Here is a 57,671-nt window from a genome sequence, read left to right on the forward strand (position 1 = left end):
GCAAGCTCGACCGCGGCCAGACCAATGTCGGGCGCTATATCGACGGCGCTCTCGATGGCGCCGAGCGCGCCGCTGCGCTGACCAAGCGCCTGCTCGCCTTCTCCCGCCAACAGCCGCTGACGGTGGAAGCCGTGTCGCCGAATGTGATGATCGCCGACATGACCGATCTCTTGTCGCGCACGCTCGGTGAGCATATCCACATCACCACCATCCTGGCGCCGGATGCCTGGGCGGTGGAGACCGACAGGAGCCAGCTGGAAAACGCCCTGCTCAACATGTCGGTGAATGCCCGCGACGCCATGCCCGATGGCGGCGAACTCACCATCGAGACCTGCAACACCATGCTGGGCCGCACCCAGGCCGAGGAATTCGGCATCGCGGCCGGCCCCTATCTCAGCGTGGCGGTAATGGATACGGGCATCGGCATGTCGGAAGAGGTGGCCGCTCGCGCCTTCGACCCCTTCTTCACCACCAAGGGCGTGGGCAAGGGCACCGGCATGGGGCTCAGCCAGGTCTTCGGCTTCGTGCGCCAGACCGGCGGCCATGTCACCATCGCATCGACACCGGGACAGGGCACCACCATCAGGCTGTATTTGCCGCGCTCCGAAGCGGCCGAAGCCCAGCGTCCGCTCTGGGATGGGCTTTCCGCCACCTTCCACGGCCATCCCGGCGAAACCGTGCTGGTGGTGGAGGACGAGGACAGGGTGCGCTCCATGGCGGTGGAGGCCTTGAGCGGGCTCGGCTATACCATTCTGGAAGCTGCCTCCCCGAGCGAGGCGCTCGGTTTCGTCGCGGCGGGCCGGCCGATCACCTTGCTGTTCACGGATATCGTCATGCCCGGGATGAATGGCGGCGAACTCGCGAGCCGCGCCCGGGCTCATTCCCCCGGCATCAAGGTGCTGTTCACCACCGGTTATGCCCCTGACGACAATGGCGCGGTGGACATTCCAGGCCTCGACACCAGGCCACTCTACAAACCCTATTCGATCGACCAGCTGTCACGCCGCGTCCGGGCGGCTATCGACGGATGAGGCTGGCACCGCCTGCGCTTCAGCAGTGCGGTACCAGAAAACGGAATGGGGGAGGAACCCAGGTTCCTCCCCCATTCCGTCCTACTTGCTATGAAACGGGCTCAATCCCGGGGCAGGGGCCGCCTGTTGCGCCGCGCAATCACCTTGACGCGGGCCGGCTGGCGCATCGACGCAACCGCGAGGGTGCAGAGCCCCGTGGCCAGTAAGGTCGAAAGAACCGCAAGCAGAGTGTTCATCATGTTCTATACCCCTGATACTCGGCCGAACGTCCGATCATGCTGAATTGTTAACGCGCCAGGGGGCGCAAAGTTCAGTTACAATTTCCTAACAATCCCGCAGCGATCGACCATCGGGCGGCACCTAGCCTGAGCAGCATCGGCGGGAGAACATCGCCTAAGCGATATCACCTGCCGGTGCCCTCGTGGAAAACATAGGCACTATATGACCGTTGGCAAGGGTTATTCCGCTGCGGCAGCGTCGATGGACGAGGGAGCGGGACTGCGCCGTGTCAGCCTCCGGCGGACACCCCGACATTCGGATCACCGCCCCGGTCCTGCACCTGTTTCTCACCCCCGCCGGCGACGACGAGCTCCCAGGCACCCAGGTTGCCCGCGGCGAGGTCCTTCGTCTCGGCCGCGTCAAGCTGCTGCACCAGGCCCAGCAGGATGCGCGAGGGCCGCGGCGCTTCGACCGGCCTGTCGGCGGAAAAGCCGAAACCGAATCGCCCGCCATCGAGATCCGCGATCTCGAGCGTGAGGGCGAGCGCCAAACCGGCGTGCAGGATGGCAGAGGCATGGTCGACCACGAGCAGGCCGAGGGGGATGGCGCGATCCACGGGCAGCGCCATGTCGGTCCGGCCGCGTAAAATCATGGCCTGCCCGGGGCGGCAGAGCAGCCTGCCGATCACCAGCGTCACGTCGCGCAGGAAAGGCTCGACCGCCACCGGATGCATCTCGCCCTCCGACAGGGCGCCGCGATAGGCCGCCGACAGCACGTGAACCCGGCACTCGGCCTCGCTCAAGGCCATGCGTGCGTCGCCGGCATAGGCGTTCTTGGACAGGCCGATATAGCTCTGCACCACCTGGAGATTGTTCTTCACGCGGTGATGAAGTTCGCGGGTAAGGGCATGGTTGGCTGCGAGCGCCGTCTGCAGCCGGTGCTCGCGAGCTTCCTGCTCCTCGACCATATCATTGAAAGCCACCACGACATTGCGGATGTCCGACGGCATCTGGGCGCTGAGCGGCACCCGTCCCCAGCCGGAGTGACGACGGGCGCGGGACGCAGCCTCGATGCCCTTGAGCCATTGCACCAGATGCCGCTTCATCACCCGGGCAAAGACGACCAGCAGCAACAGCAGCGCGGCGAGGGGCGCCAGCAGCAGGAAAAGGAATTGCGAGCGTGCTGCCCGCAGATGGATGTCGCGGAAGCTTGCGATGATATAAAGATCGGGGGCCGCCGGCATGGCGTAGTAGATCCGCGTCTGGCCGGCGTCACTGACGGCCACCCAGCGCTGCCGGGTGCCGGGAATGGTTCCCTTGCCCGGCAGCCAGCTATTGTCGACGGCCGGCCGCCCCCGCGCAAATACGATGTCCTCATGCAGGGTGATCAGGGCGGCAACGAAATCGCGATCGCCCTCGCCGAGATTGAAAACGCGATCGAGAGCCTGCGGGGCGACCACCAGCAGCGCCCGCCAGCCCGGCGCATCCGGCTTGCCCTCGCGCCGGGCATAGACCACGAGCCGGCGCTCGCCAGCGAGCACCACCGAATCGTAGCGGCTGGTTACCGGTGACAACACGGCCCGGGGCTGAATGACCGGCTTGCCGGCCTGCGCCTCCAGTTCTGCAGCGAGTGCGGCCTGGTCGAGACCGGACACGCCGGAAAACAGGCAGGCCGGGCCGCCATCCCCCTGGATCAACAATGCCTGATAGCCGTCGAGCTGCCCGACATTGGCCTTGCCGACCGCGTCGCAGGAGGCCCCCGCCGTGACCTCGGCAGCCGAGATCATCAGGCCGCGCAGCACGCCGACATACCAGATGTTCATGCGGACGACGAAATTGCCGACCGTCTGCGCCTGGGAGGTCTCGATCGTCTTGACATCGTCGCGATAGGTCACCACCGCGATAATGCTGGTGATGGCGCCGACCGGTATGGCAACCATCAGAAAGAAGGTCAGCAGCTTGGCCTGGACGGTATCGAAGGCCAAGATCTTATTGAAGACATGGCGAAAGCGCGCCGTCACAAGGGTGGCTCGCGTCCGCCGACCCGCAGCGCCGCCAGCATCTTGGCATCCGGCCCGGTTTCATCCACGTCGCTGGTCGAGAGCATCTCGGCCAGCCGCGATCTCGCCCGGTTGACGCGGCTCTTGATGGTGCCGAGCGCCACGCCGCAGATCTCGGCGGCCTCCTCATAGGAAATGCCCGAGGCACCCACCATGATCAGGGCCTCGCGCTGCTCCTCGGGAAGCTTGGCGAGCGCCGCCGCGAAATCGGCCACCGCCAGATGCCCTTCCTGGTCGGCATGGACGGCCAGACGCTCGGCATAGACCCCGTCGCTGTCCTGCACCTCACGCGAACGTTTGCGGTAGAGAGAGTAGTAGATGTTGCGCAGGATGGTGAACAGCCAAGCCCGCATATTGGTGCCTGGCTCGAATTTGTCGGCATTGGCCCAGGCCTTCAGCAGCGTATCCTGCACCAGATCGTCCGCCAGGGTAATCGACCCCGACAGGGAGGCGGCGAAGGCACGCAGGCTGGGGATATGTGCGACGAGCCCGTCCTTGAAGCTATCGCCGCTCATCGTCCTTGCCCTCCCCGGCCTTCTTCTCCTGCTCTTCGAGCTCGGCCAGGAGCGTCAAAAACCTGTCGGGCACGGGTGCCCGGATGATTGATTCATAATGAGCCTGCAGGGAGCGAGCGACATAGTCTCGAATCTGCGGATCGAGCTTGCCGCCGCCGGGAGAGCTCTGATCGGGCAGATCCTCGTCTGGCTTCTTGTTCCTCGACATTACTACTCCCGTAAAACGGCCTGGCACCGCCATCGCTTCCAAGCAGTTTCCCCGCGCGTCGCAATGGGCACGTTCGCGAGGGACCTGCAAGATACCGACCATTTGCAGAGTTCCTGGATAAGGTCCACCATGGGCCTTTCCGCGAATGCTGCTTGGGCTGGCTGGAAACCCAACGTCGGTGAAGATCATGCAATGCCAACCGGCGAAACGCATCCCATGCCGAATACGTTCCATGCTGTCGACGAAATAAATTCATTGTCAGGAACTATTCGTCTGTGGTGCTCTTCCGAGTCGCATGAGCGACCGATTGGGAGCATGTTCAATGTCGATCGCAGCCGAGATAGCGCCGCAACTGCCTTATCTGAGGCGTTTTTCCCGAGCCCTGAGCGGCAGCCAGGCCAGCGGGGACGCCTATGTGGTGGAGACGCTCGAGGCCCTGGTTGCCGATCCCGGCTCCTTTCCGCGCGACCTGCCGCCGCGCATCGCGCTCTATCAGGTGTTCCTGAGATTGTGGTCTTCCCTCGCCCTGAACATGGAACCGGCCAAGCAGGTCGAGGGCATTTCGCCGGAACAGCGCCTGGAACGCCTGGCTCCGCGCTCGCGCCAGGCCTTTCTGCTGACCACGATGGAGGGCTTTTCCTCGGAAGAAGCCGCCACCGTCATGCGTGTCGACGAGAAGGAAGTCATCATCCTGGTGACCGAGGCAACCGAGGAGGTGGCCCGCCAGATCGCAACCGAGATCCTGATCATCGAGGATGAGCCGATCATCGCGCTCGATCTGCAATCGATCGTGGAAGAGCTGGGACACAGGGTCGTCGGCATCGCGCGCACCCATGCCCAGGCCCTCGCCCAGGTGGCGGAGCACTCGCCTGGCCTGATTCTCGCCGATATCCAGCTCGCCGACGGCAGCTCCGGCCTGAAAGCGGTGAACGAGATCCTGGCGAGCGTGGAGTTGCCGGTGATCTTCATCACCGCCTATCCCGAAAGGCTGTTGACCGGGCAGCAGCCGGAACCGACTTTCCTGATCACCAAGCCCTTCCGGCCCGAAATCGTGAAGGCCACAATCAGCCAAGCCCTGTTTTTCGACAAGCGCGCCAGCCTGCGTTCCACCTGAAAACCGCGGCCCTTGCCGGAAAGCGCAACGGCTGTAGCAGGCCGGTCAGCTCGCGCGCTCGGCCAAGCCACGCACCTGGCTGACGAATTCGTCGGGATTGAAAGGCTTGCTGACCAGCAGGCAATCGAAATAAAGCCGGCGCCGCTCCGGCAAGCCAAAGCCCGAAACGAACATGATTTCCAGGCTCGGCCAGCGCTCCCTGGCCTTCAAGGCAAGATCATAGCCGCTCATCGGGCCGGGCATGCGGACATCGGTGATCAATACCCGGGCATCGCCGTTCGAGGCCAGGATGTCGAGGGCCGCTTCGGCACGCCCCGCCTGCAGGACCCTGAAGCCGGCATCCTCGAGCAGGTCGGCCGTGATCAGCCTGACGTCATTGTCGTCATCGACCAGCACCACGGTCACCGGAGGGGAACTATCGATGTCATCGTGTCCTGATGCAGTCTCACGACTGTCATGGGCCGGCTTGCGCGAGCCGGTATGGTGTTCCGGCGCATTGTATATGGCCGGTTCGGCGAAGGCTTGCTGTTTCACGATTCTTGTCCCCTCAGGCTCCGTCAGGCTGCCCAGCGGTGGAGGTGCATCGCAAAGGCGTTTCGAAACAACGGGTTGGAGCAGACGGGCGTTCAACCCGAACACGCTTTGCTCTGGGGAACGAACGCCCAACGCCGGTCTTTGTTCCGGCTCAGCTTGCAGGTAGCATCGAGTAGACCTTGGCCTCGAATTCGCCGGTCTCGAAGGGCTTGACGATGACGTCTTGACCTTGGTCCATTTCGAGTTCCTGGCGCTCGGCGGCTTCATAGCCGGTGAGGAAGAGCACCTTCAGCGCGGGCCTCGCCTTGCGTGCCCGCCGGGCCAGGTCCCAGCCGTTCATGCCCGGCAGCCCGATATCCGTAATCAACAGATCGATGCTTTGTGGGCCCTCCAGCAGGGGAATGGCCGAATCGGCGTCCTTGGCCTCCAGCGTGGCGAAGCCGAGATCGTTCAGGATATCGACGACGAGCAACTGGATGACTGCTTCGTCTTCGACGACGAGAATGGTCCTCTTGTCGGGATCGGCCATGCTTGGGATCTCGGGCTCAAATCGAAATTGTTGCCGGAAACCACTTCCGGAACTGAGAATCACTAGCTGCTGAAATGGGCGCCTCGGGCGCCCGAGCCACTATAGAGATCCGCCGGGAAAACAGGAGCGCGCTCAATCGACGCGCTCGAACAGCACCAGCGAGCGGCCGGCAAGCGCATAGGCTTCACCGACGGCGATGTCGGCTTCGGGCAGATCCGGATCGTCGGTGGCGATCAGGCGCTTCCATGCCGAGCCGTCATAGCAGGGGGGCATGGTGAAGCTCATCGTCTCATGATGGGCGTTGAGCAGGACGAGCAGCGTGGCGTCCGATCCGCGCTTGCGGATGCCGCTGGCCTGGGCCCGACCGTCCAGCAGCAGACCGAAGCAGGAAGGTTCGCCGGTATCGTCCCAGCGCGACCGCGTCATCTCCTCGCCGCTGCGATGGATCCAGGTCGCCTCGCGCACGTCGATCGCCTCGTTGATGCGCTCGCCGATCAGAAAGCGCGACCGCCGCAGGATGGGATATTTGCGCCTGAGCGCGGTCAGCCTGCGAACGAAATCGGTAAGCGCCTTGCCCTCTTCGGCCGCCTGCCAATCGAGCCAGCTGATCTCGTTGTCCTGGCAATAGGCATTGTTGTTGCCCTGCTGGCTGCGGCCGAACTCGTCGCCGGCCAGGATCATCGGCGTCCCCTGCGACAGCAGCAGCAGGGCCAGGAAATTGCGCATCTGGCGATCGCGCAGATCGTTGACGGCCGCGTCCTCGCTCGGCCCCTCGGCGCCGCAATTCCAGGAACGGTTATTGGAACTGCCGTCGCGATTGTCCTCGCCATTGGCTTCGTTATGACGGTCATTGTAGGAGACCAGGTCGCGCAGGGTGAAGCCGTCATGGGCGGTGACGAAGTTGACGGAAGCCCAGGGCTTGCGGCCGCGATGGCCGAACTTGTCGGGCGAGCCGCACAGGCGCGGGGCCAGGGCCGCCGGCCGGGCCTCGCCTCGCCAGAAATCGCGTACGGTGTCGCGATAGACATCGTTCCACTCGGCCCAGCCCGGCGCGAAGCCGCCGACCTGGTAGCCGCCGGGGCCGACATCCCATGGTTCGGCAATCAGCTTGACGTTCTCCAGCACAGGGTCCTGGCTGACGGCCTTGAGGAAGCCGCTCTCGGGATTGAAGCCGTCGACCTCGCGGGCCAGCACGGTGCCGAGGTCGAAACGGAAACCGTCGACATGCATCTCGTTGACCCAGTAGCGCAGGCTGTCCGTCACCATCTGGATCACGCGCGGATGGCTGACATTGAGTGTATTTCCGGTGCCGGTGTCGTTGATGTAGTAGCGCGGCTGATCGGGCATCAGCCGGTAGTAAGAGGCGTTGTCGATGCCTTTGAACGACAGGGTCGGGCCGAGTTCATTGCCTTCGGCCGTGTGGTTGTAGACGACGTCGAGGATGACTTCGAGGCCGGCATCGTGGAAACGCGCCACCATCTGCTTGAACTCGGCCAGCACGCCCGAGGGGTCGGCGGCATAACGCGGATCGGGCGCGAAGAAGCCGATGGAATTATAGCCCCAATAGTTCCTCAGCCCGCGCTGGAGCAGGTGATCATCATCGACGAAGGTATGCACCGGCAGGAGCTCGACCGTGGTGACGCCGAGCGAACGGATGTGCTCGAGCGCCTGGATCGAGGCTAGACCGGCATAGGTGCCCTGCAGCGCCGGCGCGATCTCGGGATGGCGCTTGGTGAAGCCCTTCACATGGGTTTCGTAGATGATGGTCTGGTCCCAGGGCACCAGCGAGCGATTGCCCGGCCAGTCGAAACGCGCATCCACCACCATGCAGCGGGGCATGAAGGGGGCGCTGTCGCGCGTATCGAAGCTGAGATCGCCCTCGCCGAGCGTATAGCCGAACAGGGCAGGGTCCCAGCTCAGCTTGCCGACATGGGCGCGGGCATAGGGATCGAGCAGGAGCTTGTTGGGATTGAAGCGATGGCCGGCCTCGGGCTCATAGGGACCGTGCACGCGATAGCCATAGAGCATGCCGGGGCTGACATCGGGCAGATAGCCGTGCCAGATCTCGTCGGTGAATTCCGGCAATTCGATGCGCTCGAGCTCCTGCTCGCCGCTCGAATCGAACAGACAGACCTCGACCTTGGTGGCATGCGCCGAAAACAGTGCGAAATTGGTGCCTGCTCCATCCCAGATCGCGCCGCGCGGATGGGGATGTCCCTCGCGGATCCTGGTGCCGAAGAGCTGGGTCATGCCGTCGTCTCCCGTTCGGCTGTCCTGCGAACCACCGGTGCATCGAGCGGCGGGAGGGGCAGCGCATCACCGCGACATATTGCACTGCAACATGGGCAGATGCAAGCATTTGAACCCCGCCTCGGAACGAAAGGCAACCGCACCACCTGGATTCCTGTCATTCTCGATTGTTTTCTCTAAATATAATTTCTTTTATACGGACCATAAATTGTTCAAATACATAAGAATGTAGAAGAATTGATTCGAAATTCATTTCGAAATATTTAAAATTTAGATGCCCAGTGAGGGAGTTCATTTATAGCAGCGATCCGCGAAATTGCCCAACATCACACGGCGACATGCAGCTCCGGTTTCACATGAAACGGGCAGGATCCGGGAAAGCGCCGCAGCCCGGCACCGCTTGGAGACCCGCCCAACCGGCACCGCCGAAGCCGCATGATGGTGGAACCACGCACATCATCCTTTCATCGACGAGCACCGCGGCATTCAACACGCCATATCGGCGATGGTTCCGCTGAACCCGCCCCGTTCGCATGTCGTTTCATGCCGGCAGGAACTCTCTGGCTTCCCATCGTGTTGGGCGAAGATGGCGCGCCGGCTTGGCTTTCCCTATAGGAAGGCAACGAATTCGGCCACCACAGCAGGGGCATGCATGCAAGACCAGAACAACTCGCTTTCCGCCAACAAGCCCGCCTCGCAGCCCGATGCCTCACCCGAGCTCGAAGAGGCCGTCAGCCGCGTCTCGCCCCAGACAGCGATCCAGGCTTGCCTGCTCGTTCTCGCGAGCCTGACGATCGCCTATGTCGCCGCCGACATCATCCTGCCGCTGGTGCTCGCTTTCGTGCTGAAATTGCTGTTCCAGCCCGCCATGCGCCAGCTCGAACGCTTGCGCGTGCCGCGCAGCATCGCCGCCCTCCTGATGATCTTCGTGTTCTTCGGCCTGTTCGTGGGGCTGGGAGCGGCCGTCGCGGGTCCCGCCGCCGAATGGGCCAGCCGCCTGCCGGACGCCCTGCCGCGGCTGCAGGAGCGCCTGTCCTTCCTCAACAGGCCGATCCAGACGTTTCAGAACTTCATGCAGCAGATCGGCGCCGCCGCGGGCGCCAATGTCGATATTCTCGGCGCGGCTTTCCGCGGCACGCAGCATTTCGCCAGCGGCTTCTTCGAGACGATCCTGATCCTGTATTTTCTGCTGGTGTCCGGCGACACGTTCCTGCGCAGGATGGTCGAAATCCTGCCGCGCTTCAGCGACAAGCGGCAGGTCGTCACCCTGTCGCAGCAGATCGAGGAGAACATCTCGATCTATCTGGCGACGATCACCGTGATGAATGCGCTGGTTGGGCTGGCCACCGGCCTGACCATCTGGGCCACCGGGTTGGGCGATCCGGTTCTATGGGGGGTGGTTGCCTTCGCCCTCAACTTCGTGCCGATCATGGGTCCCTTCTTCGGGGTGGCCCTGTTCGCCTTTGCCGGTCTGCTGCAGTTCGACACGCTCCTGGCGGCCTTCCTGCCAGCCGGTCTTTATCTGGTGATCCATCTGATCGAGGGCGAACTCGTCACGCCCATGCTGCTGGCCAGACGCTTCACCCTCAACCCGGTGCTGATCATTCTTGCCTTGATCTTCTGGTTCTGGCTGTGGGGCGCACCGGGAGCCATCCTGGCGGTCCCGATGCTCGCCATCCTCAAGATCATCTGCGACGGGGTCGGCCCTCTCAACAATATCGGCCGTTTCCTGGAGGCTTGAGAGTTGGAGGGAAAGTGCGCTTCAGGGAAATCGCACTTCGCTCCAGGGGCCGACTTTGGCAAGCGAGGCGCGGGAGCGGTGTGCCGATCTCCAGATCGGCATCTTCTCTGCCGGCGATTGCATCGTTTCAAGCATGACGATCTGGAGATCGGCACACCTGCCCCCCCTCAGCCCGGCAGCATGTCCTTCAGGCGCAGGCGGGCGATCTCGCCGATCTGCTTGACGGCCTCGGCGAATTCCTGGGTCCGGTCATGCTGCAGGCGTCGCTCGAAGGCAGCGATGATCTCGGCCTTGCTTCGCCCCTTGATCGCCATGATGAACAGGAAGCCGAACCGGGCCTTATAGGCGTCGTTGAGCTCGGTGAATTGCTGGAGTTCGGCGGGGGTGAGGCGATCGAGGCCGGCGGAGGCCTGCTCCGAGGTCGATTCGGCGGTCAGCATCTTGGCCTGTGCCAGTTTTCCGGCAAGGTCGGGGTGCGCCATGATCAAGGCGAGCTTGGCCTCGTCGGATGCCGACAGCAGCACCTTCATCATGGCCGCGTGCAAGCCTTCGGCCGTGTCCTCGGCCGGCGTCAGCCCCTTGTCATAGGCGCCTTCCGCCACCCAGGGGGAATGCTCGAACACGCCGCCGAAACGCTCGACGAACAAGGCGCGATTGAGACGCGTCGGCACATAGCCTCCTTCCGGCGGATGCTGGCGGATCCAGTGGCGGGCGACGTCGAGGCGGGTGGCGAACCAGACATCGGCATGGCCGCGGGCGTAGTCGAGGAAGCGGGCGAGCGCGGCGGCGCGGCCGGGCCGCCCGACTAGGCGGCAATGCAGGCCGATCGACATCATCGCCGGCTGCTCGCCGCCCTCGGCATAGAGCGTGTCGAAGCTGTCCTTGAGATAGGCGAAGAACTGGTCACCGCTGTTGAAGCCCTGCGGCGTGGCAAAGCGCATGTCGTTGGCATCCAGCGTATAGGGCACGATCAATTGCGGGCCGCGCGGCCCTTCGACCCAATAAGGCAGCTCGTCGGCATAGGAATCGGCCGAATAGAGAAAACCGCCCTCCTCCATGGTCAATTGCAGCGTCTGCGCCGAGGTGCGGCCCTGATAGAAGCCGAGCGGCCTGGAACCGGTGACCTCGGTGTGGATGCGAATGGCTTCCTCGATATGCTCGCGTTCGCCCTCCTTGGTGTAGTCGCGATAATCGATCCATTTCAGGCCGTGGCTGGCGATTTCCCAGCCGGCCTCGATCATGGCGGCGACGGCGCCGGGATTGCGCTGCATGGCGGTGGCGATGCCGAAGACGGTGACCGGGATCTGGCGCTCGGTGAACATCCGGTGCAGGCGCCAGAAGCCGACGCGCGAGCCATATTCGTAGATGGATTCCATGTTCATGTGGCGCTGGCCCGGCCAGGGCTGGGCGCCGACGATCTCGGACAGGAAGGCTTCCGAGGCCGCATCGCCATGCAGGATGCAGTTCTCGCCGCCTTCCTCGTAATTCACCACGAATTGCAGGCAGACCCGCGCCTTGCCGGGCCAGGCCGCCCGGGGCGGCTTGCCGCCATAGCCGATGAGGTCGCGATCATAGCGTCCTTGCGTCGTCCCGGCCATCGCTTACGAGCCCCGATAGGTCGAATAGCTGAAGGGCGAGCAGACCAGCGGCACGTGATAGTGACCGTCCTTGTCGGCCAGCGTCACCCGCAGCGGCACGACATCGAGGAATTCGCCGGCCCCGATGGCGCCGAGACCACGGAAATAGGCGCCGACATGGAAGACGAGCTCGTAGACGCCGGGCACGAAGCTATCGCCCACCATCAGGGGCTGGTCGGTGCGTCCGTCCTGGTTCGTCGTCGTGGTCGTCACGGTGAGGCGCCCGCCCGACGCATCCAGGCGCTGGAGTTCGATGGTCACGCCCTGCGCGGGCTTGCCCCTGGAGACGTCGAGCACATGCGTGGAGAGCCTTCCCATATCGTCCTCACCCGATCCCTGTTCTTAGCTGCGCTTTGGCGAACCGCACTGGCGCCTGATCATGAAATTCGACCGATATCATCACTGCGGGCGCAGCGAAGCAATCCACGGCTGGAAAGCGCGACTCCCCGGGTTACTGGATGGCTTCGCTACGCTCGCAATGACGAACGAACCGACCATAGCGAATTTGCCGGCCGCCATTTCCAAATATTTTGTGAAGATGTTTCGATAAAGAATGCTCTTCTGCTGCATGCCGTGCTGAGGCTTATGGAAGCTGTCAGGCTTCATTCTCCTGCAAGGGCGATTGGCCGGACGGCAGGGGACCCAGCCGGGCGAGTTCGGTCGCAAGATAGCGTCGGCCGCGTTCGACCAACAGGTCGGCAAAGGCCTTCACCTTGAGCGGTACGAGATTTCGCGTCGGATAGAGCACGGCCAGCGTGGCGGGCGGCGGCGGATTGGCGGTCAGAACGGGAACAAGACGACCTTGGGCAAGCGCATCGGCAATTTCGTAGACCGGCTTGAGCACGATGCCGCGCCCATCGAGGGCCCAGGCGGTGAGCACGTCGCCGTCGTCGGCATCGAGCGAGCCCTTGATCGGAACGCTGATCTCCTCGCCATCCTGGCTGAGGGACCAGCGGAACTCGCGCGATCCGGGAAAGCGCAGGAGCAGGCACTGGTGGCGTGCCAGGTCGGCCGGCGTCATCGGCATGCCGGCACGCTCGATATAGCCAGGGGAGGCACACAGGACACGCTCGGCATCGGCGATCTTGCGCATGATCATCGAACTGTCGGCATAGGTAACGAATTGCAGTGCGAGGTCGCAGGATTCGGCGATGATGTCGAGGCGGCGCTCGGACAGACGCAGTTGCACGTCGATCTGGGGATGGGCGTCGCGATAGGCCGCCGCGGTCGGGCCCACGAGGCGCCGTCCCAGGCCCAGCGGCGCGGCGACCCGGATCGAACCGAGCGGCATGGCCCCGAGCTCGCCGATATTGGCCTCGGCCATCTCGATGGTGTGCAGGGCGTCGATGACATGGTCATAGAAGATCCGGCCCTGTTCGGTCAGGCCCATATTGCGGGTCGTGCGGTTGAACAGCCGGCAGCCGAGGTGGTTTTCCAGCGCCTGGATGCGCTGGCTGATCACATTGGCGGAGACGCGCATGCGGCGGCCAGCTTCGGAAAAGCTGCCGGCTTCGACGGCGCGGGCGAAGGAACGGAAGTTTTCAAGCATGGCAGGCGGTTCCGTAAAGCAGAGCGTCGGCTGTGGTTTCGGCCAGCCCCGATGGGGCGAGACGAAGGTAACAAGGAGCAATTGTCGTCGCCTGACCGATGCATCCGGAGCGCCGGTCAGAACCTCGCTTCTGCTTGATCATGCTTCACCTCGTTCTGCTCGCGGCCAGGATCGACTATCCACCTTCGAACCCATTCGACGATCTGAATGAAGGTCGAAGGTCATCAAACTGGCGAGATTCTTGCCTGTCAGCTCCACAGGGCGGCATTTGTTGCCATGCCTGTAGGGAACAATCATGCAGCCCGTAAGCCGGTAGTAAAGGACGGCTTTGCGGACTAGGTCGGAAATGGGAGGAAATAACCAATGCTGATGACCCTGTACGAATGGGGCAGTCTGATGTTGCGTTGGGCACATGTCATCACCGGGATCGCCTGGATCGGCTCCTCGTTCTACTTCATGCACCTGGACGCGAGCATGCGCCCCACGCCGAAGATCCCCGCGGGGCAGGGCGGCGAAGCCTGGGAAGTCCATGGCGGCGGCTTCTACCAGGTGCAGAAATATCTGGTGGCGCCGGACTTCCTGCCCGAGCACCTGACCTGGCACAAATGGCAGTCCTATTCGACCTGGCTGACCGGCTTTTGCCTGTTGCTGTGGGTCTACTACGCCCAGTCGAGCCTGCTCCTGATCGATCCCGCCGTCCGCGTGCTGTCGCCGGCCATGGCCCTGGTGGTCGGCATTGGCGGCCTGGCCGCCGGCTGGCTGGTCTATGACTTCCTGTGCAAATCCCCGGTCGGCAAGAACGAGACGCTGCTCGCCGGCATCGGCCTGGTCTTCGTGGTGTTCATGGCCTGGTTCTTCCAGCAGATGTTCTCGGCCCGCGGCGCCTTCATCCACACCGGCGCACTGATGGCGACGATGATGTCGGCCAATGTGTTCTTCGTGATCATCCCCAACCAGCACAAGGTGATTGCCTCCCTCAAGGCCGGCCAGACGCCTGACCCCTCGCTCGGCAAGGCGGCCAAGCAGCGCTCCTCGCACAACAACTATCTGACGCTGCCCGTGCTGTTCCTGATGCTGTCCAACCACTATCCGCTGACCTACTCCAGCCCCTACGCCTTCCTGGTGGTCGGCCTGATCCTGGTCGCCGGCGCGCTGATCCGGGTGTTCTACAACGAACGCCATGCCGGACGCGGCGACAAGTGGTGGACCTGGGCGCTTGCGGCCATCCTGATCTTCGGCGCCATCTGGATCAGCGCCTTCCGCTCGCCGGCCTTCCGCGAGGCCTTCGACCTCGGCGCCATCGAGGCGCCGGCGGCAACCGAAACCGCCCTCGCCGCCACCGTTCCGGCGGCGGTGCACGACATCATCACCAGCCGCTGCTCCATGTGCCACGCCGAGACGCCGGTCTATCAGGGCATCAACATGCCGCCCAAGGGCGTGCTCCTGGATTCGCCCACCAACATCGCCCGCAACGAGCATGAAGTGTTCGTGCAATCGGTGATGACGCATGCCATGCCGCCCAACAACGTCACCGAGATGACCCAGGACGAACGCCGCGTGTTGCGCGACTGGGTACTCGAGCGCGGGAAGGCGGCGGCGCAGGCCAACCCGGCGGTTCAGCTCGCCGGCCGCTGAGGCAGCCTCGGCACCGGTTCTCTCCCCGTTTCCCCCGACACATGCAATGGCCCCGCTTGCGGGGCCTTTTTGCGTTTGGCCCCAATGTCCCTCCACCTTGCCGCCAAACAAGCGCCTCCCGCCCATGGGCAAAGCACGGCGCCGTGAAAACATAGGCGGAAAGATCTCGATCACCATGCCCGGGGCCGGGTGGGCATCACGTACGGGCGACGGGTTGAGATAGCGCGAGCCGGGCGGCGTGAGAGACTTCGCCATCCCCCATACCCAGGTGCCATGCCCGCACTCCTCGGCGGTGGCTTGGCCGAAGCAGAGCGGACAAGGGCGGGAACAGGCTGTCTCATCGGAGGCTGCCGCATGCGCCAGCGCCGGCGCTTCGCAGGAAAGCGCAGATACGCTCCATCCCCTATTGGCGAGACATCGTCCCGCGCTGGCGCCGTTGCGCCGCAGCGCCGTCACTGCCGAGAACGGTGCACCGGGACCGAGAACATCATAAATCCAAAGAGCCTCCCCCTTGCGGGGAAGGCTCTTCGGCAAATTGGACCGGACGGGTGACGGCAGGTGTGCTGGCACGATGCCCCCTCCCCGGTTGTGCTGGACTCAGGCCAGGAGATCGGCCAGCGCAGCGGCCACGACTTCGGTCGCCTTATAGAGGTCGGGCAGGTAGAGACGTTCGTCGGCCCGGTGGGCGTTCGCCTCCTCGATGCTGCGCGGGCCGGCGCCGTAGAGCACGATCGGAATGCCCTTGGCGGCGTAATGGCGGGCATCGGTGTAGAGCGGCACGCCATTGGTGGCGACATCGACGCCCATCACGCGGCTCGCCTCGCGGGTCAGCGCTTCGGAGAGCTTTTCGGAGCCCGGCAGCGGCGTCAGCGGCTCGGCCAGCAGGATGCGGCGGACTTCGACGCGGGCGGCGGGCGTCGCCTGGGCGGCGCCTTCGATCACCCTGCGCAGTTCGGCCTCGACAGCCTCGCCCTTCTCTTCCGGCACCATACGCCGGTCGAGGCGGAAGGTCACCCGATCGGGCACCACATTGGTGTTGATGCCGCCATGGATCAGACCGATGGTGAGCTGCGGCGCGCCGATGCCGGGCACCTCCGAGACACGCTGGGCCAACGAGGTGCGCCAGGTATAGAGGGCGCCCAAAATGTTGGTGGCGGCTTCGAGCGCATCGACGCCCGTCCAGGGCTTGGCGGCATGGGCCGAACGCCCGTTCACCTCGACTTCGAGATGCAGGCAGCCATTATGGGCATTGACGACGGCATAGGAGAAGCCGGCCGCCAGCGCCAGGTCCGGCTTGGTCAGGCCTTCCGACAGCAGCCAGCCCGGGCCGATCTCGCCACCCGCCTCTTCGTCATAGGTGAGATGGAGTTCGATGGTGCCCTTGAGCTCGCCACCGAGCTTTTCCAGCGCCTTGAGGGCGAAGGCATAGGTGGCGAAATCGGACTTCGACACGGCGACGCCGCGGCCCACCATCCAGCCGTCGACGATTTCGGCGCCATAGGGATCACGAGTCCAGCCCTCGCCGGGGGGCACCACGTCGCCATGGGCGTTGAGGGCGATGACCGGGCCGTCGCCGAAGCGCTTGCGCACGATCAGATTGGTGGCCGAGATCATGCCATGCTGGCGCACCAGCGCCTCCGGCACGACATGGCGCTCGACGGTGAAGCCGAGGCCCTCGAGCAGGCGCGCGGCCTTCTCGGCATGGGCGGCGCAATCGCCGGCCGGATTGTCGGACGGCGTGCGCACGAGTTCGGCGAGGAATTCGGTCTGCCGCTCGCGCTCGCTCTCCAGATAGGTGCGGATGGTATCCTTGATGCTCATAATGGTCTCGTTCAGGTGAGTGTGGGCCGGTCCCAGATCGGCCCGGAAGGCGCGGAGAGTGGCGGGTCTGGGGACCCGCCCACCAAGTGGCTATGGAGCAGGCAGGCGCTTGAGGAAGCCGAGCAGCACCTCCAGGGCGGCGCCGACATCCTCGGTGAGGACGGCTTCGGCCGGGTTGTGGCTGACACCGCCCTTGCAGCGCAGGAACAGCATGGCGATCGGGCACAGGCTGATCATGGCGAGGCCGTCATGGCCGGCCCCGCTCGAGAGTTTGAGGGGCTTGAGGCCGACCGCGGCCACGGCCGCTTCAAAGGTCTCGATCAGGCGCGGATCGCAGCGGGCGGCCGGCTCGTCATAGGTCTTGTGAATGGCGAAGGTGACGCCGCGGCGGGCCGCTATGGTCTCGAACCTGGCAATCAGCTCGGCGACGGCGGCGTTGCGGATTGCGTCGTCGGGGCTGCGGATGTCGATCGAGAAATGCGCGCTGCCGGGGATGACATTGACGGCGCCGGGGCGGAACTCGCAGGCGCCGACCGTGGCGACCAGATCGCCGGAGGTGGTGGTGATCAGTTCGGTCGCCAGAATCATCTCGGCCGCAGCGGCGCCGGCGTCGAGGCGCAGGCCCATCGGCACCGTGCCGGCATGGCCGGCCTTGCCGGTGAGATCGACCTTGAAGCGGCTGGCGCCATTGATGGCCGTGACGATGCCGACAGGCAGGTCTTCCGCCTCCAATACTGGTCCCTGTTCGATGTGGACCTCGACATAGCCCAGCGTCCGGGCAGGATCGCGGCCGAGGCGGGAGACGGCGTCGGGGTCGCAGCCGAATTGCACGAGCGCCTCGCGCAGGCTGATGCCGGCCTTGTCGGTGGCGTCCAGATTGTCGGGCTGGAAAGTGCCGGCAAGCGAGCGCGACCCCGTCAGCGTCACCGGGAAGCGCACGCCCTCCTCGTCACCGAAGGCGGTGACCTCGATGGCGAAGGGCAGCCTCTCGCCGGCCTGGTGCAATGCCGCCACCGCCTCGATGGCGACGATTACGCCCAGATTGCCGTCATAGCGTCCGGCATTGCGCACGGTATCGATGTGGGAGCCCAGAATGAGCACGGGCGCATCCGGCGTGGCGCCGGGATAGCGCCCGACCAGCGTCGCCGCCGCATCGAGCTCCGTCGACATGCCGGCCTCTTCCATCCAGCCCTTGACCAGGGCGATGGCAGCGGCATGTTCGGGCGTGAGATAGAGCCGTGTCAGCGCTCCTTCTTCGGCCGAGCATGCCGCCAGTTCGTCCAGCCGGGCCATGGCGCGGGCACCGCCGGATGTGGCCGATGTCGCGAGGGCTAATCTCATCACAGCTTCATTCCTTCGGGCAGCACGAGGACGGCCCTGAAATCATTGACATTGGTCAGGGTCGGGCCGGTGACGATCTGGTCGCCAATGGCCTGAAACAGGGTGTGGGCATCGTTGTTATCGAGGCTGGCGATCGGATCAAGCCCGGCGGCGCGCGCGCGTGCGAGACAGGTGGGGTCGATCACCGCACCGGCCACTTCCTCGGCGCCGTCCACGCCATCGGTATCGCCCGCCAGGGCATGGATGCCGCGGTGCCCGCCGAGCTTGACGGCGAGCGAGAGCAGATATTCGACATTGCGCCCGCCCCGGCCCGTGCCGCGGACGGTGACCGTCGTTTCTCCCCCCGAGATCAGCACGCAGGGCGCCGTTGCCGGCTGGCCATGCTGGGCGACCTGGCGGGCAATGCCGGCCATGACGATGCCGACGTCGCGGGCCTCCCCCTCCAGGGAATCGCCCAGGATAACCGGGGTGATGCCGGCCTTGCGCGCGACCGCCGCCGCCGCGAGCAGCGACTGCTGGGGCGAGGCGATCAGATGGGTTTCACAGCGTGCCAGGCGGGGATCGCCAGGCTTGGGCGTCTCCGCCTGGGCGGCCTTGAGATGGGCGATCACCGGCGCGGGCCCCTCGATGCCGTAGCGGGCAAGGATGGCCCGGGCGTCGGCAAAGGTGGTGGGATCGGCCACGGTGGGGCCGGAGGCGATGGCGGCGAGATCGTCTCCCGGAACGTCCGAAATCACCAGGCTGACGACGCGGGCCGGAAAGGCGGCGGCGGCCAGGCGCCCGCCCTTGATGGCGGACAGATGCTTGCGCACGCAGTTCATCTCGTCGATCGGCGCGCCGGATTTGAGCAGCGCCTTGTTGATCGCCTGCTTGTCGGAGAGCAGCAGCCCGTTCGCCGGCAGGCTGAGCAGGGCCGAGCCGCCGCCCGAGATCAGGGCGATGACGAGATCGTCCTCCCCAGCTCCTTCGACCAAGGCGAGCATGCGCGCAGCCGCCTTGACGCCGTTGAGATCCGGCACGGGATGGGCGGCCTCGATCACCGCGATGCGCTGGCAGGGCACGGCATGGCCGTAGCGCGTCACCACCACGCCCTGCAGCGGCCCATCCCAATTGTCTTCCAGGGCCCTGGCCATGGCGGCGGCGGCCTTGCCGGCGCCGACGACGATGGTGCGCCCCTTCGGCGGACGCGGCAGGAAGGCCGGCATGCAGGCTGAAGGCGTCGCCGCAGCAACCGCTGCCTCGAACATCGATGTCAACAATGCCCGCTCCGACATGGCGAACCTTTCAGGAAGAGAACCTACATGCGTCACGCCGCCAGCCGTTTGCCGGCGTCAGCCCTTGACCGGCGCGCCGATCTCGTAATTGGCCATGATCTCCAGCGCCCGGACCAGGCCGGAGTGATCCCAGGCCGCCCCACCATGCGACACGCAGGCATTGAACAGTTCCTGGGCCGTGGCGGTGTTGGGCAGGGAAAGGCCGAGCTGGCGGGCCGTGGTGAGGGCGAGGTTGAGGTCCTTCTGGTGCAGGGCGATGCGGAAGCCTGGATCGAAGGTGCGCTTGACCATGCGATCGCCATGCACTTCCAGGATGCGGGAGGCGGCGAAGCCGCCCATCAGGGCCTGGCGCACCTTGGCCGGGTCGGCCCCCGCCTTGGAGGCGAACAGCAGGGCCTCGCCGACCGCCTCGATGGTGAGGGCGACGATGATCTGGTTGGCGACCTTGGTGGTCTGGCCGTCGCCATTGCCGCCGACGAGCGTGATGTTCTTGCCCATTGTCTCGAACAGCGGCCTGGCGCGCTCGAAGGCGGCTTCCGGGCCACCGACCATGATGGTGAGGGACGCCGCCTTGGCGCCGACCTCGCCGCCCGAGACCGGCGCGTCGAGATAATCGCAACCGAGCTCATTGATGCGCCTGGCGAATTTCTTGGTCTCCACGGGAGAGATCGAGCTCATGTCGACGACGAGCTTGCCGGCGGAGAGGCCCTCGGCGACACCGTCCTTGCCGAACAGCACCGTCTCCACATCCGGCGTATCGGGCACCATGGTGATGATGATGTCGGCCTTGCGGGCGACCTCGGCGGCGGTCGCCTCGGCCTTACCGCCGGCGGCGGTGAGTTCGGCGGGAACCGGGCCGAGGGTGTTGAGGAAGAGGGTATGGCCGGCCGCGATCAGGTGCCCCGCCATCGGGGAACCCATGATGCCCAGTCCGACAAAGCCGATATTCATGGTGAAGATCCTTTGGTTGAATTGCTCCCTTCTCCCCTTGCGGGAGAAGGTCCCGGCAGGGGGATGAGGGGTCTTGCGAACTCTCTCAGAGAGGCGTCTCCACCCCTCATCCGCCCCTTCGGGGCACCTTCTCCCGCAAGGGGAGAAGGGGAACGTCCTGATAGGTTCAGCGAGCGGCACCCGCCGCCTTCAGCCAGCCCAGGCCCGCTTCGGTCTCGCCCTTGGGCTTGTATTCGCAGCCGATCCAGCCGCCATAGCCGAGCTGGTCGAGCCAGCGGTAGAGGAAGGGATAGGCGATCTCGCCGGTGCCCGGCTCGTTGCGGCCGGGATTGTCGGCCAGCTGCACATGCCAGATCTGCGGCAGGTATTTCTCGATGGTGCGGGCCAGATCCCCTTCCATGATCTGCATGTGGTAGATGTCGTATTGCAGCCCGACATTGTCCGAGCCCGTCTCGGCGATGATCTCGGCCGCCTGGCGGGTGTTGGTCAGGAAGAAGCCGGGAATGTCGCGGGTATTGATCGCCTCGATCACCAGGCGGATGCCGGCCTTCTTCAGTTCGCCTGCGGCATAGCCGATGTTCTCGACGAAGGTGGCCCTTGCCTCAGCCGCATCGACGGCGGCGGGCGCGATGCCGGCCAGGCAGTTGACCAACTTGCAGTCGAGCGCCTGGGCATAGGCGATGGCCTCAGCGACCCCCTCGCGGAACTCGGCCTTGCGGTCGGGCAGCACGGCGATGCCGCGCTCCCCGCCCGCCCAGTCGCCGGCCGGCAGGTTGTGCAGGACCTGGGTGAGCCTGTGCTCCTTCAGGGCCGCGGCCAGCTCGGCCGCCGGGAAGGGATAGGGGAACAGATATTCCACGCCCGCAAAGCCGTTGCGGGCGGCTGCCGCGAAGCGCTCCATGAACGGCACTTCGTTGAACAGCATGGTCAGGTTGGCGGCAAATCTGGGCATGGCGGTTCCCGGTGTCTTACCCTCCCCTCGATGGGGAGGGTCGACGCGTAGCGTCGGGGTGGGGTGATGGCTCGGCCAGGGCAGCGGTTCTCACCACCCCGGACTTCGTCCGACCCTCCCCATCGAGGGGAGGGTAAAGAAAATCGTCTCAATCCAGCAGCGCGATCGCGGTCGGCGCGTCGGCGGCGTCGAGGGCGAGATCCTCGAACTCCGTGACCTTGTCGAGATCGGTGCCCATGGCGACGTTGGTGACGCGCTCGAGGATCACCTCGACCACCACCGGCACGCGCAGTTCGGCGGCCAGGCGCTTGGCTTCCAGGAAGCCCTCATGCAGCTTCTCCGGATCGGTGACCCGGATGGCGCGGCAGCCCAGACCCTCGACCACCTTGAGATGGTCGACGCCATAGACGCCCAGTTCCGGCGTGTTGATGTTCTCGAAGGAAAGCTGGACCTGGAAATCCATGTTGAAGCCGCGCTGGGACTGGCGGATCAGGCCGAGATAGGCGTTGTTCACCAGCACATGCACGTAAGGCAGGTTGAACTGGGCGCCGACCGCCAGTTCCTCGATCAGGAACTGGAAGTCGTAGTCGCCCGAGATCGCCACCACCGAGGCGCCGCGATCGGCGGCGCAAACGCCAAGCGCCGCCGGCAGCGTCCAGCCAAGCGGGCCGGCCTGGCCGCAATTGATCCAGCCCCTGGGCTTGTAGACATGCAGGAACTGGGCGGCCGCGATCTGCGACAGGCCGATGGTCGAGACATAGGTGGTGTCGCGGCCGAAAGCCTTGTTCATCTCCTCATAGACGCGCTGCGGCTTGATCGGCGTCTCGGTGAAGTGGGTGCGGCGAAGCAGCGTCTTCTTGCGCTCGCGGCACTCCTCCAGCCAGGCGGAACGATCCTTGAGCTCACCCTGCGCCTTCAGCTCGCGGGCGGCTTCGATGAAGACGTCGAGCGCGGCGCCCGCATCCGAGGCGATGCCGTAATCGGGCGCGAAGACCCGGCCAATCTGGGTCGGCTCGATGTCGACATGCACGAATTTGCGGTCTTTGGTGTAGACCTCCACCGTGCCTGTATGCCGGTTGGCCCAGCGATTGCCGATGCCGAGCACGAAGTCGGAAGCGAGCAGCGTGGCATTGCCGTAGCGGTGGCTGGTCTGCAGGCCGGCCATGCCCACCATCAGCGGGTGGTCGTCGGGAATGGTGCCCCAGCCCATCAGGGTCGGAATCACCGGCACGCCGGTCAGCTCGGCGAAGGTGACGAGCTTGTCGGACGCATCGGCATTGATGATGCCGCCACCCGCCACGATCAGCGGGCGCTCGGCCGCCTGGAGGAGAGCGATGGCCTTGTCGATCTGGGCGCGGGTGGCCTTGGGCTTGTAGACGGGCAGCGGCTCATAGGTCTCCGGATCGAACTCGATCTCGGCCGTCTGCACGTCGAAGGGCAGGTCGATCAGCACCGGGCCGGGACGGCCCGAGCGCATCAGGTGGAAGGCCTGCTGGAAGGTGCCGGGCACCTGGGCGGGCTCCATCACGGTGACGGCCATCTTGGTGACGGGCTTGGCGATCGCGGCGATGTCGACGGCCTGGAAGTCCTCCTTGTGCAGGCGGGCGCGCGGGGCCTGCCCGGTGATGCACAGGATCGGAATGGAATCGGCAGCAGCCGAATAGAGGCCGGTGATCATGTCGGTGCCGGCCGGCCCGGAGGTGCCGATGCAGATGCCGATATTGCCGGCCTTGGCCCGCGTATAGCCCTCGGCCATGTGGGAAGCCGCCTCGACATGGCGGGCCAGCACATGCTTGATCTGGTTGCGCGGACGCAGCGCGGCGTAGAGCGGGTTGATCGCAGCACCCGGGACGCCGAAGGCACAGGTGGCGCCTTCCTTCTCCATGATGTGCACAGCAGCTTCCGCCGCGGTCATGCGGGCCATGAGCGTTTCTCCTCAAGCATCTTCGATCCGCGGATCGGAAAGACACGTCTATCTTTTTGAAATCACGCCCTGCACGCGACCGACGGGATCGAATCCGAGGCATGGTTGAATTGTTCGGCGGAGCGGTGTCTTCCGCTCTTTGCTGCCCCGAAGATTGCAGGGGCGGGGCTATTAGTCCAATATATGGTTCGATATAATCAATATCTCAAACATATGGATGAGCGACCGCTATGGAGAGTACGTACCCACGCCGTCATCCCGGACGCATCGCGGCACGCAGGGATGCGCTGCCGATCCGGGATCGTATGCCGGACAGAGTGCCCGCCTCATCGAGCGGTCCCGTGTCTGCGAAACAGCATTTCATGCCGCATCGCGCACGGGATGACCGGGGCGCGTAGCAGCTATGGAACTGCGCCATCTGCGCTACTTCATCGCCCTGGCGGAGGAGCTCAGCTTCACGGCCGCCGCCCAGCGCCTGCACATCTCGCAGCCTCCGCTGAGCCAGCAGATCCGCGATCTCGAGCATGAACTCGGCGCGGTACTGTTCCTGCGCACCAGCCGCAGGGTCGTGCTGACCGAGGCCGGTACCGCCTTTCTCGCCCATGCCCGCAGCATCATCGCCAGCGCCGAGCTCGCCGCGACCCAAGTCAAGGCGATCGGCCAGGGCATGACGGGGGCCCTCAACGTGGCGGCGACCGGCTCCATGCTGCTCGGGCCGCTCGCAGCGCTGATGGCGGATTATCGGCGCCGGTTCCCTGGCGTGGTGATCGGCCTGCACGAAATGGCCCCCGAGGCCCAGCTCAATGCGCTCTCGACCCGGGCCGTCGACATCAGCTTCCTGCGCATGCCGCCGGAGGATGCCGGACTGGTGCGCGAAACCGCCTGGCGCGAGCCGGTCGGCGTCTTCCTGCCATCGGGGCATCGCCTCGCAGAGCGCGGCGCCATCGCCCTTGCCGACCTGCACGAGGACGAACACGTCTTCCTGCGGCTGCGCGATTCCAGCTTTGCGGTCTATCTGCGGCAATGCTGCGTGGAAGCCGGCTTCATCCCGCGCATCAGCCAGCAGGTGATCGAATCCTATTCGCTGACCAGCCTGGTCGCGGCCGGTTTCGGCGTCGCCCTCGCTCCCCGCAGCGTCAGCGCCCTGTCACGGCCCGAGGTGATCTATCGCGATCTCGTGCCGCCCGCCCCCAGCGCCGATGTCAGCATGGTCTATCAGCGCGATCCCAGCCCGGTTCTGGCGCGTTTTCTCGGCTTCGCCCGCCGCTTCCTGGCGGATTGGCGCGCCCACCCGGGCCGCCAATGAATGTTTCCGCAGGTCAGGAAACGGGAATGGCGGCCAGGTCCCGGCGCAGGACCTTCAGGGCCGTCGACATCCAAATCCACACCCTTGCCGACTCGGCCTGTTCCTGCGCCAGAGTGACCCTCGTCCGGCTGTGATATTTGTAGGCGTCGTAGGCTTCCAGGGCGCCATAGGCTCCCGGCGCGGTATATTTCAGGATTTCGCGGGTCGTCCGGTCACCGGCCAGACGTTCCGCCAACGAAGGGGAAGGACGCCGCGCACTGCCGGCGCCGGGCGGCAGATAGTCGTTGGATTCGTTGATCATGCCGTCGGGATCGGCGACACCCCAAGGCGTGCCACCCATGCCGCCATGGGTGCAGAAGAAATATTGCTGCTTGTAGATGGTGGAGGCGCCCGGCATGCGCCGGGTCGCATAGCTGCCGAACAGGGTCCGTGACGCCGTCTTCGGATCCCGGCGGGCATGGAAGCACACCCGGACATTGGGCGGAATGAAGAGCGGCGAATTGAAGGGCTGCCTGTCGACCGCATCGAACAGGAACAGGCCGTCGACGGGAATGCCCTCCAGCCCGAGCAGAAAAGCGGCATAGACCACGGCCGCGCCGCCACGGCTATAGCCGGCCAGGAAGACACGCTTGGGTGCCGACGCCTTGTGCCGATAGCGCTCCCGCACGGAACGATAGGCGCCGATACCCAGGGCCGGCGTCGAGGCGCCATCAAAGCCCGGGCCCCGCCGGTAATATCGTGCCTCGTTGCCCCAGCTCCGGTACAAGCGCTGCACAAAACTGTTCTGGAATTCCGCCTCATAGGCCCGGTCCGAATAGGAGCCCGTGCCGTCGATGCCGGCATAGATATCGAGCGCCGCATTGGCCGCCGCAGTCCTGGCGTCGCGCTTGAGCTGCTCCTCATGCCGGGCAACCTCCATCGTGTACAGCACCGACATGTCATGGCTGTCGAAGGGAAAAGCGCCGTTCCAGTTCATTGGCCACCCCGAATGACCTGTGAAGTATATGAAACAGTCTATATGGACGCCTTGATGTCTCTCAAGAAGTATTATTTGACAGTTATATAAAATCCCATCTGGTATTAAAGTACCTCTTAAGACAAATTTCATACAATCGACATCGCGTAGGGAGCACTATTATTAGAAAGAAGCCCCCCTAGTATCGCTATTAAAACAGACGCAAACGCACTGCGGCGGTCTTCGCGCTCAACAGCACATCAGACAGGCTGGACTGAGGGATACAGTCACATGTTTGACTCCGTCCGCGGCTTGACGAATTGCTGCCGGACCGACATCTTCAAGGTTGGCGTGACCGACGCCCAACCTCCCAAGGCCTTCCCCAGCATGGCCTTAACCGGCAACTGTAGTTGAGCGAGTGTCAGGCCTTGAACGGGGCCTGATCGCGCAAGATTGCATTGAGAGTGATGAGGATCTTTCGGGCCAAGGCGATGAGAGCCAGTTTGGGCGGCTTTCCGGCTTGTCGCAGTGCGCGATAAGTTTGGGCGAAGTTGGATTTGGATCGGCTGGCTGAAACAGCAGCCATGTAGAGGGCCTGGCGCACGCGTCGTCTGCCGCCGATGACTTTGCGTGTGCCGCGCATGAGGCCGCTATCGCGATTGAAGGGAGCCAGGCCTGCCAAGGCGGCGATGGTCTTGGGCGAGCGTTGGCCAAGTTCGGGCAGGAGAGCCAGCAGGGTCGTGGAAATGACCTTGCCGATGCCTGGAGTGGAGCACATGAGTTGGCGCCTTTGCTCAAGGCTGTCATGGCGGGCAATGAGGCGAGTGATATGCTGGTCGAGGCTGGCAATGGCGGCCTCCAGCCAGGCGAGATGGTCCAGGAGGCTGTCGCGGATCTGGGCCATGTCGGCTTGAGCCAGGCGCGTCAGTTCCTGCTTGCGGGTGGCGACGAACTGGTCGCGGCGCTTGTGCAGCAAGGCCAGTTGCTGGCGGTGGGGATCATCGGCAGGGTCGGCTTGCAGGTTGAGGCACTGGGCCATGGCGGCGAGCATGCGGGCGTCGATGGCGTCGGTCTTGGCCAGCAGGCCGATGGACTTGGCAAAGTCGCGGGCACGGGCCGGATTGATGCGGACAAGGGACAGTTGCAGGCTGGCCAGAGCCGTACGCAACGGCCCATCATAAGGCCCGGTCGCTTCGAAGGCGACGAGCTTGATTGGATCGGCTCGCAAGCGCTCGAAAGTCGAGGTGATCGCCTGTGGGGTGTTGTCGATGCGCTCGACATGCTGGGTGGTGGCATTGAAAATGTCGAGATGGTGTTTGGAGACATCGATCCCGATGAAGCCAGGGTGTATGATCATCGCGCCTATCCCTGTGCTACGAGGTCCGGTGGTGCGGCCTCGATCAACTGTTCAGGTTGGGTACTCGAACGCGGGCGAGGACCAAGCCGGAAAACGGCCTTAACGGGCCGGGGTGCACACGGTCTCTCGCCCGCACCCATCCTGACACATTCCAACTACACAGGAGGCAAAGGGACTCCCGTCTCGGGTCGTTATTGTGGTCCGATCGTTTCGGGCGTGGTTGCTGGGGAACTTGCGTCCGGGACGTGAAAGGCCCGACAATGACGCAGAATGGCAATTTCAAGCGCCGTGTCCGTGCGCGCGCACCCAAAACGGGCGAGTCCTATACCGCCGCTCTCAGACATATTCGCCAAGCATCGGGACATGATACGTCGCCGAACCATACCGACACGCAATCGTTGCGGCTGGCGGTCGCGCAGACCTCGCTCTTCAGCGATCCCCGCGATGGTACCGCGCTTCGCAGTAGTGGCGTGGAAATACGACGCCTGATGCGAGAGGCCGACAAGGAAGGCGCGCGACTCATCCATTTCCCGGAGGGCGCAACCTGCTCCCCCAACAAGCGGATCATGTCCCAGAGCGGCCCGGAGAATATCGGCCCTTCCGACTGGACCCGATTCGACTGGGCGGTCCTGGGTGAAGAACTCGAGGAGATCGGCAGGCTCGCGCGGGAGCTCGGGTTGTGGGCGGTGTTCGGATCGGTCCATCGCCTTACGCCGCCGCACCGGCCGCACAACAGCCTGTATGTCGTCTCCGATCGCGGAGAACTCGTAACCCGTTATGACGAGCGCATGCTCTCCAACACCAAGATCTCCTTCATGTATTCACCGGGCAAGGGCCCGGTGACATTCGAAGTCGAGCATCTGCGTTTTGGCTGCGCCCTCGGCATGGAGGCGCATTACCCGGAAATATTCACCGAATATGAGCGGCTTGATGTCGATTGCGTCCTGTTCTCGACGACGGGAGAGATCCCGTCGGCCGCGCCGCCCTTCGCGGCAGAGGCCTTGGGACATGCCGCCAGCAATACCTATTGGGTCAGTTACGCTGCCCATGCGCCGCAGAGCGTGGCCATCCCCGCTGGAATAGCCGCGCCGGATGGCCGATGGAAAGCGCAATGCCCGGCAGACGGCGCGCCGGCCCTCATCGTCACAGACATCTCCGTCGATCGCAAGCATCCCGCGCGACCATGGCGACGAACCGCCCGTTCCGATCTTTACGAGGCGCAGAAGATAGACGGCGATCCTCGGAGCGACGCTCGCAACTCGTTTTAATCGGCAGGCGTGGCAACAGGCCCGCCATCTCCGGTTAACGTCGATTGGCATGCTCCTTGCTTGAGTTTCCCGAGCGAGCCCGACGCGCGCGTCGGCGACGCGGGGTGGGCTCGGCTCACCCCAGGCGCAACATGTGTGGGTCGCGGCAACCGACCGCAGCCTACGGACAGGAACATTCCGATGACTGTAGATGCGATTACGGCCCCGGCCGGCCGGAAACCACTGATCTATTCCCTCTTCCTGCAGGTCCTCCTGGCCCTTGCGCTCGGGGTCGTGCTCGGCATGGCAGCGCCGGGCTTCTCTGCCCAGCTGAAGGTCCTGAGCGACGGCTTCCTCAAGCTCATTTCGATGATCGTGGCTCCGATCGTCTTCTGCGTGGTGGTGAACGGCATCGCCGGCGTCGGGGATCTGCGCAAGGTCGGGCGCGTCGGCGTCAAGGCGCTGATCTATTTCGAGGTGGTGACAACGGTGGCCCTCGCCCTCGGCCTGCTGCTGGCTCTGCTCGCCGGTCCCGGCCACGGCATGAATGTCGACGCCTCCAAGCTCGATGCCGGCGCCATGGGCAGCTATGCCGACAATGCGCACAAGCTGCAGGGCGCGGGTGTCGGCAGCTTCATTCTCAATATCATCCCGACCACCTCGATCGACGCCCTCGCGCGCAACGACGTGCTGCAGGTCCTGTTCTTCGCCATCCTTTTCGGCACCAGCCTCGCCCTGGTGGGCGGCGAGAAGGCGGAAAGGATCTCCTCCTTCGTGGATGCCGTGGCGACGATCCTGTTCAAGACCATGTCGCTCATCGTGCGTCTCGCGCCCCTGGGCGTCCTCGGTGCCGTGGCCTACACGGTCGGCAAATACGGCGTGGGATCGCTGCAGCAGCTCGTCTCGCTGGTCGCCCTGTATTATGCCGCCGTCGCCGCCTTCGTCATCGTCGTGCTGGGCGGCATCATGGCGGCGGCCGGCATGAACATCTTCCGGTTCCTGGCCTATCTGCGCGCAGAACTCGCCATCGTCCTGGCGACCGCCTCTTCGGACGCCGTATTGCCGCAGGTGATGCGCAAGCTGGAGCATCTGGGCGTACGCAAATCGGTGGTCGGCCTGGTCATTCCCACCGGCTATTCCTTCAACCTCGATGCCTTCTCGATCTATCTCACGCTGGCCGTGGTCTTCATCGCCCAGGCCACCAACACGCCGCTGTCGCTCGGGGACCTGCTTCTGGTGCTGGGGGTCTCGCTGCTCACCTCGAAAGGGGCCCATGGCGTGCCGGGCTCGGCCATCGTGATCCTGGCGGCCACCCTCAACACGATCCCCTCCATCCCCGCCATCGGCCTGGTGCTCGTCCTCTCGGTCGACTGGTTCATCGGCATGGCCCGCGCCGTCGGCAACCTCGTCGGAAACTGCGTCGCCACCGTGGTCATTGCCGCCTGGGAAGGCGATCTCGACCGGCCGAGGGCCGCCAAGGTGCTCGGCGAGAGCGGCGACATGGCGGATTGAGGCGGACGGAATGGGAAGGCCACTCCCGCCACCCCGGCCCGGATATGGCGACATCGAACCTGCCTCTTGCCGAACGAGGGAGCGGCAACCGCGCATCTCCCTCGCCCGGGTGCTTCCTATGGCGTTTTGCGATTAGACGGAGTCATCCAAGAATCGCAAAGACGCGTCGAAACAAAGAGATAGAGCAAATAAGCGTTCACGCTTGAACGCGCTTTGCTCTAGGCCTTCGCGCCCGAGACTTTCACGCCCGGCGCCAGGGAGCGCAGGGCGTAGTAGATGACGCCCGCAATGGCGACGCCGAAGAACCAGCCATAGATGCCCCACCAGGCCGGAAGCCAGTTGGTCAGGTTGGGCAATATGGAGGAGAACAGCGCGCCGATGCCGGCCGCGATCAGGGCGTTGACATGCCAGCCGCCCTGGAAGCGGAATTCGCCATCCTCGCGGTAGAGTGCCTCGACGTCGATCTCGCCCCTGCGGATGAGATAATAGTCGACCAGCATCACCCCGAGGATCGGCCCCATGGTGGAGCCGATGACGCCGACGAAGCTGGCGGCGCTGCCTTCCCAGGGCGCGAAGGGATAGAGCACCAGGGCGATCAGGGCCGCGATATAGCCCCCCTTCTTGAAGTCGATGGCGCGCGGAAAGACATTCGCGAAATCGAAGGCCGGCGAGACGAAATTGGCCACGACATTGATGCCCAGCGTCGCCACCGCGAAGGTCAGCGCCGCCAGGAGCGCCAGGAACCAGCTGTCGAACTTCGCCGAGATCTGGTCGGGATGCAGCAGCACCTCGCCATAGACGTCATAGGCCGCGATGGTGGTGACGCCGGCCACCATGGAAAACAGCACCAGATTGACCGGCAGGCCCCAGAGATTGCCGGTGCGCACGGCCGCCTTGTCGGGCGCATAGCGGCTGAAATCGCAGAAATTCAGGTAAAGCGCCGAGAAATAGGTCACCCAGATCGCGGCGACCGCGAACAGCGAGGTCCAGGATCCGGGCGTGCCGGGCACGCCGGCATCCTTGGTCTTCTCCAGGAGGACATCGAGCGGAATATCGCTGGAAAAGGCGAAGCTGCCGGATTTGACGCATAGATAGATCGCCAGGATCAGCATCATCACCCATACCGCAGGCCCCGCCCAATCCTGGAAGCGGCGCACGGTTTCCATGCCCTTCTGGATGATCAGCAGCTGCAGGGCCCAGATCACCACGAAGCAGATCACTTCGAGCCCGGAATGGCCGAGGAAATGCACGTCGCGATGGAACTGGGCGAAGCTCTCCGAACGGATCAGCAGCGCGACGATGGCGCCGGAGGCGGCAGCCGTCTGGGCGCCATACCAGAAACAGGCCACGATGGCCCGCACCAGGGCTGGCAGATTTGCGCCCCAGATGCCGAAAGAGGCGCGCGCCAGCACGGGATAGGGCACGCCGGTTTTCACGCCGGCATAGCCCATCAGGTTCATCAGCGCGTAGATGACCAGCGAGCCGATGCCGATGGCCACGATGAAATTGACGAAGCCGCCACAGAACAGGAACAGGCTGGCGGCGAGATAATAGCCCCACAGGCTGTGCACGTCGGACGTCCAGACGTTGAAGATGCTGAACGGTCCCCAATTGCGGACTTTCGCCGGCGCCAGATCCTCGTTGTAGAGGTCGGGCGATGCCCCTTTGATCTCCATTGCCAACTCTCCTGCCCCTGCCTGCCGGAGGTTATCGCATGACGTTTGGTAATGTCCGGCGGCGATTCCATTCGTCATTGCCGGATCGAATCTTGATCCTGCATATCGCAGTCAGGGCTTTCGCAGGGGGCAAGTCAATCAAGATAAGAACAATAAGAACCGATATTTTGCCTGTACTGAGCATTCTCGATTGCCGCCCCGGCCAATACTGCTCGAACCGGAGGCAGGCTGCCCAATCGCGGACCACAGGCACGCCCATGGCCGTGGCAGGCCGGCAATAAAAAACCCACCGTCGCCGATCCGCGACGGTGGGCGGATTCAGGGCGGATGCTGTCTCAGCCGCGCTTGCGCGGCTTCTTCGGCTCGCCCATCACATAGGTCTCTTCGACCGCACGGTCGTCGCCCATGGTGATCAGGATGAAAAGTTCTTCGGGCAGGGTGGTCACCGTCTCCATGCGGTGCGCCATGGCGGGAGTCGCCCTGGCGTCGAGCACGACGGCATCGCATTCATGGCCCGGCTCGAAACTGCCGATCAGGTGATCGAGGCCGATGGCGATGGCATTGCCGCGCGTCATCGCATGGAACAGCGCCAGCGAATCCAGACGCTGGCCCTGCAATTGCAGCACCTTGTAGGCCTCGTTCATGGTCTGCAGCATGGAATAGGACGTGCCGCCGCCAATATCGGTGGCGACGCCGATGCGCACCGGCCGCCTGGGCTCGCGCATCGCCTTCCAATCGAACAGGCCGGAGCCCAGGAAGAGATTGGAGGTCGGGCAGAACACGGCCACCGCATCGGCATCCGCATAGCGCTGGCGTTCGCTCTCGGACAGATGGATCGAGTGCCCCATCAGCGACTTGCGGCCGAACAGCCCGTATTTCTCGTAGATCGCGGTATAGTCGGCGCATTCGGGATAGAGCCGCTTGGCGGTGGCGACCTCTTCCAGATTTTCCGAGATATGGGTCTCGACCAGGCAGTCGGGATGTTCGCGCGACAGGGCCGCCGCGGCTTCGAGCTGCTCGGGGGTGGAGGTGATGGCAAAGCGCGGCGCGATGGCATAGAGCTGCCGGCCCCGGCCGTGCCACCGCCCGATCAGGGCCTTGCTGTCATCGTAGCCGGACTGGGGGGTGTCGGTGAGCGCGTCGGGCGCGTAGCGATCCATCATCACCTTGCCGGCGGCCATGCGGGTGTTGCGGCGCTCGGACTCGGCAAAAAAAGCCTCGGCCGAGGCCGAATGCACCGAGCAGAAGGCGACAGCCGTGGTGGTGCCGTTGGAGAGCAGCTCGTCGAAGAAGAAGGCGGCGCCGCGCGCGGCATGCGCCGGATCTCCATATTTCTGCTCCTCGACGAAGGTATAGGTGTTGAGCCAGTCGAGCAGCTGGGCGGCCCAGGAGGCCACCACCTGGGTCTGCGGCAGATGGATATGGGGATCGATGAAGCCCGGCGTGATCAGCCGGCCCGAATGATCGTGGATCACGGCGCCGGCGGGAAGGGCCGGGCGCAGAGCGGATGTCTCGCCGACTGCCAGGATCCTGCCGCCGGCCAGGACCAGCAGGCCGTCCTCGATATAGCGCACGGCACCCGCACCATGCTCCTCGGGGCGCTCCACGAACCAGAGCAGGCGGCCGCGCAGGGCCGTATCCGCCCGCGAGATATCCTTCATCGTCACAACGTCGCTTCCTTCTGGCTGGCGCGCAGGGCGCCCGATCAGAGCAAAATGCGGTTCACCCTAACCGCCCCTTCTCTCTAACCTATTGTTTTTCACGCATTTTCTTTGTCGAAAAGTCTGTCAACTTTTCTGGAAAATGCTCTAAGGCGCCTTGCGATCAACGGGTCGGCCGGAATCGCAAAACGCCTCGAAACAAGGCGTCGGCACAAATGAGCGCCCAGGCGTGAACGCGCTTTGCTCGGGTGAAGACGCTGAGTCTTCAATGCGAGCATGAGCGTCGGTCCTGCAACTGCGTCAAGATCCATGGCCTAGCCCACCGATCGTGCGAGACATCATAACCATATCTTGGCCGGGCGATTGTCACATTTTATTGGGAAGTCCTTCATATGACGCCCGTCTACCGCTGCAAGGCCCGTCGGGAAATTATAAGTGCTACAAAGAGGCTCAAGCACCTTGCGGCCTGCCGGCATCGGCATGAAGCGCAAGGGCGCCCCGGCCAGTCCTCCGGATTGGCCTGGAAGCAACAATTGGTGCAGGCAGGCGTTCAAGCCGAACATGCCTTGTTCCGAAGCGAGCCCGACGAGGAGACCTTGGGAGGAAATTACCGGCGCAGGGAGGCCGGATCGACCCCTCCGATCAGATTCCGATCTCGCTCGAGATCGGCCGGGCTCCAGTCCCGGTTCCAGCCACTTGGCATGCTCGCCGCCGTGCATCCGTTCTCGGATCGCCAGTCGTCGGGCATGCAGTGATATGTTCGGGATCGGGCAATTCGCCTGGCTCGCTTCAGTGCCTTCATCGACTATGCTGCAGGGCCGGAAAGCCGGAAAGCCGGCCAAAAGACCTCGCCAAACCACACGGATGATCATGCGCCGAACCGTAAGATTCCTACTCAACGATCGCGAGTTCTCGCTGGAGGGCTTCGACCCTACGCTGACGCTGCTGGATTGGCTGCGCAACGAGCGCCGGCTCGTCGGCACCAAGGAAGGCTGCGCCGAGGGCGATTGCGGCGCCTGCACGGTGCTGATCGGCCGGCTGCGTAATCGCGAGCTGCGCTATGAAGCCATCAATGCCTGTATCCGCTTCGTGGCCACCCTCGATGCCTGCCACATCGTCACCGTCGAGCATCTGAAGAAGGCCAGCGGCGGCCTGCATCCGGTCCAGCAGGCCATGGTGGAGCTGCACGGCTCGCAATGCGGCTTCTGCACGCCCGGCATCGTGATGTCCCTGACCGCGCTGTGGCTCGGCGCCGCGCAGGCCCCCTCGCGCGAGCGCATCGAAGAAGCCCTCGCCGGCAATCTGTGCCGCTGCACCGGCTATGGCCCGATCATCTCGGCGCTCGACCGGGCCTATGAGATCGAGGCCTCCAGTGCCGATTCCCTCAATGTCGGCCGCGCCGAGGTCGCCCGAAAGCTGGCCGGCCTCGCCGACCGGGAGGTCATCGAGATTTCCGAAGGCGGCCGCAGGCTGTTCGCCCCCGCCACCGCCGATCAGTTCGCCGAACTCACGGCCGCTCATCCCGATGCCACCCTGGTTGCCGGCGCCACCGATGTCGGCCTGTGGATCACCAAGATGCTGATGCGTCCGGCCACCGTGATCGCCCTTGGCCGCATCGGCGAACTCGATCGCATCGAGGACAAGGGCGACCACTTGGTCATCGGCGCCCTGGTCTCGGTCAGCGACGCCCGCGCCGCGCTGGGCGGACTCGACCCGCAGATCGACGAACTCATCCGCCGCTTCGGCTCGGAGCAGGTGCGCAATGCCGGCACCATCGGCGGCAATGTCGCCAATGGCTCGCCCATCGGCGATTCCCCGCCGGTGCTGATCGCCCTCGGCGCCAGCGTGATCCTCCGGCGAGGCAGCGAGCGGCGCACCGTGCCGCTGGAGCAGTTCTTCATCGCCTATAAGAAGCAGGATCGCCAGCCGGGCGATTTCGTCGAGGCCCTGATCGTGCCCAAGCCCAGGCCGGGCACGCTGTTCCACGTCTCCAAGATCTCCAAGCGCTTCGACGAGGACATCTCGGCCGTGTGCGCCGCCTTCCGCCTCGAGCGGGACGAGGCGGGGCTGACCACCAACGCCGTGCTGGCCTTCGGCGGCATGGCCGCCACCCCCAAGCGCGCCGCCGCCGCGGAGGCGGCCCTTGCCGGCCGGGCCTTCGACGCCCAGGCCGCCGAGGCCGCGGCCCTCGCTTTGGCCAGCGATTTCAAGCCCCTCGACGACTGGCGGGCCAGCGCGCGCTACCGCTCGACGGTGGCCGCCAATCTGATCCGCCGTTTCCAGGCCGAGACGGCCACCGGTTCCGTTCACCGGGTTGCCGGCATCCTCCGGAGTGACGCCCATGCATAAGCCCGTCTTCGCTGCAAATCGCGATCAGGTCACCGGCGGCGTCTACCAATCCACCCGCCACGATTCCGGCCACAAGCATGTGGCCGGCGAGGCCCTCTATATCGACGACATGCCCGAACCGGCCGGCCTGCTGCACGCCGCCCTCGGCCTGTCGCATTGCGCCCATGGCCTGATCAAGGAGATCGACCTCTCGGCGGTGAAGGACAGCCCCGGCGTCGAGCTGGTGCTCACGGCCGCCGACATTCCCGGCGTCAACGACATCAGCCCCTCCAACCATCACGACGACCCCGTCTTTGCCGAGGGCAAGGTGATGTTCTGGGGACAGCCGATCTTCGCCGTGATCGCCCGCACCCGCAACGAGGCGCGCCTCGCCGCGGCCAAGGCCAGGATCACCTATGAGGAGCTGCCGGCGGTTCTCGACATCGCCGCCGCCCGCAAGAACGGCCAGGATTTCGTCGCCGAGCCGATGAGCCTCAACCGCGGCGATCTCGATGCGGCGATGGCCGCCGCCCCCCGGCGCATCAAGCGCTCGATGAATCTCGGCGGCCAGGAGCATTTCTATCTGGAAAGCCACATCGCCCTTGCCGTGCCGGGCGAGGACGGCGACGTCACCGTCTATTCCTCCACCCAGCATCCCAGCGAGATCCAGCACGCGGTGGCGCATGTGCTCGGCGTGCCGAGCAACGCCATCACCTGCGAGATTCGCCGCATGGGCGGTGGCTTCGGCGGCAAGGAGACCCAGGGCAACATTTTCGCTGCCATCGCTGCCCTGGCGGCGCGGCGCACCGGCCAGGCGGTCAAGCTCAGGCCCGACCGCGACGACGACATGGTCGCCACCGGCAAACGCCACGATTTCGTGATCGACTATGAGGTCGGTTTCGACGACGAAGGCCACATCCTGGCCGTCGACATCCTGTTCGCCGCCCGCTGCGGCTTCTCGGCCGACCTCTCCGGCCCGGTGACCGATCGTGCGCTGTTCCATGCCGACAACGCCTATTTCTATCCGGCCGTGCGCCTCAACGCCCAGCCCTGGCGCACCCACACCGTCTCCAACACCGCTTTTCGCGGGTTCGGCGGACCGCAGGGGGTGGTCGGCGCCGAACGCCTGATCGAGGAAGTGGCCTATGCCACCGGCAAGGATCCTCTGGAAATCCGCAAGCTCAACTTCTATGGCGGACCCGGCCGCGACCTCACGCCCTATCACCAGACGGTGGAGGCGGACCTCTCGGCGGAGATCATCGCCAAGCTCGAGGAATCCAGCGACTACCAGGCCCGGCGCGCCGAAATACGCGCCGAGAATCTCAGGGAGAATGCCCGCGGCGGCCCCTTCCGGCGCGGCATCGCGCTCACCCCGGTCAAGTTCGGCATCTCCTTCACCAATAGCTGGCAGAACCAGGCCGGCGCCCTGGTGAACGTCTATACCGACGGGTCGGTGAGCGTGAACCATGGCGGCACCGAGATGGGCCAGGGCCTCTACATCAAGGTGGCCCAGGTGGTGGCGCAGGCCTTCCAGATCGATCTCGACATGGTCAAGATCACGCCGACCACCACCGCCAAGGTGCCCAACACCTCGCCGACGGCCGCCTCCTCCGGCACCGATCTCAACGGCATGGCGGCGCTGAATGCCTGCAACAACATCAAGGAGCGCATGATCGCCTATGCCGTGGAAAAGCACGGCGTTCCCGCCGACCAGGTCGAGTTCCTGCCCGGCCGCGTGCGGGTGGGCAACCGCGAGATCGAGTGGCCGGACTTCGTCAAGGAAGTCTACAGCAACCGCATCCAGCTCTCCTCCTCCGGCTTCTATCGCACCCCCGACATCCATTGGGACCGCAAGGCCGGGCGCGGCCGCGCCTTCTACTATTATTCCTACGGCGCCGCCGCCTCGGAGGTCACGATCGACACCCTCACCGGCGAATACCGGGTCGAGCGCGTCGACATCCTGCACGATGTCGGTTCCTCGCTGAATCCGGCCATCGACATCGGCCAGATCGAGGGCGGCTTCGTGCAGGGCATGGGCTGGCTGACCACCGAGGAGCTGTGGTGGGACGACAAGGGGCGCCTGCGCACCCACGCGCCCTCCACCTACAAGATCCCGGTGGCCTCCGACCGGCCGCGCATCTTCAACATCGAGCTGCTCAACAAGCCCAACCACATGCCCTCGATCCACCGCTCCAAGGCCGTGGGCGAGCCGCCACTGGTGCTGCCGATCTCCGTCCTGCATGCCCTGTCGGACGCGGTGGCCAGCATCGGCGACTACAAGATCTTCCCCGATCTCGATGCGCCCGCCACGCCCGAGCGCGTTCTCTTCGCGGTCGAGGCGATGCGCGCCAGGGTGCGGGAGAGGAACGGAAGCCATGGTTGATCTCGAGATCGGCAAGCTTCTCGCCACGATCGAGGCCGATGGCCGCCAGGCCATCCTGGTCGAGATCACGGCGGCACTGGGCTCGACGCCGCGCGGCGTCGACGCGCTGATGCTGGTGACATCAGATGCGGTTGCCGGCACCATCGGCGGCGGCCATCTCGAGTTCCATGCCATCGACGTGGCCCGCTCCATGATTGCCGAAGGCAAAGAAGGATGGCTCTCCGAGGGCAGGGATGGCGCCGGCCCGGTCTCGCAGAGCATGGACCTGCCGCTCGGCCCGACGATGGGCCAGTGCTGCGGCGGCCATGTCACCCTGCGCTTCGAGCCAGTGACCGCCAGGCTGGCCGCCTGGCTCGGCGATCGCGAGGCAAAGCTCCTGGACGACAGGCCGCCGGTGCTGGTCTTCGGGCTCGGCCATACTGGCCGGGCGCTCGCGAGCATGCTTTCGCTGCTGCCCTTCGCCGTGACGCTGGTGGACGATCGCGCGGAGATGCTCGCCGGCCTGCCGGACACTTGCCGCGTGCGCCATCTGGAGGATCCGGCCGACGCCATCGCGGACGCCCCCGCCGGTGCCGCCTATATCATCCTCACCCACAGCCATGCGCTCGACTACCGCCTGACCGAGGCGGCCCTGGAACGCCGCGACGCCGCCTATGTCGGCATGATCGGCTCCAAGACCAAGCGCAAGCGTTTCGAAAGCCAGTTCCTGCGCAACAGCGGCACCCTCGCCATGCTCGGTGAATTGACCTGCCCGATCGGCGGCGCCGATGTCGACGACAAGCGCCCCGAAATCATTGCTAGCCTGACGGCGGCCGAGCTGGTGCGATGCTTCGCCCGGCGCGCGGCCAGGCTGCAACGGCCCGCCTGGGCTTCGGCCAAGGCGGGCATCGCGACCACGACCGGCTGACACCCGGTTTCATACCGGCCCCCGGCCAGAACCGTCCCTGGAATGTCCCTGAAGTACCCGGCGCTCTTCTCCCGCTCGCGGCGAGGATCGCCTCTGCACGCCCATGCCACAGCACTGAAATAGCCGTCGACACTCCGCTCAGGCCGGTGCGACGGCCGATCGTAACGATCAGGAGGGGAGATGTCTCAATGACGACGCTGACACAGACCAACGGGTCGGCAAGTACCGCCTCGGAAGGGACCTCAAGGGTCCATCCCGTCGACGAGGTCCTGCCGATCGCCAAACTGGCGACCTACGGCTTCCAGCACGTGCTGGCCTTCTATGCCGGCGCGGTGCTGGTGCCGATCATCGTGGCGAGCGCCCTCAAGCTCTCGCCCGAACAGCTCATCCACCTCATCAATGCCGATCTGTTCACCTGCGGCATCGCCTCCATCATCCAAGCGGTCGGCATCGGCAATATCGGCGTCCGGCTGCCCCTGCTGCAGGGCGTGACCTTCACCGCCGTGAGCCCGATGATCGCCATCGGCCTCGCCGCCGGCGGCGGCACCGAAGGCCTGCTTTCCATCTATGGCTCGGTGCTGGTGGCCGGCCTGTTCACCTTCGCCGTCGCCTCCCATTTCGCCAGGCTCACCCGCTTCTTCCCGCCGGTGGTGACGGGATCGGTGATCCTCATCATCGGTGTGGCGCTGTTGCCGGTGGCAGCCAACGATATCGTGGTGGGCAAGGGCCCGAACGCGATGCAGGACCCGGTCCTGCTCAAGAACCTCGCTTACGCCTTCGGCACGCTGGCGCTGATCGTCGGCATCCAGCGCGTGTTCACCGGTTTCATGCAGACGGTGGCGGTGCTGATCGGCCTGGTCGCCGGCACCCTGGTGGCCTGGGCCCTCGGCGATGCGCATTTCGGCGAGGTCGCCAATGCCGGCTGGGTCGGCTACACCTCGCCCTTCTATTTCGGCTGGCCAACCTTCTCGATCACCGCGATCCTGTCCATGATGGTGGTGATGATCATCACCATGGTCGAGACCACCGGCGACGTCTTCGCCACCGGCGAGATCGTCAAGAAGCGCATCGCCCCCGAGGATATCGGCCGCGCCATCCGCGCCGACGGCCTCGCCACCTTCATCGGCGGCGTGCTCAATTCCTTCCCCTATACCTGCTTTGCCGAGAATGTCGGCCTGGTGCGTCTCACCCAGGTCAAGAGCCGCTGGGTGATCGTCGCCGCCGGCGTGATCATGATCATCCTGGGTTCGCTGCCCAAGGCCGCGGCCATCGTCGCCGGCATACCGCATCCGGTGCTCGGCGGCGCGGCGCTCGCCATGTTCGCGGCCGTGGCCGTGGTGGGCATCCAGACGCTCAGCAAGGTCGATTTCAACAACCACAACAACATCGTGATCGTCTCGACCAGCGTGGGTCTCGGCATGCTGGTGACGGCGCAGCCCTTCGTCGCCAACGCCTTTCCGCAATGGGCCCAGATCATCTTCGGTTCGGGCATCACGCTGGGCGCCATCTCCGCCATCGCCCTGAACATCATCTTCAACCATGTCGGCAAGGTGCACAGCCCCGCCGTGGCCGGTCGCCCCGGCGGCACGCTGGTCACCCTGGCCGATGTCAACAAGATGAGCAGCGCCGAGTTCGCCAAGACCTTCGGCGGCCTGGTCGAGAACACGCCCTGGGTGCTGGAGCGGGCCTATGCGCTGCGTCCCTTCGCCGACACCATCGCGCTGCGTTCGGCCTTCCATGACGCGCTGCTCACCGGTTCGGCCGAGGAACAGCTGCAATTGCTGAACTCCTTTGCCGATCTCGGTAGCGAAGGCGACGCCGGCAATGTCTATCTGCTCGACCATTCCGATGCCGGCCTCGACAATGAGGACCTGGCCGAGGTCAACAAGCTGGCCGGGGCCTACCGCAAGCATTTCGGCTTCCCGCTGATCATCTGCGCGCATGAGGTCGAGCGCTATGAGCGGGTGCTGGCGAGCGGCTGGTCGCGCATGGCCAACTCGCCGACAGTCGAGCGCTCCTCCAGCCTGATCGAGATTGCCAAGATCGCCAATGTCCGCTTCGACAAGCTGGTGGCCAACGCCAATCCGATCGCGACCTCCCATCTGGTGCAATTGCAGGAGCGGTTCGCCTAGAGCAAAGCACGTTCAAGCGTGCGCGCTTCCTTGTTCCAACTCTTTGTTCTGACGCGTCTTTGCGATTCCAGGTGACTCCGTCTAGTCGCAAAACGCCATGAGGTGGACCGCGAAGAAGGCCCCCGGCACCGCCTGCCCGGGGCCTTTTGCATTTGTAACCTTCGCCTTGCAGGGGGGCTGCCCCGGCAGGGTTGTTTGTGACAGCCCGATGACGCATGGTCTGCCCGATTCACAATCGAAGGACCGGCACGTGGGTGACACCAAGAAGAAAATTTATGAATATTTGATCGAAGGAGCAACGTCTGGCCTCTCCGACGAGGCTCTCTATACGTATATCGTCGGGCGCGTCTCGAAGGCCAACAGCAAACGGATCGCCAGGGCAGGTTTCCTTGCCCTCAGCGACCCGACGTTGACTGATCGAAATGTCCTGAACACGATTTATGCTTTGGCCATCAAGCATAGGTTGGCCGACAGCAGCGCGGAAGAGGCCGAAGAGACAGCGGAAGAAAGGCCTCGCAAGCCCAAAGCTTCCGGTGCCAAAGCTTCCAACTCCAAGGCCGCAAGCCTGCCCTTGCCGGACAAGAAGCCCAAGAAATCCTGATCCCTCGCAGGCGCTGGGCCGGTCTTGGAAGGAGCCGGCTCAGCGTTCGTCGAGCTTCAGGGCCAGCCTGAGGGCCGCAAGGCTCTGTTCGGCGCCGTCCTTTTCCCAATAGCAGGTATGGGTGAAGAAACGGCGGAGATATCGCCGGCCCATGGTGACGGAGACATCCCGGACACCGTTGCCGAAATTCTCGCGGACCGGCCCCGAAATGATGTCGCCGAGAAGGATAGCCTTGGCCGGGTCGTAGATATTGGTCCAGCGCACCGCCGCGAACGGGGCGGCGTGATGCAGCCGCATCGCCGCCGCCGGATTGGACACGGAATAGGCGTAATCGCCGTCGGCCTCGACGGCCGGCGGCGAGGTCGGCAGGCGCCGCGCCTCCTTGTCCTCGGCCAGCACCTTGTCGTCGCGGGCCATCAGGAACTCGGCATGGGTGAGCGGGCTGCCGAGGGTGACGAGATCGGAGATCAGCCAGCTTTGTTTCACATCGGCCTGGGCATCGCGCAGGCAGCGGAAGAGAGCGTTCTGCTCCTTCTGGTATTTGTCGAGGCGTTCACGGTTCGAGGGATCGGCATCGAGGCCCGTCGCGGTCACCTTGAGCGCCGCCAAGGCGGCCGCCGCCTTGCTGCCCGGCGCGAATGTCCGCGCCGCGATCTCCTCGGCCCAGAGAATGCGGATGAGGTCATAGGCGATGATGCTGCCCAGGCTGTGGCCCACCAGGATGATGCGGTCATACTCGCCGCTCTTCGACAAGGTCCGCAGCAGCTCGAGCCCCCGCTTGCGGATCTCGCGGCGCGCCTGGATATTGGCGGGCTTGGCACGGACATAATGCGCCACGTCGCCGAAGGTGGCCACGACGGCACGCAGGAACAAGGCGCCGAAGAAGGTCATAACCCCGAGCGCGAGGTTGACACCTATCCCGAGCTTCCAATCCAGCATTTGAGCCAGGGCCTGCAGCCCGGCGAGGCCCAGCACGAGGAGGGTCAGGGTCCAGAGCAGCAGCCAGACCGCCCAGACGTCGGCGGGAACCTGGCTCGGCGAGCGGAACAACAGCGACATGAACCAATCGCGGATTTGCGCCGTGGTGTTGCTGGCCGTGAGATCGGCCCAGTAGAACTCGAAGAAATCGACGCGCGGCCCCCTGCCTCCCGACTGACCGCTGCCCGCACGGGTGGTGATGCGATAGAGCTCGTTGGAATCGTTGCGGGTATCCGGCTTCCACCAGACCGGATTTCCCGTATCCGGCGGATCGTACGGACGGCGCGCGTGGATGTCCGGATTGTCGGTCCAGACGGTTTTGACGAACCCCCGCAGCGTCGCCATGGGCATCTGCTCGCCCATGCCGTGCGTGAGAATGACGGCATTCTTGCGGTCCGGCATCATGCGCCCCCGACATCGAGACCCGGCAGCCTCCTCCGGCGCGGCCGCCCGGGAGACAATTAACGATCAGGCTCGTGACGGCTGCGTGAAGTGTTCAGGCCTGGTGGGTGATCCTGCCGTCGCAGATCGTCGCGACCGGACGCAGGGCCGCCAGCTCGGCTGCGGGCGTCGCCTCGATATCGCCGGAAAGGACGACGATGTCGGCGAGGTAGCCGGGCTTGAGCCGGCCCTTGCGGTCTTCCATGAACTCCACCCAGGCGCCTTCGCTGGTGTAGGCGGCGAGCGTCTCCGCCAGGCTGAGGCGCTGGTCGGGCATGCCGTCCTTCCAGGGCTGGCGGGTCATCGCGTCCTGGATGCAGGCCAGCGGCGACAGCGGCGAGACCGGCCAGTCCGTGGCGAAGACGATGCGGGCGCCGGCATCCTTCAGGGTCCGCCAGGCGAAGGCGAGCGGCCAGCGCGCCTCCCCGATGCGGCTGAGATAGGGCTCCAGGGGCAGGCCTGCCGAACCGGGCGGATGCGTGGGCTGCATGGAGGCCACCGTGCCGAGTTCGGCAAACCGCCCGATATCGTCGGGATGCACCACCTCGATATGCTCGATGCGATGCCGGCTGTCGCGCGGCCCATTGGCCTTGCGGGCGGCTTCGTAGCCGTCGAGCACGATGCGCACGGCGCCGTCGCCGATGGCATGCACGGCGACCTGCAGGCCAAGCCTGTCGGCCTCGACCGCGACGTGGGCAAAATGCTCGCCCGTGAACAGCGGCTCGCCCTTCCAGCCGGGCTGGTCGGCGTAGTCGTCCACCATCACGGCGGTGCCGGATTCGGTGACGCCGTCGACGAAGACCTTGACGAAATCGCAGCGCAGCCTGTCGCTGTCGAAGCGCCGGCGCCAGCTTGCCGCCTTCGCCTCGACCATGCCGAGATCCATGAAGTTCTTCATGTGGAAGGGCATGCGCACGCGCACCGGCAGGCCATGCTCGCGCTCGATCTCCTCCAGGATCTCGAGCTGGTAGAGATTGCCGTCCATGGCCTGCACGCTGGTGAGGCCGAGCTCGGCGCAATAGGCCAGGCCCCGGCGGATCAGTGCGAGATCGGACGCCCGCTCCTCCGGCGTGACATGGTCGGGATCCCCGCCCGTGCCGATGCCCAGATGGTCGCGCCCGGCGGTGATGCCCATTTCCGCCACCGGATCGATGGCATTGGCTTCCTTGAGCTCGCCGGTGGCCAGGCCGTCCTTACCCATGACGATTTCGTTGCCCACCCCGACGTCACGCCCCTCCAGGATGCCGGCCGCCTTCAGCGCGGCCGTGTTGGCCCAGGCGGTGTGGCGGTCTGGCGCCAGCATCAGGAAGGGCCGGTCCGGCAGGATGGCGTCGAGATGGTGGCGGCTGACCTTCTCCGTGTCGGACAGGATGGTGTAATCGGCCGACAGGCCGACGAGGAGGCCGAGATCGGGATTGGCGGCGGCATAGGCGGTGACCGCCTCCTTGAGGGCCTCGAAGCCCTTCACCCCGAACAGGGAAAGCTGGGTCAGGGAAACCGAGCCGCCGAAAATATGCATATGGGCCTCGTTGAAGCCCGGTAGCACGGTGCCGCCGCCGGCATCGATGCGCCTTGTGCCTTCCTCCGCCAGGGCCAGGATCTCGCTGTCGCTGCCCACGGCGAGCAGCCGGTTGCCGGCGACCGCCAGGGCCTGCGCGCGCGGCCGCTCCTCATCCATGGTGAGAATGCGGGCATTGTGGATGATGAGATCGGCCTGCGGCATGCGCGCCCCCCGGAATTCCGCCGTTGCAAATGTGGCGGGCAAGAGAGCCTATTCCGGCAGGCCGGGCAAGCGGGCGAGGGGCCGCGCGCCTGCCGCGTTTTGGCGCATGTCTCCCCTGCACCCATCGGGACGCAGCCCGGTTGAGCACCCCGGTGGATGCCTTTATTGGTAAGAGCATTCGCGCCGTCTTGCCGATCCCGGCTGCCCCTGACTTTCCTCCATTTCGAATCGAACATTATTTGACCGACAGATCCTTTGAGAATCAGCTCCGGCATTCTGCGGGCTCCCAGGACCTTCATCAGGAGCTTCATCCGTCGCCGGGAGAGCCTCTCATCGATGTCGAGGAGGGGCCGGAGCCCGGCGGAACGAGCATCGCGGCACACATCCTGCTCGGCGTCAGCCTGGTGCTGATTGCCGCCAATCTCAGGGCGGTATTCTCCAGCCTGTCGACGGTGCTTCCCGAGATCGTGCGCGACACCGGCCTCAATGCATTCTGGTCGAGCGTGCTGACCACGCTGCCGGTGGTCTGCCTCGGCGTCTTCTCCTTCCCGGCTCCCAATCTGGCGCGGCGCTTCTCGGCCGAGCGCGTCATCCTGGCCTGCATGCTGGTCATCGCGCTCGGTACCGGTCTGCGTGGATTTGGAAATGCTCCTTTCCTATTTCTTGGCTCCTTCCTGGCCGGCGCCGGCATCGCCATGATCAACGTGCTGCTGCCGGGTCTGGTCAAGCGCGACTTCCCCAGGCGGATCGCCCTGATGACGGGGCTCTACACCATGGCGCTGTGCGGCAGCGCGGCCGCCGCCGCGGCCTTTACCGTGCCGCTCGAAAAGGCGCTGTCGGGCAACTGGCCTGCCGCGCTGGCCCTATGGGGCGTGCCCGCATTCGCAGCCGCCCTGATCTGGGCGCCGCAAGCCCTCGGAGCGGGCCACGACCATGCGTCCGCCAGGCCGGCAGTCAAGGGGTTGTTCCGCGACAGGCTCGCCTGGAAGGTCACGCTGTTCATGGGCCTGCAATCGGCCATGGCCTATATCGTCTTCGGCTGGATGGCGCCGATGCTGCGCGATCGCGGCATGGAAGGCACCAGTGCGGGGCTTCTGGTGTCCGGCTCCGTGGTGGTGCAGATGCTGGCCTGCCTGGCGACGCCGCCCTTGGCCATGCGCGGGCGGGACCAGCGCCTGGTCTGCCTTGCGCTGCTCGCCTGCGGCGCCGTCGGCTTTGCCGCCTGCTATTGGCTGCCTTTGTCGCTCGCCTGGATCGGCGCCATCCTCTGCGGCATGGGCCAGGGCGGTCTGATCGCGGTGGCGATGACGCTGATCATCCTGCGCTCGCCCGATGCGCATGTCGCCGCCCGCCTGTCCGGCATGGCGCAGGGCTTCGGCTACATCATCGCCGGCTTCGGCCCGCTGCTTGCCGGGCTGCTGCGCGGCATCACCGGCAGCTTCGCCGCGCCGACGCTGCTGTTCATCGCCTTCGCCCTCCTCGCCGCCTGGAGCGCCCTGGAAGCCGGGCAGGACAAGGTGCTGCAGGTCGAGAGCTGAGTGTAAGTCCTTCTCCCCCTGCGGGAGAAGGTCCCGGCAGGGGGATGAGGGGTGTTGGCGCATCCCTCGTAGAAGTCGAGTTTCTCCCCTCATCCGCCCCTTCGGGGCACCTTCTCCCCCACGGAGGGAAGGCTGTCGCACTCAAGCCTGCCCGCTCGCGATCAAGCCCGACAGTGGCCGGTTCTGCCGTTCGACCTGGGCTTTCAGCGCATCCAGCGGCATCGCCTCGTCCTTGGCGAATTCGATGAACATCAGGTTGAGATTGTTGAAGAACATCTCCCCGACCGCCGCCGCGTCCACATCCGCACGCACGGCGCCGCGCTTCTGCAGGGTGAGCACCAGGCTGGAAACCTGCCCGCAGAGCCGCCGGTCGAGTTCGGTGTAACGTCGGCTGAACGGGCTGTCCGGCTGCTGGATCGACAGCGCCATGGCGACCCGCCACATCTCCTTGGAGAGATAGACCAGGGAATGATCGTAATATTGCGCGATCAGGGCCTGCAGGGCCGCCTGCACGGTCGGCGGCGGATTGGCCACGATCCGGCGGCCGGCCTCCAGCACTTCCTCCACCTCCATGGTGACGGCGGCGAGCAGGATGTCGCCCTTGTTCTGGTAGTAATTGTAGAGCGTGCCCACCGAGACCTCGGCGAGGTCGGCGATATCCTCGATCCTGGCGCTGTCATAGCCCCCTTCGCGGAAGAGGCGGGTGGCGGCCTCGAGAATGCGCCGGTTCCTGTCCGCCTTCTGCTTTGCGCGTAATCCCGCCATGCCGCATCCTCTGAACGTATTCTAAAATTGATATTGACTTAAAAAATGAACTCACTCAATTTCTTTATTAGAGCACCATCAAGACGTGCCGCCAGCCAGAGGTATGCCATGACATCGCCCGCAAGCCGCGCCCCCGCGCGCCGTCTCCTCCTCGCCTCCGTTCTCGCCGGCGCGGCCGGCCTCTCTGCCGCCGCTTCCGCCCGCGCCGAGGACCAGCTCAACGCCCTCGTCTGGTGCGACCATACCGATCCGGCCCTGATCGAGCCGTTCGAGAAGGCCAACAACGTCAAGGTCAACCTGAAGACCTATGAGGGCACCGGTGCGGGCCTTTCCATCATCGCCCAGTCCCGCCCGGGCGACTGGGACGTGCTGGTGATCGACGCCATCGACGTCAAGCGGGCCGTCGACCAGAACCTCCTCGCCGAAATGCCGGCCGATGCGCTGCCGCTCGCCGATACCTTCCCGGAAGTGCGCATGGAGGCGCAGAACAGCAAGGACGGCAAGATCTACGCCGCCACCGAGAAGTTCGGCTACAACACGATCTCCTACGACAAGACCAAGGTCGACCCGAAGGACATGAAGGACCTCAGCGTGATGTGGTCCGACAAGTATAAGGGCCGTATCGCCATCTATGACTACTACATGCCGGTGATGGGCCTGGTTCAGGTCGGCCTCGGCAAGAAGACGGCCGAGTTGTCGGAGGCCGACCTGCCGGCCATCCAGGACAAGCTTGCCGCCATGAAGAAGGTTTCCAAGCAGGTCAGCGAGGTCACCGCTTCGCAGACCGCGCTCGCCACCGGCGAAGTCGACATCCTGGTCGGCGGCGGCGAATGGATCACCGCCGCGCTCGCAGCCGAAAAGCCCAATCTCGACTGGACCGTGCCGGACCAGGGTGCCGTACGCTGGGCGCAGTCCATCGGGGTGATGAAGGATTCCGCCCACAAGGACCTCGCCCTGAAATTCGTGCAGTACATTCTCAGCCCGGAAGGTCAGGCGCGCCTTGCCACCTCCTCCTGCTACTGGGCGATGCCCGCCAACAAGAAGGCCGGCGACCATCTGACCGATGCCCAGAAGACGGCGCTGCGCTGGAACGACCAGGCCGGCTATCTCGCCAAGGCCCAGCTCTATCCCGCGCCCAATGCCGAGCTCGACAAGAAGATGCAGGATGCCTGGACCGACATGATGCAGCAGTGAATTCTTTCCGGGTGCGCGGACGTAGCCGCGCAATGGGCTTTGCCGATTGTCGCGACGGCCGCTCTTGGAAGCGCTACGCTCGCGGATAGGAAGAGCGGACGGGACGTCCGCGCACCCGGGATAAGGGATCGACCATGACCGCATCCAGCCTCGAGGCGGCCGAGCGCCGCAAGGCCTGGGGCTTCGTCCTGCCGGCGCTGGGCTGGACGCTGGCCTTCTTCGTCGTCCCCTTCGCCTTCATGGCGGCGATGAGCCTGTGGTCGCTGCAGGGCGGCCAGATCATCCAGAGCTGGAACCTGAACAATTACCTCGCCTTCTTCCAGAAGGAATCCCTGCTCAAGGGCCTGGTCAATTCGCTGGAGATCACGGCTATAGTGACCGTGCTCTCCGTGCTGCTCGCCTATCCCCTCGCCTGGATCATCGCCGAGCGCGTGCCCAAGCGCTATCAGCGCCTCGCCCTCATCCTGGCCGTGCTGCCGTTCTGGACCTCCTATGTGGTGCGCTCCTACGCCTGGCTGCTGGTGCTTTCCAAGGCCGGCGTGATCAACCAGGCCCTGCTGGCGCTCGGCGTGATCGCCGAGCCGCTCGATCTCGCCTCGACGCGCACCGCCACCGTGATCGGCTTCGTGCATTTCTTCGTGATGCTGCTGACGCTGACCGTCTACGCCAATCTGATCCAGCTCTCCCCGAACTATCGGCGGGCCGCGGCCGATCTTGGCGCCAACGGCCTGCAGACCTTCTGGCATGTGGTGCTACCGCTCACTTTGCCCGGCATCATGACCGGTGCTTTCCTCACTTTCGTGCTCTGCATCGGCGACTACGTCACCCCGCAGATCCTCGGCGGCAACAATGAGCTGGTGCTGCCGCAGATCATCATGCTGCAGCTTGGGCGCCGGGCGGATCTGCCCATGGCCGCCACCCTGTCGATCGTGCTGATGGCGGTGGTGACGCTGGCCTATGTCGCCTGCGCGCGCTGGCTGAAGATCGAGAGGGCCTGAGCATGACGCGCAAGACCCTCGCCGATATGCTCAGCGGCCTCTATGCCGTCGCGATCTTCGGTTTCATCTTCCTGCCGGTGGCGGTGCTGGTGCTGTTCTCCTTCCAGGACGGCCGCCTGCCGGTGCCGCCCTTCAACGGCGCCTCCCTGCAATGGTACCGGGCGGTTTTCGCCGACGGCAAGCTGATGGCGGCCATGCTCAATTCGCTCCTGGTGGGCATCGGCTCCTCTATCGTCGCCTGCCTCCTCGGCTTTCTCGCCGCCTATGCGCTGGCGCGCTACAGGCTGCCCGGCTCGGCGCTGCAGCGCGGCCTTCTGATCGCGCCCATGACGGTGAGCTATCTCATCATCGCGCTCGGCCTGCTGACGGTACTGAACGCCCTGCATCTGCCGCTCTCGCTGTGGACCGTCGGCATCGGCCATGTGGTGATCAACCTGCCGCTCTGCTTTGCCATTATCTATTCCTCGATGGGCGACCACCACATCAACATCGAGCGGGCGGCCCGCGACCTCGGCGCCAGCGACATCAAGGTGATGGCGTTGGTCACCGCCCCGATGCTCGCCCCCTCGATCCTCGCGGCCTTCTTCCTGTCCGTCACCTTCAGCTGGGACGAGTTCATCATCGCGTTCCTGCTCTCGCGTTTCGACGTCACACTGCCCGTCGAGATCTGGAACCTCTTGCGCTCCGGCCTCAATCCCAAGACCAACGCCATCGGTTCGCTGGTCTTCCTCATCTCCATCCTGGTGCTGGTCGTCGTCGAACTCGCCGTCTTCGGAAGGGCCAAAAAATCATGACCGCCTCGGTTTCCGTCCGCAACGCCAGCAAGACCTTCGGCGCCTTCACCGCCCTCGACGACGTCTCGCTCGAGATCGCGGCCGGCGAGTTCATCGTGCTGCTCGGACCCTCCGGCTGCGGCAAGACCACGCTGCTCTCGATCCTGGGCGGTTTCCTGACGCCGACCTCCGGGCAGGTGCTGATCGGCGGCAAGGACATGACGAACGTGCCGCCGGCGCGGCGGCCGACCACCACCATGTTCCAGGACTATGCCCTCTTCCCGCATATGCGCCTTATCGACAATGTCGGCTTCGGCCTGCGCATGCGCGGCATGGGGCGGGCGGAGCGCGACGAGAAGGCGCTCGGCTATCTCGGCCTGGTCGGCCTCGACAAGGCTGTCGCGAAGAAACCGCATGAATTGTCCGGCGGCCAGCGCCAGCGCGTCGCCCTCGCCCGGGCTCTCGCCGTCGATCCCGACGTGCTGCTGCTCGACGAACCGCTCGGGGCGCTGGATCTCAAGCTACGGCGCCAGATGCAGGACGAATTGAAGGCGATCCAGAAACGGGTCGGCACCACCTTCGTGCATGTCACCCATGACCAGGAGGAGGCGATGGCCATCGCCGACCGCATCGTGGTGATGAATTCAGGCCATGTCGAGGATGTCGGCCCGCCCGCCACGGTCTATATGCGGCCGCGCTCGCTGTTCTCGGCCGGCTTCATGGGCGAGGCCAATTTCATTGCCGGCGAGGTCGCTGATCTGCGGGGTAATCAGGCCCGCATCGACACCGCCCTCGGCAGCCTCGTGCTGCCCAGCGCCGGCTTCACCACGGGCGAGCCCCGCAGGCATGGCTCGGTGACGCTGTGCATCCGGCCGGAGCATTTCCGCCCGGAGGCAGGCGAGGCGGGTCCGACAATCTCGCTGGGCGAGGCCAGGGTCACGGGCGGAGCCTTTTTCGGCACGCATTACCGCTGCCATCTCCAGCCGGCGGCCGGGCCGGCCCTGGTGGCCCATCTGCCGCAATCGGCCAGACTCTCCGAAGGCCAGTCCCTGTCGCTTGCCGTCAAGCCGGATGATGTGGTGATCTTGCCCTCACGGGAAGTGATTGCTCACCCCATTTGAGAGGTCGCGCAACGCGACGAACCAAATGCAGGAAAACGCCCGATGCAGCGGATCAGCCCCGACAAATGGTATGAGGTACGGCGTCTTGCCGACGACGTCACCGCCATCGGCGAGCCCTATATCCAGGAATTCTACCGCTGCAATATCTGGCATGTGCGCGGGCGCGACCGCGACATGCTGATCGACAGCGGCATGGGCGTCGTCTCGCTGCGCGAATGGGTGCCGCTGGTGACCGAGCGCGACCTGATCGCCGTGGCGAGCCACACCCATTTCGACCATATCGGCTGCCATCACGAGTTCGAATGCCGGGCCGTCCATGCCGCCGAGGCGGACCTCCTCGCCAATCCGACCCGGCAGAACACCCTGGCCGATCCCTATGTCACCGATGGGATCTTCGATGCCCTGCCGCCGGAGCCCTATTGCTCGGCCTGCTATGCGGTGAAGCGGGCGCCGGCCACCCGGATTCTGGAAGACGGCGACGTCATCGACCTCGGCGACCGCGTTTTCGAGGTCATCCACACGCCGGGCCATTCGCCGGGGGGCATCGCGCTGTGGGAAGCACGCACGGCGACGCTGTTTTCCGGCGACATCCTCTATGACGGCCCGCTGATCGAGGACACCTATCACGCCAATGCGCAGGACTATGTGGCCTCGATGGAACGGCTGCTGCGCCTGCCCGTCCGCATCGTGCATGGCGGGCATTTTCCAAGCTTCGACGGCGCACGCTACCGCCAGCTCATCCGCGCCTGGCTGGAAGGCAAGGGCAGGACTGTGCCGCCGGCCTGACGCTTCAGGCCACCCGCAGGATTCGGCCTGGGAAGTCGGTGAACACGCCGGCGACCCCCAAGGCGAACAGTTCCCGTGCCCGTTCGGCGGTATTCACGGTATAGGACAGCAGCGGGCGCCCGGTGGCCTTATAGGCGGCGATGCTCTCGGGCGTCTCTTGTTCATGATCGAAATTGATGGAGGCGGCGGCCACCCTGTCGGCGATATCGGCCCAATCGGCCGGCCGCTCCCAGATCAGATAGCCGCGCGGCAGATGCGGGGCGAGATCCCGGGCCGCTTCCAGGCTTTCGACCGAGAAGGACGAGAGAACCAGCGGCGCCCCGATCGGTCCGAAGGCATCGATCGTCTTCAAGGCAATTTCGGCGGTGCGGACATCGGTGCCGGGCGAGGGCTTGATCTCGACATTGAGGCCGAGTTCCAGTTCCTTGCACAAGGCAAGCACGGACGGCAGGTCCGGAATGCGTTCGCCGGCGAAGGGGCGGCCGAACGGCGCGCCGGCATCGAGAGCCTGGAGCTCCCGCCAGGTGAGATCGATGACCGGCCCGCGGCCCGTGGTGGTGCGCTCCAGCGTATCGTCATGAATGACGACGGGCACCTCGTCCTTGCTGAGCTGCACGTCGATCTCGACCATCGCAACGCCGAAGGCCGCAGCGCAGCGGATCGATTCGAGCGTGTTCTCCGGCGCATGCGCGGCGGCGCCGCGATGCCCGATGACACGGGGGAGGGTGAGGGGCATCGCCGGTCTCCAGAAGCAGATCGAGAGGATCACAAGCTCCATGGCCCGAAGCGCCGGCAATGGCAAGGTCACGAACTTTGCTGCCCCCACTTCTTCGCGCGGAGACAGGCAGAATGATACCGGCATCCCCGCATTCGATGGAATGCGGGGATGCAATTTTGGCTCAGATTTTCGGTGAGAGACGGTCCTATGGACCAAACCCGAATCCGCTGGTTCACCCCCCGGAGAACGCCAGCCTGGAATCTTGGGTCACGAGACGACTGAATGAACTCTAGCGGTACCGGATCCGCCGGGTTGAACCACCTCGGAAAGCCTACACTGCAATTCGGTCGTCAGGCCCTTGAGGCGGTTCGGAAGGGAGGCTCAGCCGGTTATTCGCTCGGCAGGCCGAGTGCGGCCGCGACGCGGCGCAGATGGGCGGGGCTGGCATTGTTGCCCAGTTCGAGGTCTTCTATCTCATCGACCGTGAGACCGCAGGTGACCGCGAGGTCCTCCCTGCTGTATCCCTTTGCTTCACGAACCTGCCTGAAGAGGTCCGCACCGACGGGCACCGAGGAGGTGCAGGTCTGGGCAAGGGTATGATCGCTTCCGGTATGGGACATGTAAATCCTCCTTGTTGAGAACCGGGGAAATGGATTTTGTATTTGTCTCCCGTCCTGGATGGTGAAGGCGGCACAACATGCCTTCCAATTAACGATTTGCCAAGTATCGGTCTGCGCGACATGTGCATTGCGAGCACACAACTGCGGGAGGGACTACTTAAGTTACTGTTTCAGCTTTGCAATATCGATCAAACACGGAAAAAGGCCTTGGAAGAACGGCGCTTTCCTTAGGTATTGCCTTTGATCAGTCTTGGTTGGAACAGAAGCGAATCAGGCATTTCGACTGACGGCGGGATGCACCCCGCCTGCCACTGCTATCGGGCGCGGATAGTGACAGCTCATGCCCGTGAGATCAAGCCTCGTTTGCAGGCGCTTCCGGCGGGGCGGATCCCGCGTTTCGGCTCGATTGCCTGCGACGGCAAAAGAGCTTTCGAAACAAGGCGCTGGAGCCAAGGGGCTCTCACGCATGCACGCGCCTCGAGCGAGCACCGAGATAACGGCGGATGGGGACATCGTAGCAGTAATGCGCCAGCAAACTGCCGATGATCGCGACGACCGCAACGATGGGAGCCTCGACATAGAAATTCTGCGCACCGAAGAAGGAGCGGTATAGGCCGTTGATCCAGCAGAAGATCGGGAAATGCAGGCAATAAAGCGGGTAGGATACCGTGCCCGCCACCGAGCAGAAGGAGGCGAGCCCGCCCGAACACTGAAGCCTGGCGCCCACGACCACCAGGGCGGGCGAGAGCAGTGCGACCCAGGTGAGCTGCACGACCCGCGGCAGTTCGGTCGGCCAGAAGAACAGGACGGCCATCGCACCGACCAGCAGCCAGAAGGTCACCGTCCATCCCCGCCACGCCGGCAACCTGTCCCGCATCTGATAAAGCACGATACCGATGAAGAACGAGGCTCCGACACGCGGGAAGCCAGCCAGGAAGGTGTTCGGGGTATCCCCACCCAGGCCGGTGACCACCAGGACGCACAGGCAGGCCAAGGCAATGGCGGCGGCGACCTTCTCCAGATTGGTGTGCCGCAGGCGCCACCACACCAGATTCGCGGTGAGTTCGAGCAGGATGGTGTATTGTGGAGCGTTCAGCGGGAAGAAGCTTGGTCCTCCGATCTCGGCGGGAGCGCTGAAGTTCGGCAGGCTGAAGGTGGAGAGCATCAGCGCATTCAGTAGTTCGGCATAGGGCACCGGCGCATGCTCGAAGGCTCCGCGGGCGACCAGGTAGGAGGCGCTGATGACGAGGGCGAGCACCGTCAGCGGCAGCAGGCGCAGCAGACGGACGCGCAGAAATTCGAAACTGTCCATGCTGCGGGCCTGGCCCATATAGGCATAGGACAGCACATAGCCACTCAGGCAGAAGAACAGGTCGACTGCCAGATAGCTGTTCCTGGCGATCCAGGGCACGGCCAGCCAGCTGCCGAGATGGATCAGCATCACGCAAAATGCAGCGAAGCCACGTAACCCGTCGAGCAGCAGGAAATGCGATTTGGCAGCCTGGTTGCCGGGGACCACGGAGTAACGCTGCATCCTGACCTCGTCCTGTGCGGAGCAATAAGCGTTCATGCCCGAACGCCCACTGGCTCCAACTGTTTGTTTTCACGCGTCTTTACGATTCGCGGAGCCTCCTTGAAACAGGGGAGGCTCGAGGGCCATTGGCCCTGCCGACAATGGTTATGGGGCCGCATGGGCGGGCTCGGCCAGCGTCTCGTCGCTGCCGGCTACATTCCCATCCGACCGGCCGAGTTTCATTGCCGGCGCAAATTCCTTCCGGCTACGATCTCCACCATAACGCAAAGGAATTCTTGCACACGATTCCAATAATTGCAACATATCCCGCCAATAGCAAACTCAATGGCGTAAAACTTTATTTAGACACATGGACATTAATTCGAAATTACTAAGGAGGATATTTAATACATATTCAAAAATTTGTTTTATTTAGGAAATGAACATGGCAATTCAGTCAAAATTAACGATATGCAACGCGACCGTACCAACGGGAAACCCGAGCCGAGACAGAAAGTCTCCACGCTGCTCCGCATGCATCCAACAAGTAATGGTGTCCCTGCCCTCTGCCGCAGGCAGCGCTAAAGCTTGCGCGCCCTTTCGCGGGGGCGCGCATCCAAGAAACTGAAAAGATGCCGGTTTGCCGAATTCCCTGCAGCATCGGTCCTTATGTCGCGAATATTTGATATCGCGGACATTTGTGGCAGTCGGCATCCGCCTTTCGGCTCGGTGGCCTACAGTGTTTTCCGATTCCACTGGATCGGAAAGACGTGTCTATCTGTTGGGAATCATGAACGATATTCGATCCGGCGTGATCGGACACCGCTCTAGAAGTAACGGGCGAGATTGCGGCGTATGCGGTCCAATGGATTAACCTGATCGCCAGGGCTTTCAAAAACCTGCCCGGTTATCGTCTCATAGGCCTGAATATAGACCTTCGAGGTTTCGGCAATCAGTTCCGGAGGGATGGCAGGGATCGCTTCCTTATAGGGATCGCAGCGGGCGGCCACCCAGTTGCGCACGAAATCCTTGTCGAAGCTTTCGGGCTTTTCACCGGCAGCAAAACGCGCCGGATAGCTGGCGGCAAACCAGTACCGGCTGGAATCGGGCGTATGAATTTCATCCGCCAGGATGATGCGCCCCTCCCCGTCGGTGCCGAATTCATATTTCGTATCGGCCAGGATCAGCCCCTTCTCCCGCGCCATGGCCTGGCCGCGGGCGAACAGCGCGAGGGCATAACCGGACACTTCCTCCCATTGCCGGGGGGTGAGCAGACCCTTGGCGATGATCTCGTCGGCGGAAAGCGGCTCGTCATGCCCGCCGTCGAAAGCCTTGCTGGTGGGGGTGATGACCGCCTGCGGCAAGGCCTGGTTGTCGCGCAGCCCGTCGGGAAAGCGCGTGCCGTACATTTCGCGCTGGCCCTGCTTGTAGAGGGTCAGGATGGAAGTCCCCGTCGTGCCCGCGAGATAGCCGCGCACCACGATCTCCACCGGCAGGATCGTCAATCTCCGCCCGACCACGACATTGGGATCGGGATAGTCGAGCACATGATTGGGGCAGATGTCGCCGGTATGTTCGAACCAATAGCGTGCCGTCTGCGTCAGCACCTGCCCCTTGCCGGGAATGCTGGCGATCGCTCTGTCGAAGGCGCTCAGGCGGTCCGTGGCGATGATGATGCGGCGCCCATCGGCAAGATCATAGTTCTCCCTGACCTTGCCGCGATAGTAATTCGGCAATTCCGGAATGAAGGCATCTTGCAGAGCGGCAATATTTGGCATGGGAAGACCGTGTCGAGGCATGGGAAAGCCGCTTATGACATGGCCAGCCCGTCATGTCACACCCGCAGGCAGCTCCGGGCGATTCCCGGACGTCGGGGCCAAGGGGCGATTCCAGGGTTCAATTCGCCCCGGAGTTCTGCTATTATCATGGGCAACGGATCGCGGGGAACCGGATCCGTTTCGATGACTGAGCCCATAGACTCAGCCAGGACAGGTCAGACCAGTCCATGAGGCCTCAGGCCTATCGAACGCCGGATGACTAGGCGCGACTTTGGCGGCTTCAGAGCAAACCGCCCCTTTCCTTCCTCCTCCCCGCCATCCTTGCATTCGCTAGAGCAAAGCGCGTTCAAGCGTGAACGCTAATTTGCTCTATCTCATTGTTCTGACGCGTCTTTGCGATTCTTGGTGACTGCGTCTGATCGCAAAACGCTATAGGTTTGCCCGCCGCGCGGTCCGTTCCCACGCCGGCGGCTGCCGCTCGCACCAGCCCTTGGCGGCCGTCCCGCAAAACTCACCTGCCGTCATTTTCCATCACGCAGGCCCGCCGTTGGAGACCTGCAGCCAGTCGCCGTTCAACCAAAGGAGCCCGAGACGATGATCTCAGCCGCCTATTGCCGCCTCATGGCAAGGTACAACACCTGGCAGAACACCTCCCTGGTCACGGCCGCCGATGGGCTCACCCATCAGGATCGCTGGAAGGACCGCGGCGCCTTCTTCCGATCGATCGCAGCGACGTTGAACCATCTCTACTGGGCCGATGCCCTGATCCTGCAGCGCTTGAAGGGAAATGAGCACCCGGAGGACCACATCGAGCACTCGCTCACGAGCCCATCGGATTGGGACGAGTTCAAGACGCTCCGTTCGCGCCGTGACGAAGAGATCGAGGCGTGGGCAGCCCGGCTGCTCGACGCGGATCTCGCCGGCATGGTCGCCTGGCGTCCCGGTGAAGGTTCAACGCGGGTCGAGAAGCCAAGGGCTCTGTGCGTCATGCAACTCTTCAACCATCAGACCCACCACCGCGGCCAGATCCACGCGATGCTGACGGCAGCAGGGACGCTGCCGGGGCCGACCGACCTCGAGATGCTGCCATAGCCAACCGGCCCTCGCCGCAGCCGGGCGTCCGGTCCAGGGTGAAGATCCGCTTCCGGCGGAGCGGATCTCGACTTTTCGAGAAATTGCGCCGGGCGTGCGGCTCAGGCGTCGACCTGGGCCGTCAGCGCATTGTCCTGGATGAATTCGCGGCGCGGCTCGACGATGTCGCCCATCAGCTTGGTGAAGATGTCCTCGGCCTCGACCACTTCCTTGACCTGCACCTTGAGCAGGGAACGGACATTGCGGTCGAGCGTGGTCTCCCAGAGCTGGTCGGGATTCATCTC

47 protein-coding genes (2 of these 47 running past the window's edge) are annotated in these 57,671 nt (G+C 64.5%); 19 read left to right on the forward strand and 28 right to left on the reverse strand.

Annotated features, from left to right (window positions below; translation table 11 throughout):
* A protein-coding gene (locus C5L14_RS04125; RefSeq protein ID WP_181161022.1) for a response regulator crosses the window boundary here: on the forward strand, positions 1 to 1,031 show its 3' portion. Its footprint begins 1,000 nt before the window's first position; only the last 1,031 of its 2,031 coding nucleotides appear in the window; the start codon falls outside the window, past its left edge; it ends in the stop codon at positions 1,029 to 1,031.
* Between the two features lie 508 nt (positions 1,032 to 1,539).
* Here C5L14_RS04125 and C5L14_RS04130 read toward each other — a convergent pair.
* Genes C5L14_RS04130 through C5L14_RS04140 form a run of 3 tightly spaced genes read right to left on the reverse strand, consistent with a single transcriptional unit; the run spans position 1,540 to position 4,032 of the window.
* Complete coding sequence (locus C5L14_RS04130; RefSeq protein ID WP_146126829.1) at positions 1,540 to 3,234, reverse strand: sensor histidine kinase; 1,695 nt, start codon at positions 3,232 to 3,234, stop codon at positions 1,540 to 1,542.
* 32 nt (positions 3,235 to 3,266) lie between these two features.
* Positions 3,267 to 3,824 (reverse strand): sigma-70 family RNA polymerase sigma factor, encoded by a 558-nt coding sequence (locus tag C5L14_RS04135; RefSeq protein WP_105860792.1) that lies wholly within the window; start codon positions 3,822 to 3,824, stop codon positions 3,267 to 3,269.
* A complete protein-coding gene (locus tag C5L14_RS04140) occupies positions 3,811 to 4,032 on the reverse strand; it encodes a NepR family anti-sigma factor (RefSeq protein WP_105860793.1) in 222 nt (73 codons plus the stop codon). Before C5L14_RS04140 ends, C5L14_RS04135 begins: the two co-directional genes overlap by 14 nt.
* 322 nt (positions 4,033 to 4,354) lie before the next feature.
* Here C5L14_RS04140 and C5L14_RS04145 point away from each other — a divergent pair, with 322 nt between their 5' ends.
* Positions 4,355 to 5,146, forward strand: a complete 792-nt coding sequence (locus C5L14_RS04145) for a response regulator (RefSeq protein ID WP_105860794.1) — start codon at positions 4,355 to 4,357, stop codon at positions 5,144 to 5,146.
* A gap of 45 nt (positions 5,147 to 5,191) precedes the next feature.
* Here C5L14_RS04145 and C5L14_RS30260 read toward each other — a convergent pair whose 3' ends face one another.
* The 3 genes from C5L14_RS30260 to glgX all read right to left on the reverse strand — a co-directional run bounded on the left by C5L14_RS30260 (position 5,192) and on the right by glgX (position 8,459).
* Positions 5,192 to 5,680, reverse strand: a complete 489-nt coding sequence (locus C5L14_RS30260; protein ID WP_181161023.1) for a response regulator — start codon at positions 5,678 to 5,680, stop codon at positions 5,192 to 5,194.
* A gap of 151 nt (positions 5,681 to 5,831) precedes the next feature.
* Complete coding sequence (locus C5L14_RS04155) at positions 5,832 to 6,209, reverse strand: response regulator (RefSeq protein ID WP_105860796.1); 378 nt, start codon at positions 6,207 to 6,209, stop codon at positions 5,832 to 5,834.
* A gap of 132 nt (positions 6,210 to 6,341) precedes the next feature.
* A complete protein-coding gene (gene glgX, locus C5L14_RS04160; protein ID WP_105860797.1) occupies positions 6,342 to 8,459 on the reverse strand; it encodes a glycogen debranching protein GlgX in 2,118 nt (705 codons plus the stop codon).
* Positions 8,460 to 9,111: 652 nt separating this feature from the next.
* Between glgX and C5L14_RS04165 the strand changes: the two genes are divergently transcribed.
* Positions 9,112 to 10,200, forward strand: a complete 1,089-nt coding sequence (locus tag C5L14_RS04165) for an AI-2E family transporter (RefSeq protein ID WP_105860798.1) — start codon at positions 9,112 to 9,114, stop codon at positions 10,198 to 10,200.
* Between the two features lie 167 nt (positions 10,201 to 10,367).
* On the opposite strand, the gene puuE is transcribed toward C5L14_RS04165, so the two are convergent.
* From puuE to C5L14_RS04185, 4 genes are all read right to left on the reverse strand, one after another.
* Positions 10,368 to 11,798: an allantoinase PuuE gene (puuE, locus tag C5L14_RS04170; protein ID WP_105860799.1), complete on the reverse strand. Its 1,431-nt coding sequence runs from the start codon at positions 11,796 to 11,798 to the stop codon at positions 10,368 to 10,370.
* A 3-nt stretch (positions 11,799 to 11,801) separates the two neighbouring features.
* Positions 11,802 to 12,155, reverse strand: coding sequence for a hydroxyisourate hydrolase (uraH, locus tag C5L14_RS04175; RefSeq protein ID WP_105860800.1), 354 nt, complete (start codon positions 12,153 to 12,155; stop codon positions 11,802 to 11,804).
* 81 nt (positions 12,156 to 12,236) lie between these two features.
* Positions 12,237 to 12,443 carry a hypothetical protein gene (locus tag C5L14_RS04180; RefSeq protein ID WP_105860801.1) on the reverse strand — a complete coding sequence of 69 codons (207 nt, stop codon included), beginning with the start codon at positions 12,441 to 12,443 and terminating at the stop codon, positions 12,237 to 12,239.
* The gene (locus C5L14_RS04185) at positions 12,433 to 13,386 is read right to left on the reverse strand and encodes a LysR family transcriptional regulator (protein ID WP_105860802.1); all 954 of its coding nucleotides are present in this window, start codon (positions 13,384 to 13,386) and stop codon (positions 12,433 to 12,435) included. The genes C5L14_RS04180 and C5L14_RS04185 overlap by 11 nt, the downstream gene beginning before the upstream one ends.
* A 363-nt stretch (positions 13,387 to 13,749) precedes the next feature.
* Here C5L14_RS04185 and C5L14_RS04190 point away from each other — a divergent pair, with 363 nt between their 5' ends.
* Positions 13,750 to 15,021: a urate hydroxylase PuuD gene (locus C5L14_RS04190; protein WP_105860803.1), complete on the forward strand. Its 1,272-nt coding sequence runs from the start codon at positions 13,750 to 13,752 to the stop codon at positions 15,019 to 15,021.
* 597 nt (positions 15,022 to 15,618) lie between these two features.
* Here the strand turns inward: C5L14_RS04190 and C5L14_RS04195 are convergent.
* From C5L14_RS04195 to gcl, 6 genes are all read right to left on the reverse strand, one after another.
* On the reverse strand, positions 15,619 to 16,842 hold the full coding sequence (locus C5L14_RS04195; RefSeq protein WP_105860804.1) for a M20/M25/M40 family metallo-hydrolase: 1,224 nt from the start codon (positions 16,840 to 16,842) through the stop codon (positions 15,619 to 15,621).
* 90 nt (positions 16,843 to 16,932) lie between these two features.
* Positions 16,933 to 18,183, reverse strand: a complete 1,251-nt coding sequence (locus tag C5L14_RS04200; protein WP_105860805.1) for an allantoate amidohydrolase — start codon at positions 18,181 to 18,183, stop codon at positions 16,933 to 16,935.
* Positions 18,183 to 19,457: a glycerate kinase type-2 family protein gene (locus tag C5L14_RS04205; RefSeq protein WP_105860806.1), complete on the reverse strand. Its 1,275-nt coding sequence runs from the start codon at positions 19,455 to 19,457 to the stop codon at positions 18,183 to 18,185. Before C5L14_RS04205 ends, C5L14_RS04200 begins: the two co-directional genes overlap by 1 nt.
* A 57-nt stretch (positions 19,458 to 19,514) precedes the next feature.
* Entirely contained in the window at positions 19,515 to 20,408 is an 894-nt protein-coding gene (gene glxR, locus C5L14_RS04210; protein ID WP_105860807.1) for a 2-hydroxy-3-oxopropionate reductase, read from the reverse strand.
* Between the two features lie 166 nt (positions 20,409 to 20,574).
* Positions 20,575 to 21,360, reverse strand: a complete 786-nt coding sequence (hyi, locus tag C5L14_RS04215; protein WP_105860808.1) for a hydroxypyruvate isomerase — start codon at positions 21,358 to 21,360, stop codon at positions 20,575 to 20,577.
* Between the two features lie 148 nt (positions 21,361 to 21,508).
* Entirely contained in the window at positions 21,509 to 23,284 is a 1,776-nt protein-coding gene (gcl, locus tag C5L14_RS04220; RefSeq protein WP_105860809.1) for a glyoxylate carboligase, read from the reverse strand.
* Between the two features lie 403 nt (positions 23,285 to 23,687).
* Here gcl and C5L14_RS04225 point away from each other — a divergent pair, with 403 nt between their 5' ends.
* Positions 23,688 to 24,590 (forward strand): LysR substrate-binding domain-containing protein, encoded by a 903-nt coding sequence (locus tag C5L14_RS04225; protein ID WP_105860810.1) that lies wholly within the window; start codon positions 23,688 to 23,690, stop codon positions 24,588 to 24,590.
* 13 nt (positions 24,591 to 24,603) lie between these two features.
* Here the strand turns inward: C5L14_RS04225 and C5L14_RS04230 are convergent, their stop codons facing one another.
* Positions 24,604 to 25,566, reverse strand: coding sequence for a hypothetical protein (locus C5L14_RS04230; protein ID WP_105860811.1), 963 nt, complete (start codon positions 25,564 to 25,566; stop codon positions 24,604 to 24,606).
* A 400-nt stretch (positions 25,567 to 25,966) separates the two neighbouring features.
* Positions 25,967 to 26,902 carry an IS110 family transposase gene (locus C5L14_RS04235; RefSeq protein ID WP_146126830.1) on the reverse strand — a complete coding sequence of 312 codons (936 nt, stop codon included), beginning with the start codon at positions 26,900 to 26,902 and terminating at the stop codon, positions 25,967 to 25,969.
* 260 nt (positions 26,903 to 27,162) lie between these two features.
* On the opposite strand from C5L14_RS04235, the gene C5L14_RS04240 reads away from it, so the two are divergent.
* Entirely contained in the window at positions 27,163 to 28,170 is a 1,008-nt protein-coding gene (locus tag C5L14_RS04240) for a carbon-nitrogen hydrolase family protein (RefSeq protein ID WP_105860812.1), read from the forward strand.
* Between the two features lie 180 nt (positions 28,171 to 28,350).
* Positions 28,351 to 29,661 carry a C4-dicarboxylate transporter DctA gene (gene dctA, locus C5L14_RS04245; protein WP_105860813.1) on the forward strand — a complete coding sequence of 437 codons (1,311 nt, stop codon included), beginning with the start codon at positions 28,351 to 28,353 and terminating at the stop codon, positions 29,659 to 29,661.
* Between the two features lie 218 nt (positions 29,662 to 29,879).
* On the opposite strand, the gene C5L14_RS04250 is transcribed toward dctA, so the two are convergent.
* Positions 29,880 to 31,337, reverse strand: coding sequence for an NCS1 family nucleobase:cation symporter-1 (locus C5L14_RS04250; protein ID WP_105860814.1), 1,458 nt, complete (start codon positions 31,335 to 31,337; stop codon positions 29,880 to 29,882).
* Positions 31,338 to 31,672: 335 nt separating this feature from the next.
* Positions 31,673 to 32,998, reverse strand: coding sequence for a guanine deaminase (guaD, locus tag C5L14_RS04255; protein WP_105860815.1), 1,326 nt, complete (start codon positions 32,996 to 32,998; stop codon positions 31,673 to 31,675).
* An 864-nt stretch (positions 32,999 to 33,862) separates the two neighbouring features.
* On the opposite strand from guaD, the gene xdhA reads away from it, so the two are divergent.
* From xdhA to C5L14_RS04285, 5 genes are all read left to right on the forward strand, one after another.
* A complete protein-coding gene (gene xdhA, locus C5L14_RS04265) occupies positions 33,863 to 35,347 on the forward strand; it encodes a xanthine dehydrogenase small subunit (RefSeq protein WP_428832599.1) in 1,485 nt (494 codons plus the stop codon).
* On the forward strand, positions 35,340 to 37,709 hold the full coding sequence (xdhB, locus tag C5L14_RS04270; RefSeq protein ID WP_105860817.1) for a xanthine dehydrogenase molybdopterin binding subunit: 2,370 nt from the start codon (positions 35,340 to 35,342) through the stop codon (positions 37,707 to 37,709). Before xdhA ends, xdhB begins: the two co-directional genes overlap by 8 nt.
* Positions 37,702 to 38,616: a xanthine dehydrogenase accessory protein XdhC gene (gene xdhC / locus C5L14_RS04275; protein ID WP_105860818.1), complete on the forward strand. Its 915-nt coding sequence runs from the start codon at positions 37,702 to 37,704 to the stop codon at positions 38,614 to 38,616. The genes xdhB and xdhC overlap by 8 nt, the downstream gene beginning before the upstream one ends.
* Before the next feature lie 188 nt (positions 38,617 to 38,804).
* Complete coding sequence (locus tag C5L14_RS04280) at positions 38,805 to 40,748, forward strand: solute carrier family 23 protein (RefSeq protein WP_105860819.1); 1,944 nt, start codon at positions 38,805 to 38,807, stop codon at positions 40,746 to 40,748.
* A 250-nt stretch (positions 40,749 to 40,998) separates the two neighbouring features.
* Entirely contained in the window at positions 40,999 to 41,349 is a 351-nt protein-coding gene (locus tag C5L14_RS04285; RefSeq protein ID WP_245443242.1) for a hypothetical protein, read from the forward strand.
* Positions 41,350 to 41,388: 39 nt separating this feature from the next.
* On the opposite strand, the gene C5L14_RS04290 is transcribed toward C5L14_RS04285, so the two are convergent.
* Positions 41,389 to 42,729: a hypothetical protein gene (locus tag C5L14_RS04290; RefSeq protein ID WP_146126831.1), complete on the reverse strand. Its 1,341-nt coding sequence runs from the start codon at positions 42,727 to 42,729 to the stop codon at positions 41,389 to 41,391.
* Between the two features lie 94 nt (positions 42,730 to 42,823).
* Complete coding sequence (locus C5L14_RS04295) at positions 42,824 to 44,491, reverse strand: amidohydrolase (RefSeq protein ID WP_105860822.1); 1,668 nt, start codon at positions 44,489 to 44,491, stop codon at positions 42,824 to 42,826.
* Between the two features lie 239 nt (positions 44,492 to 44,730).
* On the opposite strand from C5L14_RS04295, the gene C5L14_RS04300 reads away from it, so the two are divergent.
* Positions 44,731 to 46,029, forward strand: coding sequence for a CynX/NimT family MFS transporter (locus tag C5L14_RS04300; RefSeq protein ID WP_245443244.1), 1,299 nt, complete (start codon positions 44,731 to 44,733; stop codon positions 46,027 to 46,029).
* Between the two features lie 141 nt (positions 46,030 to 46,170).
* Here C5L14_RS04300 and C5L14_RS04305 read toward each other — a convergent pair whose 3' ends face one another.
* Entirely contained in the window at positions 46,171 to 46,794 is a 624-nt protein-coding gene (locus C5L14_RS04305) for a TetR/AcrR family transcriptional regulator (RefSeq protein WP_105860824.1), read from the reverse strand.
* A 108-nt stretch (positions 46,795 to 46,902) separates the two neighbouring features.
* On the opposite strand from C5L14_RS04305, the gene C5L14_RS04310 reads away from it, so the two are divergent.
* The 5 genes from C5L14_RS04310 (at position 46,903) to C5L14_RS04330 (ending at position 51,666) form a co-directional block, all read left to right on the forward strand.
* Positions 46,903 to 47,988: a polyamine ABC transporter substrate-binding protein gene (locus C5L14_RS04310; protein WP_105860825.1), complete on the forward strand. Its 1,086-nt coding sequence runs from the start codon at positions 46,903 to 46,905 to the stop codon at positions 47,986 to 47,988.
* 134 nt (positions 47,989 to 48,122) lie between these two features.
* Complete coding sequence (locus tag C5L14_RS04315) at positions 48,123 to 48,986, forward strand: ABC transporter permease (protein ID WP_105860826.1); 864 nt, start codon at positions 48,123 to 48,125, stop codon at positions 48,984 to 48,986.
* 2 nt (positions 48,987 to 48,988) lie between these two features.
* A complete protein-coding gene (locus C5L14_RS04320) occupies positions 48,989 to 49,780 on the forward strand; it encodes an ABC transporter permease (RefSeq protein ID WP_105860827.1) in 792 nt (263 codons plus the stop codon).
* Positions 49,777 to 50,880 (forward strand): ABC transporter ATP-binding protein, encoded by a 1,104-nt coding sequence (locus C5L14_RS30945; RefSeq protein ID WP_105860828.1) that lies wholly within the window; start codon positions 49,777 to 49,779, stop codon positions 50,878 to 50,880. Before C5L14_RS04320 ends, C5L14_RS30945 begins: the two co-directional genes overlap by 4 nt.
* A gap of 42 nt (positions 50,881 to 50,922) precedes the next feature.
* A complete protein-coding gene (locus C5L14_RS04330) occupies positions 50,923 to 51,666 on the forward strand; it encodes an MBL fold metallo-hydrolase (RefSeq protein ID WP_105860829.1) in 744 nt (247 codons plus the stop codon).
* A gap of 4 nt (positions 51,667 to 51,670) precedes the next feature.
* Here the strand turns inward: C5L14_RS04330 and C5L14_RS04335 are convergent, their stop codons facing one another.
* The 4 genes from C5L14_RS04335 to C5L14_RS04350 form a co-directional block, all read right to left on the reverse strand.
* On the reverse strand, positions 51,671 to 52,402 hold the full coding sequence (locus C5L14_RS04335) for a glycerophosphoryl diester phosphodiesterase (RefSeq protein ID WP_105861311.1): 732 nt from the start codon (positions 52,400 to 52,402) through the stop codon (positions 51,671 to 51,673).
* Between the two features lie 371 nt (positions 52,403 to 52,773).
* Positions 52,774 to 53,004: a helix-turn-helix domain-containing protein gene (locus tag C5L14_RS04340; protein WP_105860830.1), complete on the reverse strand. Its 231-nt coding sequence runs from the start codon at positions 53,002 to 53,004 to the stop codon at positions 52,774 to 52,776.
* 460 nt (positions 53,005 to 53,464) lie between these two features.
* A complete protein-coding gene (locus C5L14_RS04345) occupies positions 53,465 to 54,538 on the reverse strand; it encodes an acyltransferase family protein (RefSeq protein ID WP_181161024.1) in 1,074 nt (357 codons plus the stop codon).
* An 806-nt stretch (positions 54,539 to 55,344) separates the two neighbouring features.
* Positions 55,345 to 56,295 (reverse strand): phosphoribosylaminoimidazolesuccinocarboxamide synthase, encoded by a 951-nt coding sequence (locus C5L14_RS04350; RefSeq protein WP_105860832.1) that lies wholly within the window; start codon positions 56,293 to 56,295, stop codon positions 55,345 to 55,347.
* A gap of 594 nt (positions 56,296 to 56,889) precedes the next feature.
* Here C5L14_RS04350 and C5L14_RS04355 point away from each other — a divergent pair.
* A complete protein-coding gene (locus tag C5L14_RS04355; RefSeq protein ID WP_105860833.1) occupies positions 56,890 to 57,387 on the forward strand; it encodes a DinB family protein in 498 nt (165 codons plus the stop codon).
* Positions 57,388 to 57,488: 101 nt separating this feature from the next.
* Here the strand turns inward: C5L14_RS04355 and gyrB are convergent, their stop codons facing one another.
* Positions 57,489 to 57,671, reverse strand: partial view of a DNA topoisomerase (ATP-hydrolyzing) subunit B gene (gene gyrB / locus C5L14_RS04360; RefSeq protein ID WP_105860834.1) — the 3' portion only. 2,244 nt of this gene lie beyond the right edge of the window; 183 of the gene's 2,427 nt are visible here — the last part of the coding sequence; the start codon falls outside the window, past its right edge; the stop codon is at positions 57,489 to 57,491.

The organism is Labrys okinawensis, from assembly GCF_002982075.1.
Classification (GTDB): Bacteria; Pseudomonadota; Alphaproteobacteria; order Rhizobiales; family Labraceae; genus Labrys; species Labrys okinawensis_A.

Excerpts from the sequence above, each read along its gene's own strand:
- C5L14_RS04135 (WP_105860792.1), bottom strand. The coding sequence starts at position 3,824 with ATGAGCGGCGATAGCTTCAAGGACGGGCTCGTCGCACATATCCCCAGC.
- C5L14_RS04140 (WP_105860793.1), bottom strand. The coding sequence starts at position 4,032 with ATGTCGAGGAACAAGAAGCCAGACGAGGATCTGCCCGATCAGAGCTCT.
- C5L14_RS04145 (WP_105860794.1), top strand. The coding sequence starts at position 4,355 with ATGTCGATCGCAGCCGAGATAGCGCCGCAACTGCCTTATCTGAGGCGT.
- C5L14_RS04155 (WP_105860796.1), bottom strand. The coding sequence starts at position 6,209 with ATGGCCGATCCCGACAAGAGGACCATTCTCGTCGTCGAAGACGAAGCA.
- glgX (WP_105860797.1), bottom strand. The coding sequence starts at position 8,459 with ATGACCCAGCTCTTCGGCACCAGGATCCGCGAGGGACATCCCCATCCG.
- C5L14_RS04165 (WP_105860798.1), top strand. The coding sequence starts at position 9,112 with ATGCAAGACCAGAACAACTCGCTTTCCGCCAACAAGCCCGCCTCGCAG.
- puuE (WP_105860799.1), bottom strand. The coding sequence starts at position 11,798 with ATGGCCGGGACGACGCAAGGACGCTATGATCGCGACCTCATCGGCTAT.
- uraH (WP_105860800.1), bottom strand. The coding sequence starts at position 12,155 with ATGGGAAGGCTCTCCACGCATGTGCTCGACGTCTCCAGGGGCAAGCCC.
- C5L14_RS04180 (WP_105860801.1), bottom strand. The coding sequence starts at position 12,443 with ATGAAGCCTGACAGCTTCCATAAGCCTCAGCACGGCATGCAGCAGAAG.
- C5L14_RS04185 (WP_105860802.1), bottom strand. The coding sequence starts at position 13,386 with ATGCTTGAAAACTTCCGTTCCTTCGCCCGCGCCGTCGAAGCCGGCAGC.
- C5L14_RS04190 (WP_105860803.1), top strand. The coding sequence starts at position 13,750 with ATGCTGATGACCCTGTACGAATGGGGCAGTCTGATGTTGCGTTGGGCA.
- C5L14_RS04195 (WP_105860804.1), bottom strand. The coding sequence starts at position 16,842 with ATGAGCATCAAGGATACCATCCGCACCTATCTGGAGAGCGAGCGCGAG.
- C5L14_RS04200 (WP_105860805.1), bottom strand. The coding sequence starts at position 18,183 with ATGAGATTAGCCCTCGCGACATCGGCCACATCCGGCGGTGCCCGCGCC.
- C5L14_RS04205 (WP_105860806.1), bottom strand. The coding sequence starts at position 19,457 with ATGTCGGAGCGGGCATTGTTGACATCGATGTTCGAGGCAGCGGTTGCT.
- glxR (WP_105860807.1), bottom strand. The coding sequence starts at position 20,408 with ATGAATATCGGCTTTGTCGGACTGGGCATCATGGGTTCCCCGATGGCG.
- hyi (WP_105860808.1), bottom strand. The coding sequence starts at position 21,360 with ATGCCCAGATTTGCCGCCAACCTGACCATGCTGTTCAACGAAGTGCCG.
- gcl (WP_105860809.1), bottom strand. The coding sequence starts at position 23,284 with ATGGCCCGCATGACCGCGGCGGAAGCTGCTGTGCACATCATGGAGAAG.
- C5L14_RS04225 (WP_105860810.1), top strand. The coding sequence starts at position 23,688 with ATGGAACTGCGCCATCTGCGCTACTTCATCGCCCTGGCGGAGGAGCTC.
- C5L14_RS04230 (WP_105860811.1), bottom strand. The coding sequence starts at position 25,566 with ATGAACTGGAACGGCGCTTTTCCCTTCGACAGCCATGACATGTCGGTG.
- C5L14_RS04235 (WP_146126830.1), bottom strand. The coding sequence starts at position 26,902 with ATGATCATACACCCTGGCTTCATCGGGATCGATGTCTCCAAACACCAT.
- C5L14_RS04240 (WP_105860812.1), top strand. The coding sequence starts at position 27,163 with ATGACGCAGAATGGCAATTTCAAGCGCCGTGTCCGTGCGCGCGCACCC.
- dctA (WP_105860813.1), top strand. The coding sequence starts at position 28,351 with ATGACTGTAGATGCGATTACGGCCCCGGCCGGCCGGAAACCACTGATC.
- C5L14_RS04250 (WP_105860814.1), bottom strand. The coding sequence starts at position 31,337 with ATGGAGATCAAAGGGGCATCGCCCGACCTCTACAACGAGGATCTGGCG.
- guaD (WP_105860815.1), bottom strand. The coding sequence starts at position 32,998 with ATGAAGGATATCTCGCGGGCGGATACGGCCCTGCGCGGCCGCCTGCTC.
- xdhA (WP_428832599.1), top strand. The coding sequence starts at position 33,863 with ATGATCATGCGCCGAACCGTAAGATTCCTACTCAACGATCGCGAGTTC.
- xdhB (WP_105860817.1), top strand. The coding sequence starts at position 35,340 with ATGCATAAGCCCGTCTTCGCTGCAAATCGCGATCAGGTCACCGGCGGC.
- xdhC (WP_105860818.1), top strand. The coding sequence starts at position 37,702 with ATGGTTGATCTCGAGATCGGCAAGCTTCTCGCCACGATCGAGGCCGAT.
- C5L14_RS04280 (WP_105860819.1), top strand. The coding sequence starts at position 38,805 with ATGACGACGCTGACACAGACCAACGGGTCGGCAAGTACCGCCTCGGAA.
- C5L14_RS04290 (WP_146126831.1), bottom strand. The coding sequence starts at position 42,729 with ATGCCGGACCGCAAGAATGCCGTCATTCTCACGCACGGCATGGGCGAG.
- C5L14_RS04295 (WP_105860822.1), bottom strand. The coding sequence starts at position 44,491 with ATGCCGCAGGCCGATCTCATCATCCACAATGCCCGCATTCTCACCATG.
- C5L14_RS04305 (WP_105860824.1), bottom strand. The coding sequence starts at position 46,794 with ATGGCGGGATTACGCGCAAAGCAGAAGGCGGACAGGAACCGGCGCATT.
- C5L14_RS04310 (WP_105860825.1), top strand. The coding sequence starts at position 46,903 with ATGACATCGCCCGCAAGCCGCGCCCCCGCGCGCCGTCTCCTCCTCGCC.
- C5L14_RS04315 (WP_105860826.1), top strand. The coding sequence starts at position 48,123 with ATGACCGCATCCAGCCTCGAGGCGGCCGAGCGCCGCAAGGCCTGGGGC.
- C5L14_RS04320 (WP_105860827.1), top strand. The coding sequence starts at position 48,989 with ATGACGCGCAAGACCCTCGCCGATATGCTCAGCGGCCTCTATGCCGTC.
- C5L14_RS30945 (WP_105860828.1), top strand. The coding sequence starts at position 49,777 with ATGACCGCCTCGGTTTCCGTCCGCAACGCCAGCAAGACCTTCGGCGCC.
- C5L14_RS04330 (WP_105860829.1), top strand. The coding sequence starts at position 50,923 with ATGCAGCGGATCAGCCCCGACAAATGGTATGAGGTACGGCGTCTTGCC.
- C5L14_RS04335 (WP_105861311.1), bottom strand. The coding sequence starts at position 52,402 with ATGCCCCTCACCCTCCCCCGTGTCATCGGGCATCGCGGCGCCGCCGCG.
- C5L14_RS04340 (WP_105860830.1), bottom strand. The coding sequence starts at position 53,004 with ATGTCCCATACCGGAAGCGATCATACCCTTGCCCAGACCTGCACCTCC.
- C5L14_RS04345 (WP_181161024.1), bottom strand. The coding sequence starts at position 54,538 with ATGCAGCGTTACTCCGTGGTCCCCGGCAACCAGGCTGCCAAATCGCAT.
- C5L14_RS04350 (WP_105860832.1), bottom strand. The coding sequence starts at position 56,295 with ATGCCAAATATTGCCGCTCTGCAAGATGCCTTCATTCCGGAATTGCCG.
- C5L14_RS04355 (WP_105860833.1), top strand. The coding sequence starts at position 56,890 with ATGATCTCAGCCGCCTATTGCCGCCTCATGGCAAGGTACAACACCTGG.